The following is a 57,671-nucleotide window of genomic DNA, read 5'->3' on the forward strand; positions in this document are numbered from 1 at the left end:
ATCAGCAAGGGATGATGTTTACGCACAGCGAGGGAACCCAGTTGCTGGAGGCGACGGAGGGTTGGTACGCGCCGCTTATCCGCTTCGTGGAAGTGCTCGCGGAAGTGCGAAAGAAGAAGAGGAGTGCTTCAAGCCTTGGTGAACTCAAGGACTTCAGGAAGCTGGACGAGATATCAAGCAAGGATTTTGCGCTCTTTGTCCAACAAACTGGCATCTCCAGCGTGCCCTGGTCCATGGCATTGGCAAAATTGCTGCACGAATATGACCTGCATCGCGGATTCAGGGTTATGGACGTGAGGTCGTTGATCGAAAGTGGAGACTTCGGGACAGTGCTTGATGTTTCAATGGCGGCTACCGTTGTCGAGTGGTGGCTCGCATTGAGGGTGATCGACCCCGTTGATACTCGCAGCCGCGTCAGTTCGCTTGCGGAGGTAAAGTATAAATTCACCGCCGCGTTGCAGAAGGCTATCGAAATGGCACCGGCGGAACTTTCGACGTGACAGCCGCCCGGTTCCCCGCGTGGCTGAAGTTAATGGTTGATTCCTGGCCGGCAGTTGCCGCTCGGGAACTGCTCTCTATCGATTCCAAGATTTGGCAGCAGGAAGGTTTGGCTCCTCCCGAAGACGCGGAATCTCGTTCATGGGCGGCCACAGGACGCTGTGTGCGATACGGCGCGTCGATTGCAGTCGGAATGCCCGTGGTAACGCGGGAGATGGTGACGCGACTAAGTGTTTATCTCCATCGACTACGTGTGGATGCGGACCAGGGTTTTGTCCGTTCGCCCTGGATGAATCCGTTGACGATAGCCGACCGAACTGACCTGGTCGTATTTGGGCGTCCTTCAATCCTGCTACGGAGCTTCGCAACGTCAAGTGCATTGCGCCCGGTTCTTCTCTCGAGGTGTAATAGCCGGGAGGAACAGCGGCGGCATCGCACTTTGCTCGCAAGCGGGCATGGTGATCTTCTGGAGGTCGTGGAGCGGCTTGGAAATATTTCATCGCCGTTTGCCCTCGTAGTGGATAAGACAGCGGCTGGTTGCGGTGACAACGCGGAGCCGTTAGTCCGAGATCTGATTGCCCGGTTCCCGGGCGTTCCAATTGTCGCGATCGGGCACACTGGCGATTCGATGAGCCTACGGTTGCCGATGCATCAGTGGAACATGCGATCGGGAGACTGTCGTTTGCAAGCCGATTCCGTTTGGCATCCCGTCACCGTTCTGTCCGCACGGGATACGGTGATGGATGCATTCGTGAAACGTCTTAGCTTTCTGATCTACTCGTTTTGCCAACTGAGGCACGACTCGGGCGCTACAACTGAACAGATGGCAGCTCTACGTGCCATTGAACGCGGCTTTCGTAGTCTAAACGTCCCTTATTGCGTAGCGGAAAGGGCTGCGCTCTCCGCGTCTCGCGGTGGTCGATTTGCGATTCGCACGATAGAACGTTGGCTTGAGATTGCTAGCGGGATAAAGCCGTGGCGAGGTGACGTCGAGAAATTGCTTCAGCAGATTATTGAGACGGTGCGTGAGGGGGCCACTCGTCTTGAAAACGCTATGCCTGGGCGGATTCAGATGATCCTAGAACTAGCCAGAGATGCGGTCAAGGCGGGCCAGACCGTTGGGGTTCTCACTGGAAATGAAAGGGAATCGGGCGTTCTGGGGCGCTGGATCGAAGGTGAGCTTGATCCGGAGTCCATTGGCACCGTCACAGTAGGACATATGGACGGTGCCTCGCCCCGTCTGCCGTCAGATGTAGACGTTCTCCTTTATGTGGCCCCTCTCTTTCCGTCGAGGCTGCATTGGCTCGCCGTTCCTGCCGCCAGGCGATTTGTAGTTTGCCACCCTTTCGAAGGGAAACATGTCGAGCTGCGAGTGCGGTCGTGGCTGCAAAAGCACGCGCTTCCAAGTGCATCGGCGGGCGACAAAAGCCGGCTCTGGGCTCTCGAGTGGCCTCGCAGTGGCTACCTGACCGACGATCTTACTGAACAGGAAAACTGCGGGGACGCTTTGGTCGAATTGCAGGACCTACCGCTGGATGGAATTTACCCGACACCTCTACGGGTGGTCGAGTTTGAGGTGCCAAACCGCCATTCTGACTGGCTCAATGAGTTGCTGGACGAACACGCTTCAGATGGTGACGACCGGCAAGTCCGGGTGAATACAGAAGGAACGGGCGTGGTTGTTCATCTTGAGGGACATACCGAGCCTTTCCGGTGGGGAAATCGACGTCAGGTTTTGACTTTGGCTGCAGACGAGCTGATTCCTGTGCCAGCGATCGACCTGAAGCCAGGTGTTGAACTGGTGTTGCTGCTCTCAAGTGAGGGGCGCGTGGCGACACAGCGCGAAATGTTTGAGATGTTCGTCAGTGAGAGTCATGGCCTCGAACAGACCTTGCGTATTGCCGAGAAATGGCAGGAGTATGTTGATGCCGCTATCTTGAAAACGGGAAGCGTTGCAAATCTGACCAGATATCTTAAATCGCGTAGATTCGAGATTTCGGCGGGTGCTGTTCAGAACTGGGCCGCTGGGAAGGTCATTGGGCCTCAGGAATCAGCTGCAATTCGACTGGTCGCGGACGCCGCAGGCGACACTTCGTCTCCGAAGATGGCCTCGATGGTGGCCAGGGCGATTGAAGTGGTGCGCAGCGAGCATAGACGGATCGGCACTGATTTGCGCAACGCAATCGCGATCACGCGGTCTCGTGGCGTAGGGGCCGTGAAGATTGGCGCCCGAACGTTTCCCCGGGAGATGTTCGACGCGATGGTCGAAGTTGCGCGGGTCGCGCGGGTCGAAAAACCACCTGTTCTAGCCGACGGCAGTCGAACGTCCTTGATTAGTATAGCGACGGGCCTGATGAGCCGGCATCCTGAACGTATTGTATTCACTCCCGCCTGTGAACGATCGATGAGTGAATCGCCCTTTGAAAACCACGCTGCTTTTGAAGGCGTTCTGGACGTGATGGTTGGGCCACTTTTCGACATGTATCACAGCAGGACCGTGCGGCTGACCGACGTGGAAGACAGACTTGCTGGCATTCCGGCGGACTATGCCGGCGACACCTCCTCTGTAACGAAGGGAAAATACCGCGACTCGTATTTCAGGCAGTGGGAAGGCAAGCGAATAGATATCTCACGCCACATAAAGCTTGGGCGCTTGATGAACCCGCGCTACACAATGCGTATTCATTTTCACTGGGATGAGGACATCAAGAAAATCGTGGTGCATCACGCTGGACACCACCTCCCAACTGCGCGTGTCTAGGATACTGAATGTCACTTTCATACAAAGAAGAGATGTCGTTGACGCAGTGGGTGCTTGACGCGCTGCGGCTACGCTTGACTGGAAAGGATTCCGTTCGACTCCCGGAGGCAGGTGCGGAATCAGAAATGGATCCGGCTCAGATCTGTCTGATCGGATCGCTCGCAGCGGCGCCAGACCCGACTTTCCACGGCCCTCAACGCCCGCGTGCGATGGGAATGGTCCTGATGGTCGAGCCGGGACAACATTCGACCATCGAGTTATCGGTCCAGGGACGCTTCGATGTATCACATCGTTATGTTCCAACGCTCGAATTGATGGAGCGCTCATTGAACGTAGTTGATAGACGAGCGAAGGACACACAGAAGATTCCCGAGTACTTCAAGCGCTTCACTGTGGGCTTCGAGGATATCCGGCTTCGGCTTGATACGTCGAAGCTCAACGCATGGCAAGAGGTCGAGCTCAACGAAGTAATGCAGGATGCGGTGAACAAATGGTCCGAAGACGCGCGAATATTCAGGCAATGCGCAGTGAATGAACGAGGGTTCCTTGATACAAGCATGCCGTGGCACGATGGAGCCCTAAAGACCGATGAAGACCTCGCGCAACATGTTTCGAGGTGTCTTTTCCAGAGTCAAACAATCCTGCGACATGACGTACGTGTTCGCGCAAGACTGAGGTTGGCACCGCCCAGTTTCGTCGACACACCTTCGCGCTATCTTCTGGAGGTCTATCTCCAGAACTGTACGGAAGCGCTGGTGGGAACGGCGCACGGCTTAAGGCGTCCGTTCCTCATGGACACATACTTCGATATTAAATTGATCGAGGGCACGCAAATCCCGGTTCCGCACCGTCTGCAACCCGAGGACTACAGGTACGGTCCGGAGGACGGAGTGCCCGGCTATGGCGTCACATGTGCGGTCGAATCCCCGGAGCCGGGGCGATTCTGCACCAACTCGATGCCAACTTTTGCGCAGAGCCGGATCGATGCACCCACGGCGAAAGAAGTGGCAATGCCGCATGCTCCCACGTTCTCTGCGTTGGCTACCGATCCTTTAAGCGTGCTTGAAGGATTTGTCGATGCACTGAAGCGATATGAGCTCACATGGGACGAGGTCGAAGGTGCTCTGAGCCGTGATTGCAAGAACGCCGAGTTGTTGGCAGTGCGGCAAGACAGAGGAGAATATGCGAGAGAGGTAGCGCGTATTGCAGACGGGCTGGAACTGCTGAAGCATGACGATGAGCTTCGTCAGTGCTTCGCCTGGATGAACGAGGCGATGGGCACTGCAATCGAACTTCAAAGAAAGAAGTTTGCGGGTTGGCATCTTTTCCAACTCGGTTTCCTGCTTACCCAAGTTCGTGCCGTGTATGAACGTTGCGCAACGCCAGAGTTTGGGCACGGTGCTGCTGATACTGTCGACGTACTCTGGTTTGCCACAGGCGGGGGCAAGACCGAGGCTTATCTCGGCATCATTGCGTTTGCAATGCTCTATTCGAGGATGAAAGGACGTATCTACGGTACAACGGCCTGGATGCGATTCCCTCTACGAATGCTTTCGGTCCAACAGTTCCAACGACTCTCATACGTCGTTGCACAGGCGGAGATCCTGAGGTGCCGTGTTGGGTTAACGGGGCACCCTTTCACGGTCGGCTACTTTACTGGGAACGGTACGCCGTCGAATATCAGCCGACCAGACGGTGCCGGCGCGGCCGTCTGGTTGCCTGACCTCACTCGTGAGCAGATGCGCGGCTATCAATTCATCGCGGACTGCCCTTACTGCGGTGAGATTGACTCGATCGATATGCAGCGTGACTACGCGCGGGCGCGGCTCCTGCATCACTGCCGAAATGATGGGTGCTGGACGAATACTGTCGCCGGGCGGGGACGTTACGGGGAGGGAATCCGGCGGGAGATAGGCATCTACGTCAGCGACGAAGAGTGTTACCGTTATCTGCCGACAGTGCTTGTGGGAACGGTGGACAAGCTGGCGGTTATCGCGCATAACGAGCGGTTCGCTGGCTTTTTTGGCGCCTATCGACATTTCTGCCCTGAACACGGGTTCGGGCGGGAGGCAAAATGCAGGCATCGTAGAATCAAGCAGGGGATTCGTAACGCGTACGAGTCGTTTGAGTGTGGGAATAATTCGCGTACCAGCGAAACCAGGACCGTTCAGCTGCCTGCCATGGTGGACCCGGGGTTCAGCTTTCTGATCCAGGACGAGTTGCATCTGTTGCGAGAGTCCCTGGGTAATTTTGACGCCCACTACGAAACGCTACTTCAGGCGCTCCAGAAGGCCCATGGCGGATTGCCTGCAAAGACGCTCGCTGCGACGGCGACGATCAAGGACTTCCAAAGTCACTTGCATAACCTGTATCTGAAGCGGGGCGTTCGCTTCCCCGCGCCCGGCGCGCGCCGTGGAGAGTCGTTCTATGCCCGTGTCGCCTTAGACGGCGATGGTCCACTTATCCGGCGTTGGTTCTCTGGAATTCTGCCACTCGGTTACGGTCGGGGTGAGTCCGAGCGAGCAACGGCTGAGGTCGCTACGCGCTTTCTCGATCTCGTGGACGAAATGCGTGCTGAGCTCGGCAGACCCGCTGAACCAGGGGAGCGGGTGTGCGGCTTCCCGTCATCCAAGGCGCCACAGCTCCTGGCCTATATCGAAAAGTATCTCAATACGGACCTCGTTTATGCCAATCAGAAGCGCCAAATCACCGGGATTGTCGAGCACCTGGACAGTAACCATCTGTTGCGCGGTCTGGAGCGAAATCACAAGGTGCTGGACGGACAAACGCCTTTGGAAGCCATTCTTGCGGCGATCCGCCTTATCGAAACGAAGGGCGCCGACGATCCAACGCGCCATCTGATTGCTACGAGCGTGGTGTCCCATGGGGTTGATATCGCTGAGCTCAACTTCATGGTTCTCGACGGATGGCCCCGTTCGACTGCCGACTACATACAATCTTCGGCCCGAAGCGGGCGCGTACATCCCGGAATAGTTATCTCAGTGCTCAATTCGTCAAAGCTTTTCGAGGCTGGTGTATTCCTGAACTTTGGCGACTACCATTTTTTCCTGGAAAAGCTTGTTGATTCGGTGCCAATCAACAGGTTTGCACCGCATATTCTGCAGCGAACGCTCCCGGGAGTGTTCGCTGCTGTGGTTCTTAACTGGGCTAGCCATCAGAAAGGCTGGGGCGAATCACTCGACCGAAGCGCAAGGAAGCTTTCTGAAGCCTTGGATGCTGAGGACGGCATTGCCAGAGACGCAATTCGCACCAAGTTGCTTGCAGCGCTGAGCGTCCCGGCTGCACTTTCCGTGTTTTTTGATGAGCGTGTTTTGAGTGAGTTTCGGGACAAACTTGAATCGGAAGTCGATCGTGCGCTGCATCGTTTTCAGAATTTGAGCGCGTCGCAGGCGGAAGCAGACATAGGGACCGCGCTGGTGTCTATTTTCCAGTTTGGCCCGATGCGGTCGTTTCGTGATATTGAGAATCAGATCAGAGTTCTGCCAGCCGGCCCGCGAGAGGCCGAGGTGCTCGCAGCACTTGGTAAATGAGGTGAAACGTGGCTGACTCGTTTGAAGAAGAACTCGTCCAGAATAGTCGCCTCTATTACGAGGCATTCCTTCCAGGCGCGGTGACGCGGCTTCGTAATCAGGCACTCGCCCGGGTGAGCGGCGTATCGAATAATTCAGATGCGCTCGAAGGCATAGACAAGAGCCAACTGCTTGATGTCGCCCGAAAATTCATGGCCGAATGGAAGGCTGCTGGCGGAGAATACGACTCCATGCTGGAGGATGCGGTGTCCAGAGGCGATCTTCAGATTCAGTCGCCGTCTGCTGTGTACATTACGCCTTTCCCTCTGGTGCTGGTGTGTGAATACTGCGGCGCCTTGGAAAACCACGACAAGCCGCGACGTCAGCACGACAATGCCCTTGAGGGGGTATATCGACGGCTGGCCGCGGGAAATCGGTTGGGTAGAAACACGATAGTTTGTCAAAGAGCCGGTTGTAAGGGACGCATGAGGCAGATCCCGTACGTGATGGTCCACCGTTGCGGCCATGTCGCGCCCGTTGCAACGCCCCGGAGCGCACGAGGTTTTACTGATCTCGGGTTCCGCGATGGGGGCGGTCAGTATCGCGCCAGTTCTTTCTTCGATCTTACAACCGGGCAAAACGTTGCGAACGCCGGTGCGGACTTATGTCCCGCTTGCGCGGACAAGATGAAAGGGCGCGGGTTAGCCGTGCTGCGAGGGACTTCTGTAACCGGCGGGGATTCCTTTTTCCCGCAAGTGATGCAATTTGTCGCCCTGTCTGACAAGGCGGGTGACGTAGTTTCAAAGGTGAACGCCGAACTGATGAGTTGTGGCGAAACACTAACTGGACCCACAAAGGATATCGTCGAGGGACTCGTATCGAGTTTGCTCCGGATGGTCGACAGCGCGGCGTGGCAGTCAGAGACCTCTCACCTCCTTGGTGGTGGTCCGGCCTCGCCGGATGTAGTCGCAGCAACTGCGTCGAAACGACAAAAGCTGACTGCTGAAATTGCAGATCTGCTCAAGCTGATCGAGCAAGGTTATGACCTCAGGGAGACTTTGGCTTTTTCGCAGGCGAACCTTTCCAAGCTTGATGCGCAACTGGGTAAGTCGGGGGACAAGTTCGCATCAGTTCGAGAGCTTGTCTCAAGCGACTCCTTGCTATTACAGCTGGCGCGGCAACGCCGCACTATGGAGGCCGTACTGCTTCGGCATGATGTTCGAAGACAAAGCGCGACTGCTGCCATTGAGGACTCGCGTGCAACGCTTTCTGATTGGCAGTTTGTGCGAGATTGTTTCGGCATAGAGGAGGTCGCGCACATCCCTGATCTGAAGGTCGTCGTTTCGGGGCTTGGATTTACTCGCGAGAAGCGTGAGCCCGAAAGAGATGAGGATGCGGCGCCCCTGAAATTGAATCCATTCGAGGACCAGGTAAACACAACTTCGCGAGGTAAGGCGATGCTGTACGCATTGTCGGCCCAGACGGAGGCGCTCTGGATAAGGCTTGATCCCATCAAGGTGCTCCACTGGTGTGTTCGAAGCGTTGGCTGGGAGGAGCCCCCCAAAGAAGTGTATGAGTCGTCGGCAAAGGCGCACGCCTACCTGCTGCGTAAGAGCCCGGCACTAAGCGGAGCGCAGTCAGATTCGGATGATGTTTCGAACACTTCGGAAGGTGCGCGGGCTGCACCGTTTAATCTCATGCATTCTATCTGTCACGCTTTGCTGCTAAGCGCAAGGCGGCATAGCGGATATGACGCTCAAAGTCTCACCGAGTACCTGTTTCCCATGGACCTGTCGTTCATGGTGTATGTAACCTCAGTGCAAAACTATACTGCGGGCGGACTGCTAATGCTTTTTCAACATTACCTGAAGAGGTGGTTCGAGGACGCATCGATGTTCGGATTTAACTGTGCTTTTGATCCGATTTGCAGTGACGTGGGAGGCGCGTGCGCAGGTTGCATCTATACATCGCGCGGTTGTGAGACGTTCAATGCCGGTGTATCACGGGCCTATCTCCATGGTGGACAAGCCGATCAGCAACATCACTTATGGGTTGACGGCGGCTACTGGGACGGAGTGGCTCTGAAGGCGTAAATGGCAACACACGCATTAACAGGGTCGATTCTATCCATTGACCGAGGCTGTCGCACACACTCAGCCTAGCGCCCGGCTAACGGCCGCTCCAAATCGTTGAACGGCCGTCTAAGTGATGAATGCTGAACGACCGCAAAGGCCGACCACCCGCCGGCCGACTCAGTTAGGCGAGTGGCGGGTGCACCTTCAAAGTCGTCGTTGCGGTCAGGGAAGCTCGAACGGTGGTTCAGGGTTGATGGTGATGAAAAAGGGCGTCGCCTGACGGTATCGATGACGGCGTCAACCTCCCAAGTCGTCTTGAGACGCGTGGCTTTCATGATCGTTTAAGGCGGGCGGCGTTCATCTTCCAACGCGGTCCACCTAAGGCCGTCGACTGGCGGGAAAGAGCCGCCATCGCTGACGGTATCGGCGGGCGCAAGTGGTTCCGAGCGAGGCTCAGCGTTGGTTTGCGGCAGGTGATTGTCAATCGAGTGGGTATCGTTGGTCAGGATATCTCTGAACTCGATGGTCGGCGGCGTATGGAGGCCAATACGCGCTATTGGCTCATCACGACCGACCTGTTGCGGCGATTGGGCTACCACGGGTAGCCAGCTGACTGATTGTCTCGGGTGACTTTGGACGCAAGTCACGTGGCCCGGTCTCAATGCACCACTTCCCAAGGCTGGCAGTCGGACATCGGCAAAAGCCGGCACTCAATATGAGTAGAGACTAGAGGGCATGTCGACATCTGTTGCAGAGGGCGCGGATCCGGACCTATCACTTCGATGGGGTGCGGGTAACATAAGAGGTGCGATGCCGTCGAGTTAGCCGGCGCAGCCAAATTTCCGTTGCCAAGCCGCGACATTTGCGGCAGAATTTCGGATCGTTGTATTTTTCGTTGTATCCGCTGGATCGAATTGCATAGGCGCCTTACCCCATAAGGCTTTGCTGGGAGTTTTCGAACCCCTCAGCACCCACCAGTTTCAGATTCGGCTTAAGTGGTTCTGTTTAGCATCAGCCGTTAAGCGCAGTATAAGGAGTGGTAGTTCAGTCGGTTAGAATACCGGCCTGTCACGCCGGGGGTCGCGGGTTCGAGTCCCGTCCACTCCGCCAGTATCCACGAAAGGCGAACTCCGGTTCGCCTTTTTTATTGCCCGCTGTTGTAAGATCGGGCGTTCTGTTTTTGGCACTCCTTTACGCATGCTCGATTTTTTCCGCAATCACAAACGCCTGATGATGTTCATGCTCATCCTCGTCATTGTGCCGGGGTTGGGTTTTGTGGGTATCCAGGGCTTCCGCGGCTTCTTTGACGAAAGTGCAAACGTCGCCAGCGTCAACGGTCACAAGATTACTCGCGCAGAGTATGACGACGCGATGCGTCAGCAACTCGACCGTGCCCGGCAAATGCTCGGCGCCCAGTTCGACATGAAGTCGTTCGATACGCCTGCGCGCCGTAGCGAAATGCTCGACGGTTTGATCGAGCAGCGTGTGCTGGCCGACGAAACACAACGCCTGCATCTGACCGCATCTGACGACGCAGTGCGCCGTGTGCTGCTGAACGATCCGGTGATTTCGTCGCTGAAGAATCCTGACGGCTCGATCGACGTCGACCGCTATAAGCAGTTGCTCGCCATGCAGGGCATGACGCCCGATCAGTATGACGAACGTGTGCGTTATAGCCTCGCCACGCAGCAGTTGCCCGCAAGCATTCAAGGCAGCGCCTTCACGTCGAAGACCCTCGCACAGCATCTCACCGAGCTCGCCGAACAGCAGCGCGAAGTGCAGGGTATCGCGTTCCATCCGCGCGACTATGCTGCGAAAGTGCAGCCGACTGACGCGCAGCTTCAGGCGTACTACGATGCGCATCGCAACGACTTCGCCACACCGGCCACGGCAACGATCCAGTACCTTGTGCTGTCGCCGGCAACCTTGTCTGCTACCGTGCAGCCGAGCGATGCTGATCTGAAAAAGTACTACGACGACAACATCGCGCATTACCGCACGGACGGCCAGGTGCGCGCGAGCCACATCCTGATCGCCGCGCCGAAAGACGCAAGCGCGGCTGACAAGGCGAAGGCCAAGCAGAAAGCCGACGAGGTGCTCGCACAGGTCAAGGCGCATCCGGATCAGTTCGCGCAGATTGCGCAACAGAATTCGCAGGATCCGGGTTCGGCGTCGAAGGGCGGTGATCTGGGTTACTTCGGTCGCGGCATGATCGCCGGCGGCCAGGCGTTCGACGACGCCGTGTTCGGTCTCAAGAAAGACGAAGTGAGCGGTATCGTGCAGACCGACTTCGGCTATCACATTGTCAAGGTCACGGACGTGAAGCCGGCTGTCACCAAGCCGTTCGACGAAGTGAAAGACCAGATCGCAAAAGACCTGAAAACGCAGTTGGCGAGCAAGGCATTTAGCGACGACTCGGAAGGCTTCACATCGATCGTCTACGAGAAGGCGAAGAGCCTGCAACCTGCCGCCGACAAGTACAAGCTGCAACTGCAAACGGCCACGGTAACGCCGCAGCCGGATCCGAAGTTGCCGCCTGACAGCCCGCTGAACAACGCGAAGTTCCTGGCTGCCGTGTTCGCAAATGATGCGGTTACCGCGCGCAACAACACGCAAGCCATCGACGTCGGCGGTAACACGTTGATCGCGGCGCGCGTGACCGACTACAAGGCTGCAGCCGTGCCGGCGCTCGACGCCGTCAAGGACGCAGTGCGTCAGAAAGTGATCGCGGTTCAGTCGAATGACGCGGCTCACAAGGACGGCGCCGCGAAGCTGGCGGATTTCGACAAGTCGAAAGCGACGGCAGGTTTCTCGTCGCCGTTGAAGGTTTCGCGTAACGACGCGCAAGGTGTGCCGCCGGCGGCATTGAGTGCAATCTACAAGGCAGACGCGCAAAAATTACCTGCGTACGTTGGTGTGGACCTTGGCGATGACGGCTATGCGATCTATCGCGTGAACGCGATCGTGGCAGGCGCCCCGATCGATCCGCAGCGTCTGGCTGCTGCCCAGCAGCAGATCGCGCAAGTCGATGCGCAATCCGAGGCCGAAGCTTACGTCGAAGCATTGCGTGCCCGCTCGAAGGTGAAGTTCTACGGCTCGCTCGATAGCAGCAATGCGCAGGAGAGCGGCGAATAAGCGCCCGCGCGAGCGCGCAAGCAGGTCGCGTACGCAGAGTGCGCAGCCACAAAAAAGCCCCGCAAAATTGCGGGGCTTTTTCATTTGACGCGTGCAAGCGCGTCAAACGGTTTTGCTTGAGATCGCGGCGTGTTATGCCGTCAGTCAGCCGCCTAGAGGCAAGCGCTGATCGAACTGGTGGCATCGCTGCCCGCCGCGCCATTGGCGCGGAAGCCGACCCACGACCCCGGGCCGCTGTAGGAAGGCCGTACCACGGCGGCTGCGCCGTTAGGCGGCTGTTGGCCAGGCACATAGACATCCACGGCCTGATCGTTAGCCAGCGTGTCTTGCGACACGACTTGCTGCTGCGAGCTATCGGCCCACTTTTGCGCAATGCAGGTAGCAACAGCCTTCGGCGGCTGCTGGCTTTGGCCCACGGATTGAACGCCGGCAGGCGGTTGAGCGGCGCATGCAGAAATTGCCACGGTCAAAGCGATTAACGGTAAAGATTTCACGTTATCTCCTCAGAAGTCGCTCAGAAATCGAGCCGGGTTGCGCGGGATTACGAAAGTCAGGGTGATCTTGCCGATCCGCGCTCCCCAATTACCGGAAACAAGTTGTTAGCGAGCTTTTCAGTGCGGCGAACTTGTGCGAAGGAGTGGCTTGACAGCCGGCCACACGTTGTTGAGTAGCACTGGCTGTGCCTGCTGCGTGGGATGGATCTGATCGGCCTGAAACATTTCCGGCTTGTCGGCGATACCGGCCAGCAGGAAGGGCACCAGGGGCACGCGCAATTGCTTCGAGAGTTCGCCGTACAGGCCGTGGAACTTTTGCGTGTAGTCGGGGCCGTAATTGGGTGGTACATACATGCCGACCAGCACGACCTTCGCATGGCCTTGTTGAGCCTGCTCGATGATCGTGCGCAGGTTGTCTTCGGTCGTGGCGAGCGGCACGCCGCGCAACGCATCGTTGGCGCCGAGTTCGACGATCACGATACTCGGCTTGAGCCGCTGCAGGAGCGCCGGCAAGCGCGCCCGCCCGCCGCTCGTGGTGTCGCCGCTGATGCTTGCATTGGCGACGCTATAATCGATTCGCTCGTCGGTGAGGCGCTGGCGCATCAAGGCAACCCAGCCAGTGTCGCGGGGCAAGCCGTATTCGGCCGAGATGCTGTCGCCGAGCACGACGATCACCGGCCTGGCCTGTTCGGGCGTATTGGCCGCATGGGCCGGGAAGGGCAGCGAAAACAGGGTTGCGGCCAGCACGACGGCCGAGCCGAATGCCGTAGTCAGCGCCGGCGCGCGAGGAGCTACGGCGCGCACTTTCAACCTACGCTTCACCATGCTAAACAAAACTGATCCAGTCATTGAAGTGCGGGGTTTGTGCAAGAAGGTTAAGGATGCAACGGGCGAACTGACGATTCTCGAGGACATCGATCTTGCTATCGATGCCGGCAGCAGTGTGGCGATCGTCGGTGCATCCGGGTCGGGCAAGTCTACGCTGCTTGGCTTGCTCGCAGGATTGGACAGCGCGAGTTCGGGCTCGGTTCGGTTGCTCGGCCGCGAGCTAACCGAGCTGAACGAAGACGAGCGCGCCGCGTTGCGCAGCGGCTCGGTCGGCTTCGTGTTCCAGTCGTTTCAACTGATGCCGCATTTGACGGCGCTCGAAAACGTCACGCTTCCGCTCGAACTGCAAGGCGGCATCGGCACGCGGGAGGCCGGAGCGCGTGCGCGCGGATTGCTGGAGCAGGTGGGACTCGGCAAGCGCACCGGACACTATCCTAAGCTGCTGTCGGGTGGCGAACAGCAGCGGGTCGCGCTCGCGCGCGCCTTTGTCACCCACCCGGCGATCCTGTTCGCTGACGAGCCGACCGGCAGTCTCGATGCAGCCACCGGTCACGCCGTGATCGATTTGATGTTCGAGATGAACCGCGCGAACGGCGCCACGTTGATCCTCGTCACGCACGATATCGAACTGGCGCGCCGCTGCGATACGACGGTGACCATCGAGGCGGGACGTCTGGCCTGAGAAGCGTGCCAGCCACACGTATCCAGGTGGTCGTACAAAGCAAAGCGGGCCACAAGGGCCCGCTTTGCTTTTCCTGGCATGCGACTCGATAACGCAACGCCGCTAACCACACGCGCGTGAACATTCAGCGCATGCGGCGCGAGCCAGCGCGCCGTTCACGCTCAACGCTTCAAGGCAGCGCGCGCCCGCGCGATCAACGCCGACGTCGACGAGTCGTGCTTCTTCTCATCGACAGTTGCCGACGTCAGATCCGCTTCCACCACTTTGCCGAGGATCTTGCCCAACTCGACACCCCATTGATCGAACGGGTTGATGTCCCATACCGATGCCTGCACCAGCACCTTATGCTCGTACAGCGCGATCAAGGCGCCGAGCGAACGCGCGGTGAGCGCATCGACCAGCAGCGTGCTCGTCGGACGGTTGCCCGGAAACACCAGATGCGGCGCCAGCTCAGGCTTGTCCGCACCGGCAACCTTCTTCGCCTCTTCGAGCGTGCGGCCCAGCATCAGCGCTTCGCTTTGCGCGAAACAGTTCGCCAGCAGCTTCGGATGATGACTGACGAGCGGATGCTCCGGCGTCAGCACGGCGATGAAGTCGATCGGCACGATGGTCGGGCCCTGGTGCAGCATCTGGAAGAACGCATGCTGCCCGTTCGTGCCCGGTTCGCCCCAGGTCACCGCGGCGGTCGGATAGTCGACCATCACGCCGTCCAGGCGCGCCGACTTGCCGTTGCTTTCCATTTCGAGCTGTTGCAGATACGACGGCAGGAAATGCAGCGCTTCCGAATACGGCGCGACCAGATAGCTTTGCGAGCCGAAGAAGTTGCGATACCAGATGCCGATCATGCCGAGCAGCACCGGCAGGTTCTTTTCGAGCGGTGCGTCGCGGAAATGCTGGTCCATCTCGTTGGCACCGGCCAGCAGTTCGTCGAACTGTTGCGGGCCGATCGCGATCATGATCGACAGACCCACCGCCGACCACAGCGAATAACGCCCGCCGACCCAGTCCCACATCTCGAACACGTTCTCTTTCGCGATGCCGAACTTGACCACCTCGGCGGGGTTCGCCGACACGCCGACAAAGTGCTTCGCCAGCGCGCTTTCCGGGCAGCCTTTCTCGATGAACCAGTCGCGCAGCGAGCGCGCATTGGTCATGGTTTCGAGCGTGGTGAAGGTCTTGGAGACGATGATCGCGAGCGTTTCTTCCGGATCGATCTGCTGCATCACGTTGTACAGATCCGCTCCGTCCACGTTCGACACGAAGTGCGTGGTGATCTCCGGCGTGGCCAGATGATGCAGCGCGTGTACGACCATCTTCGGCCCGAGGTCCGAGCCGCCGATGCCGATGTTCACGACGTAGCGAATCCGCTTGCCGGTGTAGCCGGTCCACTCGCCGCTGCGGACCTTGTCGGCGAACGCGGCCATCTTGGCGCGTTCCGCCTGGATCTGTGCATGGAACGGGGCTTTCGGATCAGTGGCGCGCAGCGCGGTGTGCAACGCGGCGCGGCCTTCCGTCGGGTTGACGACTTCGCCCGCGAACATCGCGTCGCGGCGCTTCTCGACGCCCGCTTCGCGCGCGAGCTGGACCAGCAGTTTCAGGGTGTCGTCGGTGATGCGGTTCTTCGAGAAATCGGCCGCGAGACCGCCGCCCGCGAACGCAAAGCGCTCGGCACGGGTAGGGGCGGGATCGTTCTCGGGGGCGAACCAGTCGCGCATGTGCGCATCGCGAATCTTCTCGTAATGCGTTTGCAGCGAGGACCAGGAGGGGAGCGAGTTCTGCGTCATAGCGTCCGTCTAACGAAGGGGCACGAAGAATGGCACGCGCGTGAAGCGCTGCCGAGGATGAAGCAACGATGCGGTTAGAGCGATGCCGCGCGGTGGGGTTCGCGGGTGGGTGACGGGGAAACTTCGGGGGAAACTTCGCGAGTCTGCCCGGAGATCGAACGGTGCCCGAAATTTCGCCGTTACCCGCAATGAACCCGACGTGCGGCGCAGTCGGTCAGTATAACGGCGTTGTGTGACGGACGGCAGCGGTTTGGGCGTCTCACGCACACTGTGGGATGGGGCGCCTCGTTCAGGAGACGCCGTTCCGGAAGCCGGGAAAATCAGCGGAGTGCCGGAAACGGCTTTGGTTTCAATCATCGCCACGTCTGCTGAGTGACGCATCGGGTCTGGACACGCGCCCATGGCTTGCCTCATTCACCCGCAGCCGCATAGAACATCCGGTTCAGCAAAGTCCGCACCATCGGCGCGAGTTCACCTGCCGTCAAACCCGCTGGGCCGTGACCTTGTGTACTCAGCGTGTCGGCGGCGAGGCCGTGCAGATAGACGCCTGCCAGCGCGGCTTCGTAGCGCGGCAGATGCTGGGCGAGAAACGCGCCGATGATGCCGCCGAGCACGTCGCCCGTGCCGCCAGTCGCAAGCGCGGCATTGCCGGTCGGATTGATCGCGATGCGGCCATCCGGCGCCGCGATCACGGTACCCGTGCCTTTCAGCACGACCACGCTGGCGAAGCGCGCAGCCATCGCCCGCGCTGCGGCGAGGCGGTCGCGTTGCACGCCCGGCGCATCGGTGCCGAGCAGGCGTGCCGCTTCCAGCGGATGCGGCGTCAGCACACAGGGATCACCTTGTACGCCACGCGCCGTGACTTCGGCCGCGAGCGATGGGTCCGTCGAAATCAGATTGAGCGCGTCGGCGTCGAACAGCTTGGGCACGTCGAGCGGCAGCACGTCGTGCATGACACGCGTGGCGCGGTCGCGATGCCCCATGCCGCAACCGACGGCGAGCGCATCCATTTTGTCGAGCGGCAGATCGTCGATTGCATGCAGCATCAGTTCGGGATGCGGCGGATCGTAGGGCGGAGCGCCGTCGCCGAGCAAGGCGACGTGTACTTTGCCCGCGCCCGTGTAAAGCGCCGCGCGCGAGGCGAGGATCGGCGCGCCGCACATGCCGGTGTCACCGCCTACCACGGCGAGGCTGCCGAAGGTGCCCTTGTTGGTGGCGAAATCGCGCGGCGGCAGGAAGTCGGCGAACAGTTCGGGCGCATTGAGCTGCACAGCCGTGCGGGTGCTGCTGTCGATGCCGATCGGCGCCACCATGACCGTGCCGGCGAGATCGCGGCCCTGCGCCGTGAAGAGGCCCGGTTTCGCCCCGATGAAGGTGATCGTATGCGTGGCATGGACCGCGGCGCTTTCGCTTTGGCCTGGCTTCTCGCCGACTACCGTGCCGGTGTCGCTGTCGAGGCCGCTAGGCGTGTCGAGCGCGAGGACGCCGCCTCTTCGCGACTTTGCTTTCGTGCGTTGCGAGAGTTGACGGGCGATGGCGGCAAAGACGCCGTCCAGCGGGTGGGTCAGGCCGATGCCGAACATACCGTCCACCAGCCATGTGAAGCTTTCCAGCGAGGCTGGCGGTGCCGTCGCGATGGCTATGCCCGCCGCGCGGGCTGTTTCCAGTGCCCAACGGGCATCCTCCGGTTTGACTTCAACCGGCATGCACAGGTCCACGGCGATGCCTGCCCGTTGCAGTTCCGCCGCCATGATCAATGCGTCCCCGCCGTTGTTGCCCGGGCCGGCTACCACCCATACCTTGTGCCGGGATTTTTCGGTCGATGTGTCGCGGGTGATCTGTTCTTGCAGGTAGCTCGCGGCGGCTTTGCCGGCGCGGGCCATCAGGGTGTGCGGAGCCAGCGCAGCCGCAGCCTGGGTCTCGAGGATTCGCAGGTCGGTTAGCGTGAGCAGCGGCAACGCCCGATTGTGCGGGCTGGTTAGCGTTGGGAGCGTGGATTCGGACACTGTCATGGCGAGGCTTGGAATTCACCTTGGGCAAGGTGAGGAAGCATTGGGAGCCACTATGGTAGTGCCGATAGGCTTCGGGCGCGCGTCGTGTTGGCCTGCGCCTGCATTGTCATTGTTATTGGCTGATTGACACTGCTCGGGCTTGGTTGGATCTGCTTGGACCGCTCGGACCTGCTTGTGGCATTGCCGGACGCGAAGCGACGCCTGCCTATTCCGCTTGCGTCGCTTTCCGCCCGCTCCGGAGCGGGCCCGCCATTTACTGGAAGCGGTCCGCGCGCAGCGCAGCCAGCGTGTCCGCGGGAACGTCGGGCGTCTTGCCCGAGATCAGGTCGGCGACCAGTTTGCCCGCCCCACAGGCCAGACCCCAACCGGCAGGCCCGTGTCCCGCGTTGACGAAGAGACGCGGATGAAGCGCATTGCCGATCACCGGCAGACCGTCCGGCGACAGCAGTTTTACGCCTTCCCACGGCAAAGCGGCGGAGATCCGGGCCGCGCCCGGAATCCAGTCGTGAGTCGCCTGACCCAGCAGCGCCAGCGCTTCCTTCGTCAACGTTTCGCCCAAGGGTTTGTCGATCTGGCCGGCGCTCTGCAAGACCGCACCGCCCGCAATCCGCAAGCGATGATTCATACGGCTGACCGTAATCCGTTTGACCGCGTCGACAATCGCGACATGCGGCGCGCATTCCTCATGCGCGATCGGTGCCACGAGGTTATGCAAACGCAACGGATGCAGCGGCAGCCGCAACCCAAGGCGCTCGAGCAGCGGCAGGCTGCCGTAACCCGCGGCGACGACGATCGCATCGGCGTTGATCACGTCGACTTCACGCGAGCGAGAGGCCGTGCCAGGCCGTGGCGCCAGCTCCACCGCGGCGCGCTCGCCTTCGAGGCGGATCGCCGAGACTTCGCAGCCCAGCATGAATTGCACGCCGCCTTGCGTATCGAGCGTCTGCTTGATCAGTTTCGCGAAAAGCGGGCAGTTGGCCGTGCGTTCCTGGTCGAACAGTACGCCGCCGGCGAATTCCGGCTCGGTCCGCACGGAATGCTCGAACGCGGCGCATTCGGCCGGCGTGAGCACATGGTGCGGGACTTCGTATTGGCGCAGCAGATCGAGCGCGGTCTGTGTCTGTTGCCATTCCTGCTCGGAACGCACCAGGTAGAGCAGGCCGCTCGCCTGTTCGAATTCCAGCCCGAAGCGCGCTTCGATGTCGGCCATCGTTTCACGCGAAGCTTCGATCAACGGACGCAGCCGTGCGTATTGGCGGCTGAACGCTTCCGGTTCCTGTAAAGCGGCCAGCTGCTTGACGAACTGGCGCGCCGGCCCGTTAAAGCCGGTCTTGCTGATTACGCCGCTTTTGGCGCCCTGACGGCTCGCCATGAAAGTCGGACCGAACCAGACGTCGAGCGGGGTTGGCAGCACGGTGCCGCCCTGCCCATAGGTCGCGCCCTGCGCGACCGTTGCGTGGCGCTCGACGACGCATACCCGGTGGCCGGCCGCGCGCAGTTGATAAGCGGTGGCGACGCCCACAATCCCGCCGCCAATGACGATGACATCCATGATCTGATTCGATTTGCCGGCGGGACGCCGAAACGCCGCGTTCCCGTTAAGCGTGGCATGCGGCGCGTTGCCCGGCATTGCTCAGGCCGCTCGCGCCGATCTGGTGAAAGGGCGAATGATAGCAGTCAAAGCGTCAGTCCGGCCACGCAGACCCCGCCAAAACCCTGGTGCGAAGCCCGTTGGAGGCCCGTTCCCGGGGTATAATCACGGACTTCCTTTCCGCCTCACGTCGCCTTCACGCGCGACTCATCGGCATCACTCATCGGCATCATTAGCGACGCAACGTCAAGTCCATGGCCCACTTCTCGTGTTTCCCCGGCGCTTCGGCCCTTTCCGATTTCCGTCAAACCCGCCTGCTCGACACGCTTACGCGCATCGACCCCAACATCACGGGCGTACGCGGCCAGTATCTGCACTTCGTCAACGCGCAAAATCCGCTCTCCGCGGAAGACAACGCGAAGATCGAAGCGCTGATGCACTACGGCGATCCGCTCGAAGAAACGAAAGAGCGTGGCACGGCCGAAACCTTCCTCGTGGTGCCGCGCTTCGGCACGGTGTCGCCGTGGGCCAGCAAGGCAACCGATATCGCTCATCTCTGCGGCCTCACGCAGGTGCGCCGCATCGAGCGTGGCGTCGAATACACTGTCACGCTGAAAAGCGGTCTGCTGGGCGGCAAGAAGGCGCTGTCCGACGAAGCCCGCGAGGCGGTCGCCGCGGCGCTGCACGACCGCATGACCGAGAGCGTGTCGCCCTCGCGTGACCACGCGCTGCATCTGTTCGACGAACTGCCGGCCAAGCCGCTGCAAACCGTCGACGTGCTGAGCCATGGCCGCGGCGCGCTGGAAGCGGCGAACACGGAACTGGGCCTCGCGCTCGCCGACGACGAAATCGACTATCTCGTCGACGCTTTCACGAAACTCGGCCGCAACCCGACCGACGTCGAATTGATGATGTTCGCGCAGGCTAACAGCGAACACTGCCGTCATAAGATCTTCAACGCGGATTGGACAATCGACGGCGAGAAGCAGGACATCTCGCTGTTCAACATGATCCGCAACACCGAGAAGCTGAACCCGCAGGGCACGATCGTCGCGTATTCGGACAACTCGGCGATCATGGCGGGCGGCGTGGCCGAGCGCTGGTTCCCGCGCACGCCGGCTGAACCCGGCGCCAACGCGTTGCCCGAGCACTACCGCCGTAATGTCGAACTGACGCACACCTTGATGAAGGTGGAAACGCACAACCACCCCACCGCGATCTCGCCGTTCCCGGGCGCCTCGACCGGCGCGGGCGGCGAAATCCGCGACGAAGGCGCAACGGGCCGCGGCGCGCGTCCGAAGGCGGGTCTGGCGGGCTTCACGGTGTCGAACCTGGCGTTGCCGGACGGCGTCGAAGCCTGGGAAAACGCCCGTGACGCCGCGCAGCCGCTGGCCCACCGGAATCCGGACGACAAATACGAAGCGTACGGCCGTCCCGACCGCATCGCGTCGCCGCTGCAAATCATGATCGACGGCCCGCTCGGCGGCGCCGCGTTCAACAACGAATTCGGCCGGCCGAATCTGGGTGGCTATTTCCGTGCTTACGAGCAGAACGTCGCGGGTCTGGTGCGTGGGTATCACAAGCCGATCATGATCGCCGGCGGCATCGGCAATATCTCCGATCAGCACACGCACAAGCACGATCTGCCGGAAGGGTCGCTGCTGATCCAGATCGGCGGCCCGGGTATGCGCATCGGCATGGGCGGGGGCGCCGCCAGTTCGATGGCGACCGGCACCAACACGGCCGAACTCGACTTCGACTCGGTCCAGCGCGGCAATCCGGAAATCGAACGCCGTGCGCAGGAAGTGATCAACGCGTGCTGGCAGCTCGGTGAGAAGAACCCGATTCTGAGCATTCACGACGTCGGCGCAGGCGGTTTGTCGAACGCGTTCCCGGAAGTGGTGGACGGCGCCAGCAAGGGCGCGATCTTCGATCTGCGCAAGATCCAGTTGGAAGAGAGCGGTTTGTCGCCGCGCGAAATCTGGTCGAACGAAGCGCAGGAGCGTTACGTCCTCGCGATTGCACCGGCCGATCTGCCGGCGTTCGAAGCCATGTGCGAACGCGAGCGCTGCCCGTTCGCGGTGGTCGGTACCGCCACGGCTGAACGTCAGTTGAAGGTGATCGACTCCGAAGCGAATGGCGATGCCGCGCACGAGCCGGTCGACATGCCGATGGAAGTGCTGCTCGGTAAGGCGCCGCGCATGCATCGCGACGTCAAACGCGTCGAAACGAAACTCGAACCGGTGGATGTCACCGGCATCGCGTTGTCCGAAGTGGCCGTGAGCGTGCTGCGCCACCCCACGGTGGCCAGCAAGTCGTTCCTGATCACGATCGGCGACCGCTCGGTCGGCGGCACCACCGCGCGCGACCAGATGGTCGGCCCATGGCAAGTGCCGGTGGCCGACGTCGCCATCACGACGATGGACTACGCGGGCTTCCGCGGCGAAGCGATGACCATGGCCGAGCGTACGCCGCTCGCCGTGATCAACGCGCCGGCGTCGGGCCGCATGGCAGTCGGCGAGGCGGTCACCAATATCGCGGCGGCGCCGATCGCGTCGCTCGATAAGCTCAAGTTGTCGGCAAACTGGATGGCCGCGTGCGGTGCGCCAGGCGAAGATGCCGCGCTGTACGACACGGTCAAGGCCATCGGCATGGAGTTGTGCCCGGCACTCGGCATCAGCATTCCGGTGGGCAAGGATTCGCTGTCCATGCGCACCAAGTGGGAAGACCGCGGCGTCGCGAAGGAAGTGGTCGCGCCGGTTTCGCTGATCATTTCGGCATTCGCACCGGTCGAAGACGTGCGCAAGCATCTCACGCCGCAACTGCGCCGCGCGAGCGGCGCGGATGGTGTGGGCGATTCCGTGCTGATCGCGATCGACCTGGGCCGCGCCAAGCATCGTCTGGGCGGCAGTATTCTCGCGCAAGTCACGCAGCAGGTTGGCGACACGGTGCCGGACGTCGACGATCCGGAAGATCTGAAGCGTTTCTTCACCGCGATCCAGTCGCTCAATAGCGACGGCAAGCTGCTCGCCTACCACGACCGCTCGGACGGCGGCCTGTGGGCGACGGTTTGCGAAATGGCGTTTGCCGGTCACGTCGGCGTGTCGCTGAACGTCGATATGCTGGTGCTCGATCCGAATCACGAATCTGATTACGGCGACGCGAAAGACTGGGCGAAGCAGACCAGCGGTCGTCGTGAAGACCGCACGATCCGTGCGCTCTTCACCGAAGAACTCGGCGCCGTGATTCAGGTTCGCGCAGCGGACCGCGACACAGTGCTGGGCGCGTTGCGCGAACACGGTCTGTCGGCTTGCTCGCATGTGATCGGCAAGACCAACGATCGCGATACGATCGAAATCTATCGCGACGCCAAGAAGATCTACGACGCACCGCGTACCGAATTGCATCGTGCGTGGAGCGAAGTGAGCTGGCGTATTTCGCGTCTGCGCGACAACCCGGCTTGTGCCGATGCCGAATACGACGCGCTGTCCGACGCGGCCGATCCGGGCATCTCGCCGGTTCTCACATTCGATCCTTCGGAAGACGTCGCGGCGCCTTTCATTGGCAAGGGCGCCCGCCCGCGTGTCGCGATCCTGCGTGAGCAGGGCGTGAACTCGCACCTCGAAACGGCGTATGCATTCGACCGCGCCGGCTTCGACGCGCACGACGTGCACATGAGCGACCTGCTGGCCGGCCGCGCCAACCTGGCGGATTTCGCCGGCGCGGTGGCATGCGGCGGTTTCTCGTACGGTGACACGCTGGGTGCCGGTGAAGGCTGGGCGAAGGCAATTCGCTTCAACTCGCAACTGGCCGATATGTTCGCCGCGTTTTTCGGTCGCGAAGACACGTTCGCGCTGGGCATCTGCAACGGTTGCCAGATGATGAGCAGCCTCGCGTCGATGATCCCGGGCGCCGAAGCCTGGCCGAAGTTCACGCGCAACAAGTCGGAGAAATTCGAGGCGCGCTTCTCGCTGGTCGAGGTGCAGGCTTCGCCGTCGATCTTCTTCGCCGGTATGGAAGGCTCGCGCATTCCGGTGGCGATTGCGCACGGCGAAGGTTATGCGGACTTCTCGCAGCAAGGCGATGCATCGAAGGTGGCCGTGGCGATGCGTTACATCGATCACCGTGGGCAGGCAACGGAGCAGTATCCGTTCAACCCGAACGGTTCGCCGGACGGCATCACGTCGGTTACGACGCCTGACGGCCGCTTCAGCGTGCTGATGCCGCACACCGAGCGCGTGCATCGCGCGGTACAGATGAGCTGGCATCCGGAAGGCTGGGGCGAGGGCAGCACGGACGCAAGCCCGTGGCTGCGCGTGTTCCAGAACGCACGCCGCTGGCTGGGTTGAGGGTGTTGTAATGCGCAGACCGCCGCGTCATCCCTGCGTGGCGGTTTGCCGGTGCTACTACGGCAGTCGCAAACCGAAGTGGTGGTGATGTGCAGCTCCGCCTCGTTGCTGCTAGTCGATTGGCGACATTCAATTCGTATCCGCTCAGGTACGAAAAATTGTGATGCTCAAACGATTGGTGCGATTCGTATCCGCTCAGGTACGAAATGGCCACACTGTCTTTTAAATTCAACGCTTCGTACCCGCCCGGGTACGAAGCAGGTCTCCTACCTCTATCTCATGGCATAATGTTCCCGAGCGGGTACGAACGGTCGGGTGATAGAGAATGCATCAGTCTGAGATTTACATCAGCGGCATGACGGAGTTGGGCGATCTTGTGCGGGCATCAAGGCTCGCACAAGGGCTGACGCGCGACGACGTCGCCATCGCCACTGGCCTGTCCCCCAAATTCATTACGCACGTTGAGGCGGGCAAGCCGACCGCCCAGATCGGCAAGGTGCTCCATCTTCTTGGGGAACTGGGCATCACGCTGCGCGCGCAGGTTTCCGTAGACATTCCTCCGGCCTTGGCCACCAAGGCCGTCCAGCGCCGACGGGCTGCTCATGGCAACTAGAACGCTTGTTGCCTACGCGAATGGCCAGCGCGTTGGCGTCGTGGGCGACGACAGCGGCATCTGGTCATTTACCTACGACGAGAGCTGGCTGGGCCGCGAAGACGCATTTGCGCTGTCCCCCGCTTTTCCTCTCCATGGCGGACCTTTCGTCGACGGGTCGAGCCAGAGGCCGGTGCAATGGTTCTTCGACAATCTTTTGCCTGAAGAGGAAATGCGCACGGCGCTCGCTCGTGAAGCCAAAGTCAGTGCGAGTGATGCGTGGGGGCTGCTTGCCTACTACGGTCGGGAGTCGGCAGGCGCTTTGACGCTGCTCGCCGAGGGCGAAGGCGAGGCATCCGCTGGAGTGCAGCCGTTGTCGTACGCGGAACTGGAGGCTCGCATTCAGGCCATGCCGCAGCGCGCGCTCAGTACCACCGCACCCAAACGCATGTCCGCGGCGGGTGCACAACAAAAACTGCTGCTGTCCTTGCGAGGTCATGCGCCGGATTACGAGCTTGTTGAGCCCGTGGGCAATGAGCCGTCGATGCATCTGCTCAAGCCGGACATGCGCAGCACCGGCTACCCTCATTCGGCGATAAACGAATTTTTCTGCATGCGCCTTGCGCAAGCGATGGGCGTGCGCGTGCCGCCTACGCATTTTCTGCGCGTGCCCTCGGCCTGCTATGTGATCGACCGCTTCGATCGTGATATGGCGGCCGAGCCGGTTCGACGCCTGCATACGGTCGACGCAATGCAGCTGTTGAACTACGACCGTCATTTCAAATATCAGAACGCGACGGCGCAGATACTCAGGGATGCTATTGAAACAACCGGCACGCGGGCAAAGGCACGTCTTGATGTGTTCCGATGGGCGGTCTTCAACGTGTTAATCGGCAACGCGGATTCCCACCTCAAAAATCTCTCGTTCTTCGTCAGTGCCCGAGGCTACATGCTGGCTCCGTTTTACGATCTGGTCAGTACAGTGGTCTATCACACGCCCACCTACCAGCCGAACCAGAGGGACCGTTGGCCGCACTGCGACCTGACAATGCCCGTTGGAGAGGCCACTCAGTTTGCGGACGTTTCCAGAAAGAACATGCTGGCATTTGGCGAAGCGCTTGGCCTCCAGCCCAAAGGTTCGGAGAAATTGCTCGATGAGATGCTCACCGTTGTCGACGCCAAAGTTGCGGAGACCCGTCACGCCGTCGACGAAATCACGCAGCCGAATGCCGGCGAAGTCCGGCTGCTCGACTCGATCGTTGCGATGCCGCTTGCGGAGATGAGCCGGGCGCTGCGCAAGTGATATCGGTGTCTTCGCCGGGCGCACAATCCCACATGAAATCCGCAGAAACAAAAAAACCGCCCGAGGGCGGTTTTTTTGTTCTGAAGCAGCGGGCAAAAAACGCTTACTGAATCTTCGCGTTCTTACGCAAACCTTCTTCGAACGCCTGCAGCTTTTCTTGCTGGATCTGCTGCACGATCTGCGGACGCACTTGCTCGAGCGGCGGCGGCGTGATGTTGCGCACGTCGTCGACACGAATGATGTGCCAGCCGAATTGCGTATGCACCGGCGTGTCGGTCATCTGGCCTTTCTGCAAATGCGTGGCCGCATCCGCGAATTCAGGCACGTAGGCCTTCGGGTCCGACCAATCCAGGTCGCCGCCGTTCTTGCCCGATCCCGGGTCTTTCGAGAATTGCTTGGCAAGGTCTTCGAAACTTGCGCCGGCCTTGATCTTGGCGATCAGATCCTTGGCTTGCTGTTCGTTGTCGACCAGGATGTGGTGCAGGTGATATTCCTTGCCGCCCGCGTCCTTGATCAGCGCGTTGTAACGCGCGGTAACTTCGGCGTCGCTCGGCGCGTTGTTCTTCACGAAGTCTTCGATCAGCGCGCGCAGCACGACGGTTTGTTGTGCGACGGCGATTTGCGCCTTGATGTCCGGACGATTCGGCAGGCCGCGGCGCAGCGCTTCCTGCATCAGGATTTCGCGGTTCACCAGCTCTTCGCGCACCGCCATTTGCAGTTGCGGCGTGTTTTGCTGGCCTTGATGAACCAGCTGGTCGATCAGCGCGTCGGCGCGTGCTTTCGGAATCGGCGTGCCGTTCACGACGGCGATGTTCTGTGCGAATGCAGGTGCGGCCGCAAATGCAGCCAGCAATACCCAAAGGCGGGTTTTCTTCAAGGTCATCGAAAGGTTTCCTAGCGGGGCAACAAAGCGAATTCTTCGGGCGTATACGCCGTGATTGCAAGGGCGTGAATGCCGCGCTGCATGGCATCGGCCAGCGCATCATACACCATGCGATGCCGCGCCACGCGGGCTTTCCCGGCGAACGCGGCCGCCACGATCGTGACAGAGAAATGACCGCCGGCGGAGGCGCCGGCGTGGCCCGCGTGCTGCGCGCTGTCGTCCGTGATCTGGATCGAGGCGACCGGCGCGAGCGCCGCGGTGAGGCGCGCTTCGATCAACGCGGCGCGCTCGGCGGTGGTGGCGTGCATAAACACATCGCTCGTCATGTCATTCTTCCTTCATGTACTTCGACAGCCACAAACTCTGTCCGACGATGAATACCACGAGGCACCCGGTCGCGCCGAACAGCTTGAAGTTGACCCACTGGTCGGTCGTGTAGTTGTACGCGACGAACAGGTTCACCAGCCCCAGCAGCACGAAGAAAATCGCCCAGACGATGTTCAGCTTGCCCCAGATCGCGTGTGGCAGCGTGATCTGCTTGCCCATCATCGCTTCGATCAGGTTCTTGTTGAAGGCCAGTTGCGAGACGATCAGCGCGACCGAAAACGCCCAGTACAGCACGGTCGGCTTCCATTTGATAAAGGTGTCGTTGTGCAGCACGAGCGTCGCGCCGCCGAATACGGTGACGACGCCGAGGCTTACCCACAGCATCGGATCGACTTTGCGGTGGCGGAATGCCACCCACGCGATCTGCACCAGCGTGGCGACGATCGCCACTGCCGTCGCCGTGAAAATGCCCCAGATCTTGAAGGCGACGAAGAACAGGATGATCGGGAACAGATCGAACAGGAATTTCATTATCTGGTCGGGGATTCGGAGAGTGGGTCGAAGAGACAGGGACGCGGCGCGGGACGCTCGTGGTGGTTGGCTGCATGAACCCGCCGCCGCGGTGGACGAGCGCTGCTGGCCAATGTTAGCGGCTGCTCGTTGCCTGACTGCCGGCGGTGGGTTGTCCGGTTCGCAAGCCGGACGAGGGTGTCGCGGCCGACGGGCGGGTGATGCTGCAAGCGTGCAGGGATGCACGGATGGCCCGCCGGCCGGCAACGCGCCGAACTCCGCGCTGCGTTACTTGGGCTCGAATTGTAACGCAGCCGAATTGATGCAGTAACGTAGACCCGTCGGCGCCGGTCCGTCTTCGAACACGTGGCCCAGGTGCGCGCCGCAGTTCTTGCACTGCACCTCGATGCGCAGCATGCCGTGCGTGCGGTCGGTTTTCTCGGCGATCACTTCGCCGTTGATCGGCTTGAAGTAGCTCGGCCAGCCGCAACCGGCGTCGAACTTGGTGTCCGATTCGAACAGCGGCGTGCCGCAGCAGACGCAGTCATAGATGCCGCGGTCCCAGTGGTCATGGTAGCGGCCGGTGAAGGGACGCTCGGTGGCCGCGTGGCGCGTCACCTGGTATTCGATGTCGGAGAGCTGTTTGCGCCATTCGGCGTCGTCTTTCTGCACGGCGGGGGCGCCAGTGTTGAGGTCGTCGGGCTTGTTCATGGTTGGGGTTCCTGTCTCGGGCTTGTTTTAAGGGCTGCCAAGGCGGTCAGCGATTCAGGCAAATGTCAGCGCAATCAAAGGCTTTAGCTCGTCACGAAGAGCAACTCACTTCCAGCGAGCTGGCCCAATCCGGCGGCAGCCCCGCATACGCTTCGTTTTCCGGCTGCTCGTCGAACGGACGGCGCAGGACTGCGGCCAGGCGTTCTACTTCGGAGAAGTCTTTCTCCTTCGCCCGGCGGATTGCCGTCTCCGCCAGATGATTACGAAGTACGAATTTGGGGTTCACACGGTTCATTGCAATGGCGCGCGCCGCGTCGTCGCGTGTTTCTTCGGACAGGCGCGCGCGGTAGTCGTTCACCCACGCATCGAACGCGGCACGGTCGAGGAACAGATCGCGCGCGGGCGCGTCGCCGCTCGCATCGTGCTTTGAAATACGCGCCAGATTGCGGAAGGTGAGCGTGAAATCCGCACGGTTGGCGTGCATCACTTCAAACAGGCGGTTGACCAGTGTGTCGTCACCATCGCGCGCGATGTCGAGGCCGAGCTTGGCGCGCATGCGTTTCTCCAGCGCCGGCGCGAAACGCTCCTTGAAGCCGCCGAGCACACGCTGCGCGTCTTCGATCGCCTTGTCGCTGCGCACGCTTTCCTCGTGCTGAACGCCCAGCAGCGGGAGCAGGCCTTGCGCGAGGCAGAAGAGGTTCCAGTACGCAATCTGCGGCTGCATCTTGTACGCGTAACGGCCTTGCGAGTCCGAATGATTGCAGATGTAGCCGGCGTCGAAGCCGTCCATGAAACCGAACGGGCCGTAGTCGATCGTGAGACCGAGGATCGACATGTTGTCGGTATTCATCACGCCGTGGCAGAAGCCGACCGCTTGCCATTCGACCATCAGATCGGCGGTCGAATTCACGGCTTCATTCAGCAGCGCGAGGTAGGGATCCTCGGCTTCGCGGCAATGCGGATAGAAGCGCTCGATCACATGATCGGCGAGCGCGCGAAGGGCGTCGACGCGATCGTTCGAATAGAAATGCTCGAAGTGGCCGAAACGCACGAAACTCGGCGCCACCCGCGTGACGACCGCGGCGGTTTCGACTTCTTCGCGGCGCACCGGCTGGTCGGAGCCGATCACGCACAGCGCGCGCGTGGTCGGAATGCCGAGGTGATGCATGGCCTCCGAACACAAATACTCGCGGATCGACGAACGCAGCACGGCGCGGCCGTCGCCCATGCGCGAATAAGGCGTGCGGCCCGCGCCTTTGAGTTGCAGCTCGAAGCGCTGGCCGTTGTGTTCGACTTCGCCGAGACCGAGCGCGCGACCGTCGCCGAGTTGGCCGGCCCACACGCCGAACTGATGCCCTGAATACACCGACGCGTACGGCAGCGCCTCGGAAGGCCATTCACGGGTGGTATTGCCGGAGAACAGCTCGGCGAAGCCCGGATCATTCTGGAGGGCCGGCTCTAAACCCAGCAACGCGGCGGTGTCTTCGGAGAACCCGACCACGTACGGCGCACTCAGCGGCGCCGCCGGCAGCCGCGTCAGAAACACACTGCCGAGCCGCGCAAATGCGCTTTCGGGCGAGGTGGTCAGTGCGTCGGAAAGAGCCGATAAAGGCCCGGATAACCCTGCAATGCTTGGGGAAAACGACATGTTGAGCGCCTCTGGATTAACCGATATTGTAAGTCCGCGCCCGCGGAGATGCTGGCCGGCTGCTAGTCCGATGCCGCCTGCGTGCCGGGCATCATCTGCCGAAGCGCTTCCGCGCCGCTTCAGCGCGCGCCACCTGACCTGCCGGCGCCGTCCTTTGCGGGCCGCCGAAGCGTCGCGTGCGACGCAGCGGAGCGCGCCGCGCGGCCCCCGAACTGCAACCCCAATGACACAAACAAGGCGAGGAGATCTCTCTTTATGACGACGCCGCTGCTTGGCCAGATGATGGACGTGCCGCTCACCGTGCCCTCGTTGCTCGCGCATGCCGCGCGGCATTTCGGCGACACCGAGATCGTGTCACGGCGCATCGAAGGCGACGTGCATCGCTATACCTACCGCGACTGCGAAAAGCGCGCAAAACAGCTGGCTCAGGCGCTGATCGCGCTCGGCGTCGAGCCGGGCGAGCGGGTGGCCACGCTGGCCTGGAACGGCTACCGGCATCTGGAAGCGTATTACGGCACGACGGGCTTCGGCGCCGTCTGCCACACGATCAATCCTCGCCTTTTCCCCGATCAGATCGCCTACATCGTCAACCACGCCGACGACGCCTACGTGCTGTTCGACACCACGTTCGCACCGCTCGTCGATGCGCTCGCGCCGCAGTGCCCCAAAGTGCGCGGCTGGATCGCGCTGGCCGACGAAGCCCATCTGCCGAAGATGGAAACGCCGGTGCTGAGCTACGAAACGTTGGTCGAAGCACAGGATGGGAATTACACGTGGCCGCCCATCGACGAACGTCAGGCGTCTTATCTTTGCTATACCTCCGGTACCACCGGCAATCCGAAAGGCGCGCTGTATTCGCATCGTTCGACCGTCCTGCACGCGTTCGGTGCAGCGCTGCCCGATGCAATGAGCCTGTCCGCGCGCGACTCCGTGCTGCCGGTCGTACCGATGTTCCATGTGAACGCGTGGGGCATTCCGCACTCCGCGCCGCTGACCGGCGCGAAACTTGTCTTTCCCGGCAAGGATCTCGACGGCAAGTCGCTGTATGAATTGATGGAAAGCGAACGCGTCACGTATTCGGCCGGGGTGCCGACCGTGTGGCTCGGCTTGCTCAACCATCTGCGCGAGGCCAAGGTGCGTTTCTCTTCGCTGAATCGCACGGTGATTGGCGGCTCAGCCTGTCCGCCGGCCATGCTGCGCGCCTTCGAGGACGAATATGGCGTGCAGGTGATCCATGCATGGGGCATGACGGAAATGTCGCCGCTCGGCACCTTGTCGAAACTGACGTGGGAACAGAGCCAGCGGCCGCTGGCGGAGCAGCGCAAACTGCTCGAAAAGCAGGGCCATGTGCTGTACGGCGTCGATATGAAGATCGTCGGCGAAGACGGGCGCGATCTGCCGTGGGATGGGGTGGCGTTCGGCGATCTGCACGTGCGCGGGCCTTGGGTGATCGACCGGTATTTCCGCAAGGACGACTCGCCGCTGGTGGACGGCTGGTTCCCGACTGGCGACGTCGCCACCATCGACCGCGACAGTTTTCTGCACATCACGGATCGCTCGAAAGACGTGATCAAGTCGGGCGGCGAGTGGATCAGTTCGATCGACATCGAGAACGTCGCAATCGCGCATCCGGCGGTGGCCGAAGCGGCGTGCATCGCCTGCGCGCATCCGAAATGGACCGAGCGGCCGCTGCTGGTAGTCGTCAAGCGGGCGGGTTTCGACGTGACGCGGGAGGAACTGCTCGCGTTTTACGAAGGCAAGGTCGCCAAATGGTGGATTCCCGACGACGTCGTCTTCGTCGACGAACTCCCGCATACGGCCACCGGCAAGCTGCAGAAACTCAAGCTGCGCGACATTTTCCGCGACCATATTCTGCCGTCCGCACTCGAAGACGAAGGGGAGTGCCCCCTGACTCCGCTTGCCAGGGGAAACCCCGTCTAACGATAAATTGAACGAGCGTGCTTTTTTGTGTATTCTGCCTGCTGACCCCGGAAAAGTCGGAGCTAAAGTCGGACAATGAGTCGACTCGACCAACTGGACGGGCGGCGCGTCATGCGCCGCCTCATCGCATGGAGGCAGGTAGATGGCAGTGGACTACACAACTCATGACGGCGTGGCCGTCATCACGCTGAACAATCCCCCCGTAAACGGCCTTGGCCTCTCGACCCGAGCGGGTATCGTCGAAGGGATCGAGCGCGCACAGAACGATCCCGCCATCAAGGCGATCGTGCTGACGGGCGCCGGCAAAGCCTTCTCGGGCGGCGCCGACATCACCGAATTCAACACGCCGAAGGCGACCCAGGAACCGACGCTCCATACGGTCATCAAGACCGTCGAGAGCAGCGCGAAGCCGGTGGTCGCCGCGATTCACAGCGTCGCGATGGGCGGTGGCCTGGAACTGGCGCTCGGCGCGCACTATCGCATCGCCGCACCCGGCGCGCAGATCGCGCTGCCGGAAGTGAAGCTCGGCATTCTGCCGGGCGCGGGCGGCACGCAACGTCTGCCGCGCGCAATCGGCCTCGAAGCCGCGCTCAACATGATCGTCTCCGGCGCGCCGGTGCTGTCCGAAAAGCTGGCCGACTCGGGCCTGTTCGACGAGGTCGTGGAAGGCGATCTGGCCGAAGCGGCGCTCGCGTTCGCCCGCAAGGCCGGCGCGAAAACGGGCCCGCATCCGAAGGTGCGCGACCGCAAGATCGAGCATCCGAACGCCGCGGGTTTCATCCAGTTCGCGCGCAATACCGTCGCGACGATGGCGAAGCATTTCCCGGCGCCGCTGAAGTGCATCGACGCCGTGGAAGCGGGCGTGCAGAACGGTTTCGACAAGGGTCTCGCGTTCGAACGCGAATGCTTTATCGCGCTCGTGCAGACGCCGGAAAGCCACGCGCTGCGTCACGCGTTCTTCGGCGAACGTGCTGCAAGCAAGATTCCCGACGTGCCGTCGGACACGCCGGTGCGTGACATCAGGCAGGTGGCCGTGATCGGCGCCGGCACGATGGGCGGCGGCATCGCGATGAACTTCATCAACGCGGGCATTCCGGTCACGTTGCTGGAAACGAAGCAGGAAGCGCTCGACCGCGGCATCGCCACGATCCGCAAGAACTACGAAGCCACCGTCAAGAAGGGCAAACTCAAGCCCGAGGCGCTGGAGCAGCGCATGGCGTTGATCACGCCCACGCTCTCCTACGACGACCTGAAAAACGCCGACCTGATCGTCGAAGCGGTGTTCGAGGAACTCGGCGTCAAGGAGCAGGTGTTCAAGCGTCTCGACGAAGTGGCGAAGCCCGGTGCGATCCTCGCCTCGAACACGTCGACGCTGGACGTCGACAAGATCGCGGCGTACACCAAGCGACCGCAGGACGTGGTCGGTATGCACTTCTTCAGCCCGGCCAACGTGATGAAGCTGCTTGAAGTAGTGCGCGGCAAGGACACGGCGAAAGACGTGCTCGCCACCGTCATGAAGCTCGCCAAGAAGATCAGGAAGACCGCCGTGGTCTCGGGCGTGTGCGACGGTTTCATCGGCAACCGGATGATCGAACAGTACATCCGCCAGGCGCTTTTCATGCTCGAAGAAGGCGCATTGCCTGCGCAAGTGGATAAGGCCATCGAGAAGTTCGGCTTCGCGATGGGCCCGTTCCGCATGAGCGACCTGGCCGGCAACGACATCGGCTGGGCAATTCGCAAGCGCCGCTATCTGGAACATCCGGAGATGCACTACTCGAAGATCGCCGACCGTCTCTGCGAGACAGGGCGCTTCGGCCAGAAGACCGGTGGCGGCTGGTACGACTACAAGGCGGGTGACCGTACTGCATATCCGTCGAAAGTTGTCGACGAAATGATTGTGGCGTTCTCGAAGGAAACCAACACCGAGCGCCGCAAGATCAGCGACGAGGAAATCGTCGAGCGCCTCGTGTTCGCGCTCGTCAACGAAGGCGCGAAGATTCTCGAGGAAGGCATTGCGTCGAAGGCGTCGGACATCGACATGGTCTATCTGACCGGCTACGGCTTCCCGCTTTATCGCGGCGGTCCGATGCTGTATGCGGACACGGTCGGTCTGTACAACGTGGAGCGCGCGATTCGCCGCTATGCGTCGCGCCCGAATGGCGACGCCTGGCAATTGGCGCTGAGCATCGCGGAGCTCGCGGCGAAGGGCCGTGGGTTCAACGGTTGAGGTGAGGGGCTGCCTGATCAACATAAGGCATTCCGCAAGCGCCCACCATCAATATCTGGAAGGCAATAAATCGCATGGGACTTGAGTAAGTGCTTTGCCTGGGATCAGAGTAAGCGCTAAAGCGCTAACTCTGATCGACAGCTAAAGCGCCAACTCGGGTCGACATAGGAGAGATGCATGACTGACGCCGTAATCGTATCGACTGCCCGTACGGGCCTCGCCAAATCATGGCGCGGTGGTTTCAACATGACGCACGGCGCGACGCTTGGCGGACATGTGACGCAGGCCGCCGTCGAGCGCGCGAAGCTGGACCCGGCGCGCATCGAAGACGTGATCATGGGCTGCGCGAATCCGGAAGGCGCGACGGGCACCAATATCGCGCGGCAAATCGCACTGCGCGCCGGCTTGCCGGTCAGCGTGCCGGGCATGACGGTGAACCGTTTCTGCTCGTCGGGTTTGCAAACCATTGCACTGGCTGCCCAACGCGTGATTGCGGGCGAGGGCGACGTGTTCGTCGCGGGTGGCGTGGAATCGATCTCGTGCGTGCAGAACGAGATGAACCGCCACATGGTGGCTGAAGGCTGGCTCAGCAAGAACAAGCCGGAAATCTACTGGTCGATGTTGCAGACCGCCGAGAACGTCGCGAAGCGCTACTCGATTTCGAAGGAACGTCAGGACGAATACGGCGTGCGCTCGCAACAGCGGGCCGCGGCCGCACTCGAAGCCGGCAAGTTCAAGGACGAGATCGTGCCGCTGACCGTGCTGGCCGGCGTCGCCGACAAGGCGAGCGGGCGTCTCTTCACGAAGGAAGTGACCGTCAGCGCCGACGAAGGCATTCGCGCCGACACGACGCTCGAAGGCGTGTCGAAGATTCGCACGGCGATGCCGGGCGGCGTGATCACTGCGGGCAACGCGAGCCAGTTCTCGGACGGGGCGTCGGCTTGCGTCGTGATGAATGCGAAAGTTGCTGAGCGCGAAGGTCTGCAACCGCTGGGCATTTTCCGTGGCTTTGCAGTGGCCGGTTGCGAGCCGGACGAGATGGGCATCGGCCCGGTGTTCGCGGTGCCGAAGCTGCTCAAGCAGGCAGGTCTGAAGGTCGAGGACATCGATCTGTGGGAACTGAACGAAGCGTTCGCGGTGCAGGTGCTGTATTGCGCCGACAAGCTCGGCATTCCGCATGACCGCCTCAACGTGAACGGCGGCGCGATTGCGGTGGGCCATCCGTATGGCGTGTCGGGCGCGCGTTTGACCGGCCATGCGCTGATCGAAGGCAAGCGGCGCGGTGCGAAGCTGGTCGTCGTGACGATGTGTATCGGCGGCGGCCAGGGTGCGGCGGGCTTGTTCGAAGTGGTTTGATCAGGCGCGGGAGCGGGCTTGATTGAAAGCGGGTGTCGTGTGATTCGGTGCGATGTGACGTGCAGGCATTGAATCTACGGCACCCGTTTTTTATTGGGGAGTCTGGCGGCACGAAGGTGGCGCATGCCCGAACGCCGTAGCGGTTATCATTTCCCACTGCGCCCAATGAATTGAACCGACCACGACATCCGAAATCAGCAATGACCGACTCCCCCTCATCTAAAACGAGCAGCGCGACACTGCCCGAAAGCCCGTTCGTCGACCGGCTCGGCGCGCAGTTGTTGTCGGCGGCGGACGGCGCCAGCGAAGTCGTATTGCCGCTGCAACCCGATCACATGAACACGTGGGATGTCGCGCACGGTGGCGTAACCATGACACTCGCCGACGTGGCGCTCGCGATGGCCGCGCGCAGTCTGGCCGGCGACGGCGTCGGCGTGGTCACTGTCGAGATGAAGGTCAACTTCATGCAACCGGGCCGCGGCGAATTGCGCGCCACCGGCCGCGTGCTGCACCGCTCGACCACCATGGCCTATTGCGAAGGCGAAATCCGCGACAGCGAAGGCCACTTCGTCGCCAAAGCGCTTGGCACCTTCAAATACATGCGGCGCCTCGCCGTGGGCCGCGACGTGACGCAACAGCGTCTGCGCAGCGATCCCTCGGCAAAACCCGGTCCGAGCGACGGCTGATCACCGGAAGCACAGCGACAGCGCGCGTGTCGAGCGCCGCGCGTTGCGCTCTCCTTTTGCAGACGCTGCTGGTTCGAACTACTCGCCGATCACATCGGTAACTCATGGAGACGATCGTCATGCCCCAGATCAACCGTCAACTCGTGCTGGCTTCGCGTCCGCAAGGCGCTGTTACACCTGACAACTTCAAGCTCGTCGAAACGCCGCTGGTGCCGCTTGCCGATGGCGAATTCCGCGTGCGCAATCACTTCCTCTCGCTCGATCCGTACATGCGCGGCCGGATGAACGACAGCAAGTCGTATGCAGCGCCGCAGCCGCTGAACGAAGTGATGATCGGCGGCACGGTGGGCGAAGTGGTGGAGTCGAAGAATCCGAAATTCGCGGTCGGCGATAAGGTCGTCGCGATGTTCGGCTGGCAGGAATACGGCACCTCGAACGGTGCGGGCGTGCAGAAAGTCGACGATACGCATGTGCCGCTGTCGGCGTATCTCGGTCCGGTCGGCATGCCCGGCGTGACGGCCTGGTATGGCCTGAACAGGATCATCGCGCCGAAAGCGGGTGAGACGGTGGTGGTGAGTGCGGCGAGCGGAGCGGTGGGCAGTGTTGTCGGGCAACTGGCGAAATTGGCCGGTGCGCGTGCGGTCGGCATTGCGGGCGGCGCGGAGAAGTGCCGCTACGTGGTCGAGACGCTCGGCTTCGACGCCTGCGTCGACTACAAGGCCGGCAATCTGTATCAGGCGCTCAAAGCTGAGACGCCGGACGGCGTCGATGGCTACTTCGAGAACGTCGGCGGCGAAGTGCTCGACGTGACGCTTGCACGCATGAACGCATTCGGCCGCATTGCGTTGTGCGGGTTTATCGCGGGCTACGACGGCCAGCCGATGCCGCTCAAGCATCCGTCGCTGATGCTCACGCAGCGGTTGCTGGTGCAGGGCTTTATCGTCAGCGAACATATGGATGTGTGGCCCGAAGCGCTCAAGCAACTCGGTACGCTGGTCGCGCAGAAAAAGCTGCAATATCGCGAGACCATCGCGCAAGGACTCGATGCGGCGCCCGAGGCGTTTATCGGTCTCCTCAAAGGCAAGAACTTCGGCAAGCAGCTCGTCAAGCTGATCTGAGCGCGGCGGCGGGCGGCTATCGAACGATCCACGCGATCCATGTCGATGGCCGCCTGTCGCCGGATCTAAGCCAATAAATCCAAGCCGATAAATCCAGGAGAAAAACGATGTTCGAATTCGCAGGCAAGGTGGCGGTGATCACCGGTGCGGCAAGCGGTTTCGGCCGGGCGTTCGCGGAGAAGGGCGCGTCGCTCGGCATGAAGCTCGTGCTTGCCGACGTGAATCCCGATGCGCTCGCGCAAACCGTCGACGCATTGCGCGCCGGCGGTGCCGAGGCGATCGGCGTGCCGACGGACGTGTCCGACGCGACCCAAGTCGAAGCGCTCGCGCAAGCGGCGCTCGACGCCTTCGGCAAGGTGCATCTTCTGTTCAACAATGCGGGCGTGGGCTCGGGCGGCTTCCTCTGGGAAAGCTCGGCGAACGACTGGGCGTGGGTGTTCAACGTCAACGTGATGGGCGTCGCGCACGGCGTGCGCACCTTTACGCCGATCATGCTGCGGCAGAACGAACCCGCGCATATCGTCAACACGGCGTCGGTGGCGGGCCTGCTGTCGCCGCCCGCAATGGGTATCTACAACGCTTCGAAGCACGCCGTCGTGTCACTCACGGAAACGCTTTATCACGATCTGCAGTTGGCACAAGCCGGGCACGCGGGAGGCGGCGAGGTCGGCTGTTCGCTGTTATGCCCAGCCTTCGTCCCCACCGGTATCGCCGACGCGGAACGCGCGCGGCCCGAGGGGCTGCGTAACGAGGGCACGCCGACCCGTTCGCAGATCGCCGCCGGCAAGCAACTGCAACGCGCGGTGCAATCGGGCAAGCTGACTGCGGCCGACGTCGCCGGCATCACGTTCGAGGCGATCGCGGCACGCCGTTTCTACATCGTCACGCATCCCGGCATCATGGCGACGGTGAAGCTGCGTCACGAGGACATCGAGCAGTTGCGCAATCCGACTGATCCGATGTCGTTGAAGCCCGAAGTGAAGAACGCGAGCTAAGCGCTATTTTCCCTATTTTTACCTGCTAACCTTCGCTGCCCGCTGCCCGCTGCCCGCTGCCCGCTGCCCATCGCCCATCGCCCATCGCCTACCCGACGCCCAATGCCGCTGAACCCGAAAATCGAGCAGGTGCTCGACATGATCGCCCGCGCGAAGCGCCCGCAACTGCACGCGTTGACTCCGCAACAGGCGCGCGCGTCCTACGAAAAAAGCGCGCCGATTCTGGAGATCGCGAGCGCGCCGATGTTTTCGGTCGACGACCTGCAGGTGCCGACGCGCGACGGCGCGACGATCCGCGCGCGTCTTTATCAGCCTGTCGAACCGAGCTGGGCCGAGCCCGCGCCGGCGCTGATGTATTACCACGGCGGCGGCTTCACGGTCGGCAGTGTCGATACGCACGACGCGTTGTGCAGGATGTTCGCGCACGATGGCAAGTGCACGGTGTTGTCGGTCGATTACCGGCTCGCGCCCGAGTACAAATTCCCCACCGCCGTTGACGATGCGTTCGATGCGTTGACCTGGCTGCACGCGCATGCCGCGGAATACGGCGTCGACGCACAGCGGCTGGCCGTGGGCGGCGATAGCGCGGGCGGCACGCTGGCGACGGTGTGCGCGGTGCTGGCACGCGACGCGGGCATCAAGCTCGCGCTGCAATTGTTGATCTATCCGGGCGCGACGGGCTATCAGCAAACCGATTCGCACTCGCGCCTCGCCAACGGTTTCCTGCTGTCGGGCGACACGATTCAATGGTTCTTCGAGCAATACGTGCGCGATGAGAGCGACCGCGACGACTGGCGTTTCGCGCCGCTCGACGGCACGCGTGGCGCGCCGGATTTCAGTCGCCTTGCCCCGGCCTGGATCGCGACCGCCGAATACGATCCTTTAAGCGACGAAGGTGATGCGTACGCGGAAAAACTACGCGCAGCGGGCAATCCGGTCACGCTCAAACGCTACCCGGGCATGATTCACGAGTTCTTCAAGATGGGCGGCTATGTGCCCGACGTCGCCGAGGCGCATGCGGATGCCGCCGCGGCTTTGCGGGCGGCGTTCGGCGTGGAGTAGTCTGCGCTCTGTACAGGCAGTCGGGAGATGGTGCGATTGATCACCCGACCGCATCATGACGAGGCGGTCATTAAGTGATCGTCAGGCAGTGAATGGCCAAGCGAGTCGCTAAACGTTCGTCAGGCGATCTCGCGCTCGACATTGAACGCGAAGCTGCGCTCGAAGTCACCGGGCCGCACGATCCGGTGCGAGCCGTTGTCGTCGCTGCGTTCGGCGGCGGCTACGCTGATTACCTCGCCATGCGCGACTACGCGCACCGCAGTCGTGCCGCGCGTGCCGTATTCCGGCGTTTCGATAAAAGCCGCCGAGAGCGCCCGTTCGCGTTCGAGCGAAATGCCGGTGGACGGCAATTCGTCGTCGCGCGCGAGGCGCGGATCGCGCATCAGATCGATCAAACGCTCAAGCGGCGGCATCGCATCGCGCGCGAGCACGGCACTCAGTTCCGCGCGCTTTTTCATCAGCTTCGGCCAGGCGGTATCGAGCACCGCGTTCGAGATGCCGTGCGTGCCGGACTCGAGCAGGGTGGGTGCGAGGTTCGACCGGTTGCAGTACCAGCCGAGCTCGCGGCGCGTCCAGTCGCCGACGAGCAGATTGAAGCCGTTGTAGATATCGCCGGTTCGCGCAACGTGGTGCAGATAGTCGAGCGGCGTTTCGTGCCGGCCGTTGTCCGAGCCGTTTCCGGAGCCAATGAGCCAGTCGCTGACCAGCGTGCCGCGGGTCGGCGCATCGGCGCGCATTTCATGCGGCGCGCGGTAGTTGGTCAGCGCGGCGAAGCGGCCATCGCGCGACATGCCGAGCCACGTGCCGCCGCCCACCAGGTCGCGGCCGGCCAGCACGGCCGGCGCGTCATGCCACCAACTGATCGGTTCGGCAGTCCGGCGGAAGAATTCGTCGCGATTCGCGGTGAGCGTGAAGAGCGGTCCGTCGACCGCATCGGGTCGCCAGTCGAAGACGATCAGGCACATCGGGTGAAGTCTCCCGGTGGAGGCGGTGAAGTAACAACAGATGTCAGGAAAAAGCGGCGCCTGATTGCGCCGCTCGGGTTCGGGAGCTTAGACCTCGGTGGGCAACCCATACGGCAACGGCAGGAACGCCAGCGTCTGACCGTCCGCCGCGCCCAGATGCACCGTGCCGCCTTCGAGCGCCGCCAGCTTGATCTCCACCAGCACATCGACACCGCCCTCCGGCGCCGACGCTGCATTCACCACCATCCCGCACGGCTGTCCCGGATCATTCGAGTGAAACAGTTCAGCGCCGGCCTTGACCGTCTCCAGGTCGCCCGCTACGTTCGCGAGCGAGGTGCGCCGCTTGATCGTGCCGCGATACTGGCTGCGCGCCACCACTTCCTGACCCGGATAGCAGCCTTTGCGGAAATTGACCGCGCCGAGCACGTCGAAGTTGACCATTTGCGGCACGAACTGCTCGACCACCGGTTGCGTGATGCGCGGTTCGCCCGCGCGAATGTCGAGCCAATCCCATACTGCCGGTGAAACGCGCTTGAGCTTTTCGTCGAGCAAGGGCAGGTGCGCCTCGACCGCGGCCTTTGGTCCGATCCACAGATAGCGCAGCCGGCCCAGCGCGTCCGGAACGCGAATCAGCGATCCCGCCGTGCCGTCCACCTGGACGTGCACGCCGTCGGGCAGCGCATCGAACACGCCGGAAAGCGCTTTGCGCACGTCGCCCGCGAGACCCACCACCGCCAGTTCGCCGCTCGCATCCACGAGTTTGGCTTTGGCGCGCAGCACGAACATGGACAGCCGTTTCTGCACGGCGGCCTGCACGTCCTTCGACACCAGCAAACGGATCGTCTCGCCGGTGCGCCACGTCAGGAACGACGCCAGCAGGCGGCCCTTTGCCGAGCAGTAGCCCGCCAGCCGCGCGTTGGCTGCGTCGAGATGCTGGGTGTCGTTGGTCAACTGGCCATGCAGGAAGCTCGCCGCGTCGTCGCCGGTCGCGTCGATCACGCCGAACTGCGTCAGCGGCATGTAGGCGCCTTGCTGGATGACAGCGCTGAATTCGTCAGCGGCGGGGCGCGGCAAAACAGGCAGCCCGACGGATGCGGAAGCCTGCACCGCGGCCGCGGTAGTCGTGTGAGCAACTGCGGGCGCCACTGAAGGCGTGCCTGAAGCGGTAGCGAGCGGTGTGTTCATGGATTCCCGGAACAGTCAATTCTGACTTTAGCTAAGGCAAACAAGTATTATATGAGGTCCAACCCAGCCACGTTTCGCATGTCCCTTCTGAAGAAATGTTTCGTCGCCGGCTCAATCGTCGTTGTGCTGGCCGCAGCCGCAATCGCAGGCGGATATCACTGGGCCACCAGCCCACTCGATTTGACCCCCGCGCAACTCGATGTCACCGTCAAGCCGCACAGCAGCTTGCGCAGCGTCACGCTGCAGCTCAACCGCGGCGGTGTGCCGGTCGAGCCTGAACTGTTCGTCATCATGACGCGCGTGCTCGGCCTGCAAAGCGATCTGAAATCCGGCAACTACGAGTTCAAGACAGGCATCACGCCGTACGAAGTGCTGCAAAAAATCGCCCGCGGCGACGTCAACGAATACGTGGCCACCATCATCGAAGGGTGGACCTTCAAGCACATGCGCGCCGAACTGGACGCCAATCCGGCGCTCAAACACGACACAGCCGGCATGAGCGACGCGGATCTGATGAATGCGATCAACGCACCGGAAGCATCGATCGGCAATGGCGAAGGGCTGTTTTTCCCGGACACCTATCTGTTCGACAAGAACACCAGCGATCTGGACGTGTACCGCCGCGCGTACCGGCTGATGCGGCTGCGCCTGGACGAAGCGTGGACCGCTCGCGCGCCGAACCTGCCGTACAAAACCCCGTACGACGCGTTGACGATGGCGTCGATTATCGAAAAGGAAACCGGCAAGCCGTCGGATCGGCCGATGGTGGCGGCTGTATTCGCGAACCGCTTGCGGGTGGGTATGCCGCTGCAAACCGACCCGACCGTGATCTACGGCATGGGCGACAGCTACACCGGCCGCATCAGGAAGAAAGACCTGCAGACCGACACTCCCTACAATACCTACACCCGGATGGGGCTTCCGCCAACGCCCATCTCGCTGCCCGGTGTCGCGTCGCTGCAGGCGGCGATGAACCCGGCGCAATCCACCGCGCTGTATTTCGTTTCGCGCGGCGACGGCAGCAGTATCTTTTCTGACACCCTCGGCGATCACAACAAGGCCGTGGACAAATACATTCGAGGGCAATGATGGCGAGGGGCAAATTCATCACGTTTGAAGGCATCGACGGTGCCGGCAAGACTACCCACCTGGGCTGGTTTCGCGAGCGCCTCGAAGAGAAAGTCGCGAGCACTGGCCGCTCGGTCGTGATGACGCGCGAGCCGGGCGGCACGGCGCTCGGCGAACAGATTCGCGAGATCGTGCTGCATCAGAAAATGGACCTCGAGACCGAGGCGTTGCTGATGTTCGCGCTGCGCCGCCAGCATCTGGCCGAAGTGATCGAGCCGGCGCTTGCGCGCGGCGACTGGGTGCTATCCGACCGCTTCACGGACGCAACCTTCGCCTACCAGGGCGGCGGCCGCGGCTTGCCGCGCGACAAGCTGGAAACGCTGGAGCGTTGGGTGCAGGGCGGTTTTCAGCCGGACCTGACGGTGCTGTTCGACCTGACGCCGGAGGTTGCCAGCGAACGGCGCAGCGCCGCGCGCGATCCGGATCGTTTCGAAAGCGAGTCGGAGGCATTTTTCAACCGTACGCGTGCCGAATATCTGCGCCGTGCGGAAGAAGCGCCGTACCGGTTCGCTATCATTGACTCTTCGCAAACCATCGCGCGAATTCAGAAGCAACTCGAAGAATTGATTGCAGTTCTTTGATTTTAAAAGAATATAATCCTGAGTTATAACGGTTGACGAAGCTCGTCCAATGTCTCAGAAGGTGTTGGCAACCGATTGATTTAAAAGAGAAACGATGATTTATCCGTGGCAAGCCGATGACTGGAACCGCCTGCAGCAGTTGCGCGGGCATTGGCCGCACGCCTTGCTGCTGCATGGCCAGGCGGGGATCGGCAAGCTGCGCTTCGCGCAGCACCTCGCGCAAGGGCTCCTGTGCGAGGCCCAGCAGGCCAACGGCGAGCCATGTGGCGCGTGTGTCGCCTGCAACTGGTTCACGCAGGGCAATCATCCTGACTATCGGATCGTCGTGCCCGAAGCGCTGGCCGCCGAAGCCGGACTCGCCGGCGCGGTGGACGAAAAAGCCGAGAAGGCCGACGGCGACGAAGGCAAAAAGACGCGTGCGCCGAGCAAAGAAATCAAGATCGAGCAGATTCGCGGCTTGCTCGATTTCGTTGGCGTCGGCTCGCATCGCGGCGGTGCGCGCGTGGTCGTGCTGTATCCCGCCGAGGGGCTGAACATCGCCGCAGCCAACGCGCTCCTGAAAACGCTCGAAGAACCGCCGGCGGGTGTGGTGTTTTTGATGGTGTCGGCGCGCATCGACCGCTTGCTGCCCACCATCATCAGCCGTTGCCGCCAATGGCCGATGACGCTGCCCGCGCCGGAGGTCGCCACGAAGTGGCTCGCCGCGCAAGGCGTGGCCGAAGCACCCGCGCTGCTCGCCGAAGCCGGCGGCGCGCCGCTCACGGCCCTCGCGCTGGCGAGCGACGAGAACCGCATGCTGCGTGACTGGACCCTGAAGCAACTGGCCGCCGGCGCCGATTGCGACGCCTTCGCCTGCGGCGAGGCGCTGCAGAAGCTGCCGGTGCCGCTGGTGCTCGGCTGGCTGCAGCGCTGGATGTACGACTTGCTGGCTCAGCGCACAGCCGGCGCACCGCGTTATTTTCCGCAGGCGTCGACTGCCTTGTCGCGCTGTGCGTCGCAAGCCGACGCCAGCGCGTTTGCGCGCTTCATGCGCACCGTGACGCGCCAGCGTGCTGTCGAGAACCATCCGCTGAACGCGCGGCTGGTGTTCGAAGAACTGTTTATCGGCTACCGCGAGTTGTTCGCGTAAATCAACGTTGAAGGCCGATGGTGTGTGCAAGGCTGGCGTGCCTTAATCCGCCGCGCTCACCCGTGCATCCGTCGGCCGCTTCGCCTTTCATCTCACGTCCAAGCACCATGAGCCTTTCCTACCGCGATGCCACCCTCGACGATCTGCCCGCGATCGTCGCCATCTACAACTCGACCGTGCCGTCGCGGCAAGTCACCGCCGATCTCGAGCCCGTGAGCGTCGAAAGCCGTCTGGCGTGGTTTCATGCGCACGGGCCGCACAAGCGTCCGCTGTGGGTGGTGGAAGACCCGCAGCAATCCGGCCGCGTGATCGCGTGGTTGAGCTTCTCGGATTTCTACGGCCGCCCGGCCTATCTGCGTACCGCCGAAGTCAGCATCTATCTGGACGAAAGCGCGCGCGGCAAGGGTCTCGGCAAGCAACTGCTGGCGGCTTCGCTCGCGGCGGCGCCGGCGCTCGGCATCGACACGGTGCTGGGTTTTATTTTTGGCCACAATGACGCGAGCCTGCGTCTGTTCCGCGGCTTTGGTTTCGACACGTGGGGGTCGCTGCCGCGCGTCGCGGTGCTGGACGGCGTGGAGCGCGATCTGGTGATTCTCGGCAAGCGGCTCGACACGGCCGCAGCCTGAATCACGGCCTGCCTGACAGCCAGATTCACCCGAAGCCATTTATCAGCAGGACATCATCATGTTTGTCGATTCGCACTGCCATATCAACTTCGAAGGACTCGCCGACCGCCTGCCGCAGGTGCTCGAAAATATGCGCAGCCATTCGGTCACGCATGCGCTGTGCGTCTCGGTCGACCTGGAGACGCTGCCCTCCGTGCTGGAGATCGCGAGCCGGCACGAGAACGTGTATGCATCGGTTGGGGTACATCCGGATCACGAGGATATGCGTGAGCCGAGTCTCGCCGAGCTGGTTGAGCTGGCCGAACATCCGAAAGTGGTTGCGATCGGCGAGACCGGACTCGACTACTACCGGCTGGAAGGCCGCACCATCGCCGATATGGAATGGCAGCGCGAGCGCTTTCGCACCCATATCCGCGCGGCGCACGCCACGAGGAAACCGTTGATCATCCACACGCGGTCGTCGTCGGAAGACACGTTGCGCATCATGGCCGAGGAGCGCGCGAGCGAGCCGGGCGGCGTGATGCATTGCTTTACCGAGCCGTGGGCGGTGGCCGAGCAGGCATTGGCGCAGAATTTTTACATTTCGCTGTCGGGCATCGTCACGTTCAAGAGCGCGACCGACGTGCAGGACGTCGCGCGCCGCGTGCCGCTCGACCGTTTGCTTATCGAAACCGACTCGCCGTACCTGGCGCCCGTGCCGTATCGCGGCAAGCCTAATGAACCTGCGTACGTAAGTTATGTCGGACGCTTCATCGCGCAACAGCGTGACATGCCGGATACGGCGCTGGCCGCCGCGACGACACAAAACTTTTTCCGGCTCTTCAAGATTCCTGCACCTGCTAGTGTGCAGTAAGCAAAGCCGATAAATATCAATAGGATAGGGAAGTTTCCTAAAGCAAAATATGACGAATTATTCGACTTCGACGGCAGCGTTTCAAGAGACTTCAGCGCTGCAAGCCGCCCTCGGCGCGGCACGCCGCCGCGCGTCGCGCCTGGCGCTGGCCGCCACGTTTGCCTGCGCCGCGCTGACGTCGCTGGTCGCTTTGCCCGTTCAGGCTGCGCCAATCGACTCGCTCATCAAGTCGGTCAAATTCGACGACGTCGACGGCGTCAACAAGCTGCTCGCCAAGGGCATGGACCCGAACAGCGTCGACAACCAGGGCATCCCGCTCCTCGTGATCGCCGCGCGCGAGAAGTCGGACAAGGTGGGCGCCGCGCTGCTCGCCAATCCGAAGACCAACATCGAGATCCAGGACAAGGCCGGCGAGAACGCCATGATGATGGCCGCGCTGAACGGCGACCTCGACTTCGTCAACCTGCTGATCGCGAAGGACGCCGAAGTCAACAAGAAGGGCTGGGCGCCGTTGCACTACGCGGCTGCGAACGGCCACGACGATATCGTCAAAGTCCTGCTCGATCATTCGGCCTATGTCGACGCCGGCTCGCCGAACGGCACCACGCCGCTGATGATGGCCGCGCGTGGCGGTCATGTGTCGACGGTGAAGCTTCTGCTCGATAACGGCGCGGACCTGACGGTGAAGAACCAGATCGGCCTGACCGCGCTCGATTTCGCGAAGACCTACAAGGAGCCGGACGTAGTCGAAGGACTCACCGCGCGCCTGCAGCAGATGCAACAGAAGTGAGTTGTGTGGCAAGCTCGCCGGCCCCCAGATCCCCGGACCAAAAAATTGCCTCAATATAGCCCCTGTTAGCATGCCTGCCGCTTCGCAAAACAGTGCAGAATGACGACTGGCGCGTTGCGAGGCGCGCCGGTTCGACGCGGCGCAAGACCGCCTGATAAACGACCCTGGAAAGGAACACCATGCTGCGGGCTTTGATTTTCGCCAGCGCGCTTGCCGTACCGCTATCGGCAGCCGCGTTTACGGGAGGCGACCTCAACAAGCTGTGCACGAAAACCGATGTGGCATCGCGTAGTGCGTGTGCCGCCTATATCGAAGGCGCCGCCGACGGTATCTTCAACACGATCGACGCGATCGGCGGCACGACCGGGCCGCGCGTCGGCCAGTACTACTGCCTGCCGCCGGACGCGCGTTCGGCGCAACTCACCGACGCGGTACGCAAGTACATCGCCGAGAATCCGATCGTCGCGGGCTATAACGCCAGTACGGCGATCTCGCTCGGGCTCGGCAAGGCATTTCCTTGCAAGAGCGGTAACTGATCGCGTCGTCGATTTGACTTTGACGTGAATCACGGCTGACGCCTGACGCGCCCGAATCGGGTACGTCAGGCGTTTCAGCTTGCGTTGAAATCCGCTCTTCGCGTTCATGTACCGCTCCCTCGGTGCATGGATCGTCCCGGTTATCTCGACCGTGCCGCCCTTGGGCATCCCTCTATCGATCGAGTCCGCGCATGCACCGTCACGCAGATGAGTGCAACTGATCGGACACCTGGCGGGTCGAACCGTCCATCTGACTCACGAACCTGGCGCGACATCGCGTGTTGTTTTCAGCCACTTGATGTCATCGGCGTGCGGCAGCGCGCGAGGCATTACAAGTCCCTGAAGCGCGAACGCCGTGCCGTGTGAACCAAGGAGGACTGACAACATGGGGCGACTGATCGTCGTGTCGAATCGTGTCGCAACGCCGACGGAAACCAAAGGGTCGGCGGGCGGCCTTGCGGTCGGCGTGTTCGGCGCGCTCAAGGATGCGGGAGGCGTGTGGTTCGGCTGGAGCGGCGACGTGGTGAGCGAGACCGTCGCGAACGCCGGTCCAACGCTGGAGCAGGATGGCGCGGTGACCTTCGCGACAGTCGGACTCACGCGCAAGGATTACGACCAGTACTACCGCGGCTTTTCCAACGCCACATTGTGGCCGGTGTTCCACTACCGCAACGACCTCGCGCGCTACGAGCGCGAAGAGTATGCCGGCTACCGGCGCGTCAACGCCTGGCTTGCGCACAAGCTGATCAAGCTGCTCGAACCCGACGACGTGATCTGGATTCACGACTACCATCTGATTCCGTTCGCCGAGGCGCTGCGCTCCGAAGGCATCACGAACCGCATCGGCTTCTTCCTGCATATTCCGTTTCCCGCGCCGCAGATTCTGCTCAACATTCCGCCGCACGAAGAGTTGGTGAAATCGCTGTCGTGCTACGACCTGCTGGGCTTCCAGACTGCCACCGACGAACTCGCTTTCCACGACTACGTGACGCGCCACGCGCGCGGCACCGTGAGCGATGGCAACCATGTCGAAGCCTTCGGCCGCAAGCTGCGCACGGGCGTCTACCGGATCGGCGTGTTCCCCGACGAAATCGCCGAACAGGCGCAGCGCTACGAAAGCCGCCAGCACGTGCTCGACCTCAAGCAGAGTCTGGAGGGCCGCAAACTGATCATGAGCGTCGACCGGCTCGATTATTCGAAGGGGCTCGTTGAACGTTTTCGCGCCTTCGAGCAATTGCTGGAACGCTCGCCCGAATGGCGCGGCAACGTCACGCTGGTGCAGATCGCGCCACCGACCCGTTCGGACGTCGCCACGTACCAGAAAATCCGCCAGGATCTCGAATACGAAGCGGGGCGCATCAACGGCCGCTATTCGGGCCTCGATTACACGCCGATCCGCTATCTGAATCAGCAGTACGACCGCTGGAAGCTGATGTCGCTGTTTCGCGAGTCGCAGATCGGCTTTGTCACACCGTTGCACGACGGCATGAACCTGGTCGCGAAGGAGTATGTCGCTGCGCAGAATCCGGATGATCCGGGCGTGCTGGTGCTGTCGATTTTCGCCGGCGCGGCGGCGGAGTTGAGCGGCGCGCTGCTGGTCAATCCGCATGATGCGATCGGCATGTGCGAGGCCTTGCAGCGCGCGCTGCAAATGCCGCTCGACGCACGCCAGCGACGTCATGAAATCAACATGGCGGCGCTGCGCAAGAACGATCTCGGGGTATGGCGCGACACTTTTCTGAACGATTTGCGCAGCGTGCCGGTGCAGACGCCGGGCAAGGGCGGTGGACATAAATGATGGTGCGTTTGATGAACGGAGTTGTTTTACCTGGCGCCCCACAGCGCGCGTTTGAGCGAAAGGTGGCCACATGCTGAGGACGCTGGCCATCGCGGGGTACCGGTCGCTGCGCGAGTTGATCGTGCCGCTCGGGCAGTTGAATGTCATCACGGGCGCGAACGGCAGCGGCAAATCGAGCGTGTATCGCTCGCTGCGTCTGCTGGCCGAGACGGCGCGCGGCGGGGTGATTACGTCGCTGGCACGCGAGGGCGGCTTGCAATCCACGTTGTGGGCCGGCCCCGAACGTTTCTCACGCGCGGTGCTGGCCGGCGAATTGCCCGTCGAGGGCACGCGTCGGAAAGAGCCGGTGAGTTTGCGGCTTGGATTTTCCGGCGATGAGTTCGGCTACGCGATCGATCTCGGCTTGCCGCCGCTCGACAGGGTCACCCGGTTCCCGCTCGATCCCACGATCAAACGCGAGTGCATCTGGAGCGGCCCGGTGCTGCGGCCATCGGCGCTGCTGGTCGACCGGCAGGGCGCGGCGTTGCGTACGCGCGACGAGCAGGGCGAGTGGCAAACCATTCCTCAGCCCGTCGCCAGCTTCGATAGCATGATGACGGAGTTTTCCGACCCACGGACCGCCCCCGAGATGATCACGGTGCGCGAGCAGATTCGCTCGTGGCGCTTTTACGACCATTTCCGCACCGATGCCGAAGCAGCCGCGCGTCTGCCGCAGATCGGCACCCACACGCCGGTGCTCGCCAACGACGGCGCGGACCTCGCCGCGGCCTTGCAAACCATTCGCGAGATCGGCGACCCGGTTGCGCTCGACGCCGCCATCGACGACGCCTTTCCTGGTTCGCGCCTCGACGTCGCCACGCAGGACGGCCGCTTCGAAGTATCGATGCAGCAACACGGCCTGCTGCGGCCGCTAAAGGGCGCGGAGCTGTCGGACGGCACCTTGCGTTACCTGCTGCTGGTGGCCGCGCTGCTGACGCCGCGTCCGCCTGCGTTGCTGGTGCTGAACGAACCGGAAACGAGTTTGCATCCGGATCTGCTGCCGGCCTTGGCGCGCCTGATCGCGCGGGCTTCCACGCATTCCCAGGTGCTGGTGGTGTCGCACGCGGCGCGGCTGATCGCGGCGCTCGAACGGGAGGACGGCAGCCAGTCGATCGTGCTCGAGAAGCACTTCGGCGCCACGCGCATCACGGATGCGGACGATCGCGACCTGCCGGCGTGGAAATGGCCGACGCGATAACCGTGGCTAAGCGATTGGGTTGAGAGGCATGGATGTAAGCTGAATGTAACAACGCCCAGTAATTGCAAAGCCAAGGGCTTTTTGTTACGCCCTGGTGAATAATGCTTCGATGCGGATGGTGCAGGCGGACGCCCGGCGTTTGCTGCATCGATGAGAAAGACCGGCGCTGCCCTGCTCAGCGCCGCTGACGTGCCTCGCCAATGGCGCAAGCCGTCAGTTCACGGAGACAAAATATGAAGATTGCGCAGATCGCCCCTTTGACCGAATCCGTGCCGCCGAAGCTTTATGGCGGCACGGAGCGCGTTGTGTCCTACATCACCGAGGCGCTGGTCGATCTCGGCCATGATGTGACGCTGTTCGCGAGCGGCGACTCCGTCACGAGCGCAAAGCTCGAACCCGTCTGGCCGCGTGCGCTGCGCCTCGACCCGGGTATCCGCGACCGCATCGCGCCGCATATGCTGTTGATGGAACTGGTGCGCCGCCAGGCCGAAAACTTCGACGTGCTGCATTTTCACCTCGACTATTACTCGTTTTCGGTCTTCAAGCGCCAGGACACACCCTTCGTCACGACAATGCACGGCCGCCTCGATTTGCCCGAGCAACAACCGGTGTTCGACACGTTCAACACCGCGCCGGTGATCTCGATTTCGAATGCGCAGCGTCATCCGTTGCCGCAGGCCAAATGGCTTACCACCGTCTATCACGGTCTGCCGGAGCAGCTCTACACGCCGCAGCCGGTCGAGCAGAAGTACCTCGCGTTTCTCGGCCGTATCTCGCCGGAAAAACGTGTCGATACCGCGATCCGGATCGCCGGACGCTGCGGGATGCCGATTCGCATCGCCGCGAAAGTCGACGCCGCCGACCGTGAATACTTCGAGCGCGAGATCCGGCCGTTGCTGGACTTGCCGCATGTCGAGTTCATCGGCGAAATCGCGGACAACCAGAAGGCCGAGTTTCTATCGGGCGCGCATGCGCTGCTTTTCCCGATCGACTGGCCGGAGCCGTTCGGCCTGGTGATGATCGAAGCGATGGCATGCGGGACGCCGGTGATCGCCTTTAACCGCGGCTCGGTACCGGAAGTGCTGGACGACGGTGTGACAGGCTTTATCGTCGAAGACGAGATCGGCGCGGTGGCGGCGGTCAATCGCCTGCATAAGATGCCGCGGACGGGTGTGCGGCAACGCTTCGAAGAGCGCTTCACGTCGCACCGGATGGCGCAGCAGTATGTGGACGCGTATCAGTCGGTGATTCGCGCGCAGAAGCGTTCGCGTTTCAAGGTGATCGACACGTCGGGAAGTGGAGCGGTGTAACCCCGGCTCACACGGCAGCTGAAAAAAAACGGCGATGCGCATGACGCATCGCCGTTTTTTCATTGCCGCTGCGCTCGGGCCGGCTAATAAAAAGCACAGGACCGCACGGAACCAGGCGGGTCCGAGCGTGACCGCTCGCCTAGATCTTCAGGCGCGTTACCTTGGTGCCCTGCAGCGAGACATCGGCCATCAGACCGGCATTGGTCAGAATGAATACTTCGACCGGGGCCGTTGCCGTGGTGGTGTCGATCGCGCCGTTGGCGCCCATCTTCACCAGCGCGACAGAGGCGTCGCCGCCCGCCGACCAGCCGTCGGCATTGCGGAAGGAGTCGAGCGCGTCCTGAGTCATGAACAGGAAGATGATGGCTTTCGATTGCGCGCCCGCCTGCAGACCGAACGAGCCGGAAACCGTGCTGTAGTAGCCGACCGTGCCGCCGCCCACGCGCAGCGCACCTTCGCCATACTGGCCGCCAACAATGAAGCCCACTTGCAGGACCGAGGGAAACACCAGCACACCGCGTGCCTTGGAAACGAGTTCGCGCGAACCCTTCACGGTCGTGAACAGGCGCGACATGGTGCCGTCGACACTGGCGTCGATCGACTGGCGTTTGGAAGAATCTGTGGAAGGCGTGTTGGGGTTGCCGCTGTTAGTCGTACAACCAGCGAGTGCAAGGCCTCCGAAAGCGAGCGCAGCGGTAGTCTTCAGCATGAAGTTTCGTCTTTGCATCGTTTTTCTCCATCATGGTTCCTGGGCACAACCTCATATGGTGTTGCCGGGTTGTCTCTGAGTTATATCACACGCAAGCGGAAAAAGCGTATTTCGACGTTCGGCGAAAAGCCTTGTGTGGCGGGGCTTTGCGACCCATCGCAAGGCACGGCGATGTAATTTTGACCGGCGGCGGGAGAGCGTTGAAAGGCGCCTGGACAGCGCCTTCGAATGGGCTCGCGGCGAATCCTGCCTGACAGGGACGGGTTCCCCGGTAGTGGGGCCGACACCGTCTTGAAACCGGTTTTTACCGATTTTTCGTGTTCACGATCCGCCTTGAAATCGAACTGAAAGTGTTGCCTCGACGCTGCACCCACCCCCATGTCCTCATCCATGGTTCGCCGGACTTTTAACTGGCGGCCGTCGCAGCGCGCGGCGAATCATGCCGATCACTACGCCGATCATGAACAGCGCGGCGGCCGGCACGATCCAGTAGCCGACGAACGCATGCCAGAGGTAAGCCATGAGTGTGGAGCGGCGCACGCTGTATTCATTGCGGGCATCCTGCTGGCGCGGCGCATTGGCGGCCAGCACGTCGGCCGGGCAGCCGGCGGCTTGTGCCTCGTCGGGCTTGCCATGACAGCGCGCAGGCGCGCCGGCGGCGCGTTGTGCGTCGGTGAAGTTCCAGGTGGTCAGCGCGCGGTCGAGGTCGACGGCGTTGTACGCCATTTCCTCCCGGATCTCGCTGACCGCAACGATCGCCACGGGCACGGCCCAGAATATGATGACGACCAGCCACCGCCTCAACCAGCGGTTTTTATGCTTCGATACCATCCTTGCCTCCGATCGGTGCTCAGCAGCACCAACGACAAGATGGCGGCCCGTCTAATGTTGTGTATGGGGGTGGGCCGTCTCCGCAGCCATCATAGAAGAAAAACGGTGCGTTCGCGCGACTCGACTACGAAGGAATGGATTGCGCGAGGGCGGCTGCCGGGCAGATGAGCGGCGACGCAGCGCAGAAGCATGAACAGAAGAAAGACAGGGCCGCGCCGGAAACCGGCGCGGCCCTGTTCGAGCGGTACGCGGTCAACCGCGCGGCGTGCGGGCCGCGCGGATTGCCTCGCGTTTAGTTAGCCGGCGCCGACGACAGGCACGTCTTCATGAAAGCCTTGCGGTCGTCGCCTTTCTTGCCGGCGGCTTGCGTGTTGCACGCCTTCATCTTGTCCTGCTGGCTCATCGGCGCGGCGGCGGCCGGCTTGGCGGACAGGCAGGTCTTCATGAAGGCCTTGCGGTCGTCGCCCTTCTTGTCGGCGGCCTGCTTGTTACAGTCGGCCATTTTTGTTTGCTGGCTGTTCTGCGCGAACACCGGCGAAACGAGAACAGCACCCAGCACCAGCGCAGCGATAGCGGATTGGACTTTCATGTGACACTCCATCGGTGGTGAAAACGTTTTTGGTCGTTCATGCGCGTGGGCGTCAACGGCGTCCAGGAGCCCTCGGCACGTCCATTATGGCAAATGCTGTCTGCCAGAACGGACAAAAGCGCTATTCGGTTGACAGGCGCTTGCGCTGGTTTTCCCCTACCGGGCGGCGATAGTGGCTCCGGAGGATAAAACGGTCGAATCGGAGCAGTACGGAAATATGTTATGCAATCCAGATTAATTGGCAACGCGCATGCAAATTAATTAGGCAGTCGTCATTCCCGACGGATGATCGAATCATCACCGTTCAATTTGCATTGCTGCAGATGAAAATGAATAGGAAATCGGCAGAAAATTCCGCTGCCGGTCGTAGGGGTAATCTTGACTGGAATTTCCACGCCGATCACTGGCGGGCATCTCCGTTAAGCAAGCCAGGGAAGGCTCTCAGCATACTGCCGGTTGACTGACAGCCACTTCGCCCAGTCACGCGGAGTCACGCTGTGGCCACGCGAAAATACCGCCAAAACGCATTGAAATGCATTGCGACTCACATGCCGATTTCGTAAAGACCATTCGCCGCCGTTGCCGCGCCATTGTGCCGTGCAATAGCGTCTTTTTCGTTGAAACGGATGGTAGTTCTGTTACCGCAATGCGAAAAATAACGCAGCAAAAAGGACAAGTTTGTTTCCATCCGTAACACTTGTCTCAATGATATTCACGCAAACCCTGGGGATGGTATGCTTCGTGCACAAATTCTCCCATGCACGAGTGAGACCACGTTTTGTGCTTCGCAATAGGGACAAACCGCACTAAGCCAGTGCGACATTGACCAGCAAACAGAACGTACCAAACATATTTGTGCAACCGCGGGCTGCACACGGATCGTGAAAGTTGAATCCGTGGCCGTCCAAAGCCGTGGCCCGGCCAGGCTGCGTGGAGAAAACCCAATGTTTTTCGATGAGCTAAGCAATGACGAATGGGCGCTGCTGGCAGCGCTTGTCTCTGATGAGCCGGCCGTCCGTCTGAACCGACGCGGCCGGCCCCGCGCCGAACCCCGCATCGTGGCGAATGCCGTCCTGTGGATTCTGACAACGGGCGAACCCTGGTCGAAACTGCCGGGCCGCTATCCGTCGGGTCCCACCTGCCGGCGCCGTTTCGAAGAATGGCAACTGAACGGCACCCTCATCGAGATGGTTCGGCTGTTGTCGCAAACCGGGCGCACCTTTGCGTACGTTCCGCAACCGGCGCCTCCCGTCACGGCTAAACCGGCTGCACCGGCGGCAGAAACCCCCAGCGTGCGCGACGAAGGTCTGCGCGGTGTGTCGTGGAAGAGTCCTGAGTCATGGCAGGCGCCCGGTGTCTCGAGCAGCCTGAGCAGCTGGCGTGCGGCCGATCCGTTCGCCGATATCACGCGCCAGTTGTCGGGGCTCGCGACTGTGCCGCCGGTGTCGCGTTCCCCTTCAAAGCCTGCATCACCCGCCGCCCGGCCCGCCATGCGCGCCGGTCTGCAAGGCATGGAGGAGGCGCGGGCGGTGGGCGCGGCAATGCACAGCCTGGATTCGGCCATCACGTCGGCGCGCCGCACGCAACAGCTTGAAGATCAACGCAGTTCGCTGTCGATGAGCCTCGCACCACGCGGCACGCAAGTCGCCGACCGGCGCGGCTACGTGATCTACGTTGCGGTGGAGCAGGTGCCCAGCGACATGTATCGCGCGTGGGCGGAGATCATGAAGGACGGCAAACGCGTCGAGCGTTCCGGCCTCGTCGGTCCGCGCTTTGCCGAGGCCGAGGCGGCGGAGCAATACGCGCTCGAATGGGCGCGCCAGTGGATCGACCGTGAATGCGGCACGCAGGCTGCCGCCGAGGCAACACCTGCAGCCAACGCGGCTGCGCCGGCGCGTCCGTTGCCGGCTATACGTCATGTGCCGGAGCCGGTCGCGGTGAATCACGGCGGCCCGATGCAAGGTCCGCTCAATGCATTCCGTGGACCGCTGCGCCGTTATCCCAGCGAACCGGCCGGACCCGCGAGCGAAAGCAGTGCGTCAGATCGTTTTCCGTCGTGTCCAGAACTCATCTCCCATGCGGGGTGAGCAGGGCAGTATGCGCGGCGGTTAGTACGGCAGTGCCCCGCGGCAGTCAGGAGCAACCGCCGCAGGTTCCCGCTTCATTCGTTGTGAATCATTGACGTCCATACGTGTCGTCGAAGCGCACGATATCGTCTTCGCCGAGATACGAACCCGACTGCACCTCGATCATTTCGAGCGGCATCTTGCCCGGGTTTTCGAGGCGATGGGTGACGCCCAGCGGAATATAAGCCGATTCGTTTTCGGAGACGATGAAGCGCTCTTCACCCCGCGTGACGAGCGCGGTGCCGCGCACGACGATCCAGTGTTCCGCGCGGTGATGATGCATTTGCAACGAGAGCCGCGCCCCCGGTTTCACGACAATGCGTTTGACCTGAAAGCGTTCGCCGGTGTCGACGGAATCGTAGTTGCCCCACGGGCGATGCACCTTGCGATGGTTGGCCGCTTCCAGTCCGCCCTCGTTGCGAATCCGTCCGACGATCTTCTTGACGTCCTGCACGCGCGATTTGTCCGCGACCAGAATCGCATCGGCCGTTTCGACCACCACGAGATCCTGCGTGCCGACGCAGGCGATCAGGCGTCCTTCCGAATGCGCGAATGTCGAGCTTGCTCCTTCGAACATCACGCGGCCGCGGCCCACGTTGCGATCGGCGTCTTTCTCCGAGATGTCCCAGATCGCGTCCCACGAGCCCACGTCCGACCAGCCCGCTTGCAGCGGCACGACCACGCCGGACGCGGCGCTCTGATCGTGACCCAGCTTCTCCATCACCGCGTAGTCGATTGAATTCGACGGCGAGGCGCTGAACGCATCGCGCTGCAGACGGAAGAAATCGCCGTCCGCTTTACCGCTCGCGAAGGCGACTTCGCAGGCTTCGTAAATCGCCGGCTGAAAGTGACGGATCGCCTTCAGCCAGGTCGACGCGCGCATGATGAAAATGCCGCTGTTCCACCAGTATTCCTGCGATTCGATATAACGCTGCGCCAATTCCAGATGCGGCTTTTCGACGAAGCGATCGAGCTTATGCGCGCCGATCTTGCCGGTTGCATCGGCCTGGGTTGCGCGAGTGTCTTGAGTGTCGTTAGGCATGCCAAGCGCCGCACCGATGCGGATGTAGCCATAGCCCGTTTCCGCACGCGTCGGCACAATGCCCATCGTCACGATATGACCGGCTGCCGCATGCTGCACGCCGGCAGCCACCGCGGCATGAAAACCGCCGATGTCGGTCACCGCGTGATCGGCGGGCATCACGACCATGATGCCGTCCTCGTCCTGCGCGGCGATCGACAGAGCAGCCACCGTTAGCGCCGGCGCCGTATCGCGGCCGGCGGGTTCGAGAATCAGCCGGGTCGGCTTGCCGCTCGTGCGCAATTGCTCGGCCGTGGTGAAGCGCTGTTCTTCGTTGGCCACCACGACGAGTTGCTCGGCGAGCGGATGGCCAGTTTCGAGTCCGTCGAGCCGGCGGGTGGTCGATTGCAGCAACGAGTCGTCGCCGAGCAGACCAATCAGTTGTTTCGGATGCTGCTCGCGCGACATCGGCCACAAGCGTGTGCCGGAGCCGCCCGCCAGAATCACGGGATGAACTTTGAGCTTGACGTTAAGGGACATAGCTTGCGTGGACCGGGTGTCGGCGGGCGTGGCCGTAACCGGAGCTGTCATGATGGACTCCTCGAGGCTGGGTGAATGCGTCGAGTTTTATCACGAAGTAAGGAATCAATAAAAGCGCGTTAAATGAAAACTATATAAAACGTCTAATGAAATTGGCTATTTCATGAAGGAAAAATGTCCGCCGTATTTTTTAAAAAATAAAAATTACCCGAAAAAATAGCGGATCATTTTTTTATCGGGAGGCATGACGCAGAATGCAGGGCGAAAGGTGCGACGTAAGCTTCGTAGGAAAACGGGCCGGTCGGCTCAGTTCAGCCTCCAGAAAGGCGAATAACGAGGTTTTCAAGCGAAAATCCGGTAACAATTGCCGAATAAAATTCAGAAAAAATGCCGAAACTTTGACCGATACATTTAGAGATATTTTGCTGTCTTGCAGTCCGAATTTTAATATCGCTTTATCTATACCTGTACAAGGGTATTCACTCATTCAGGCGCCTGCTTTCCGAATCGTCCGCTCAGGATTTTTTTAGTCTGGGAAGCAGCAGGGCAATTAGCATCGGTTCAATCAGTTTCGCGTCGCGCATTGATCTGGCAGGCGCGGATACCGGCTTTGCGCCCC

Annotated in this window: 44 protein-coding genes and 1 tRNA gene (1 of these 45 cut by a window edge); 28 read left to right on the top strand and 17 right to left on the bottom strand. The window is 61.7% G+C overall.

What is annotated here, in order from left to right; translation table 11 throughout:
- From PQQ95_RS22655 to PQQ95_RS22680, 6 genes are all read left to right on the top strand, one after another.
- Positions 1–500: the end of a midas domain-containing protein gene (locus tag PQQ95_RS22655; protein ID WP_408440861.1), read on the top strand. The gene continues 5,980 nt to the left of window position 1, outside the view; 500 of the gene's 6,480 nt are visible here — the last part of the coding sequence; the start codon falls outside the window, past its left edge; it ends in the stop codon at positions 498–500.
- Between the two features lie 680 nt (positions 501–1,180).
- Positions 1,181–3,259, top strand: a complete 2,079-nt coding sequence (locus PQQ95_RS22660; protein ID WP_408440864.1) for a DISARM anti-phage system protein DrmE domain-containing protein — start codon at positions 1,181–1,183, stop codon at positions 3,257–3,259.
- An 8-nt stretch (positions 3,260–3,267) separates the two neighbouring features.
- Positions 3,268–6,810, top strand: a complete 3,543-nt coding sequence (locus tag PQQ95_RS22665) for a helicase C-terminal domain-containing protein (protein WP_408440865.1) — start codon at positions 3,268–3,270, stop codon at positions 6,808–6,810.
- 8 nt (positions 6,811–6,818) lie between these two features.
- The gene (locus PQQ95_RS22670) at positions 6,819–8,882 is read left to right on the top strand and encodes a DUF8724 domain-containing protein (protein WP_408440868.1); all 2,064 of its coding nucleotides are present in this window, start codon (positions 6,819–6,821) and stop codon (positions 8,880–8,882) included.
- 1,015 nt (positions 8,883–9,897) lie between these two features.
- Positions 9,898–9,974: transfer RNA gene (locus PQQ95_RS22675), tRNA-Asp, on the top strand.
- Positions 9,975–10,061: 87 nt separating this feature from the next.
- Positions 10,062–11,999, top strand: coding sequence for a SurA N-terminal domain-containing protein (locus tag PQQ95_RS22680; protein ID WP_408440870.1), 1,938 nt, complete (start codon positions 10,062–10,064; stop codon positions 11,997–11,999).
- Between the two features lie 152 nt (positions 12,000–12,151).
- Here PQQ95_RS22680 and PQQ95_RS22685 read toward each other — a convergent pair whose 3' ends face one another.
- Together PQQ95_RS22685 and PQQ95_RS22690 are read right to left on the bottom strand one after the other, a co-directional pair.
- Positions 12,152–12,493, bottom strand: coding sequence for a hypothetical protein (locus PQQ95_RS22685; protein ID WP_408440873.1), 342 nt, complete (start codon positions 12,491–12,493; stop codon positions 12,152–12,154).
- A 117-nt stretch (positions 12,494–12,610) separates the two neighbouring features.
- Entirely contained in the window at positions 12,611–13,318 is a 708-nt protein-coding gene (locus PQQ95_RS22690; RefSeq protein WP_408440876.1) for an arylesterase, read from the bottom strand.
- On the opposite strand from PQQ95_RS22690, the gene PQQ95_RS22695 reads away from it, so the two are divergent.
- Positions 13,317–14,003 (top strand): ABC transporter ATP-binding protein, encoded by a 687-nt coding sequence (locus PQQ95_RS22695; protein WP_408440879.1) that lies wholly within the window; start codon positions 13,317–13,319, stop codon positions 14,001–14,003. The genes PQQ95_RS22690 and PQQ95_RS22695 overlap by 2 nt on opposite strands.
- Before the next feature lie 161 nt (positions 14,004–14,164).
- On the opposite strand, the gene pgi is transcribed toward PQQ95_RS22695, so the two are convergent.
- The 3 genes from pgi to PQQ95_RS22710 all read right to left on the bottom strand — a co-directional run bounded on the left by pgi (position 14,165) and on the right by PQQ95_RS22710 (position 19,351).
- Positions 14,165–15,787 carry a glucose-6-phosphate isomerase gene (gene pgi / locus PQQ95_RS22700; RefSeq protein ID WP_408440881.1) on the bottom strand — a complete coding sequence of 541 codons (1,623 nt, stop codon included), beginning with the start codon at positions 15,785–15,787 and terminating at the stop codon, positions 14,165–14,167.
- A 410-nt stretch (positions 15,788–16,197) separates the two neighbouring features.
- Positions 16,198–17,799, bottom strand: coding sequence for an NAD(P)H-hydrate dehydratase (locus PQQ95_RS22705; RefSeq protein WP_408440884.1), 1,602 nt, complete (start codon positions 17,797–17,799; stop codon positions 16,198–16,200).
- 253 nt (positions 17,800–18,052) lie between these two features.
- The gene (locus tag PQQ95_RS22710) at positions 18,053–19,351 is read right to left on the bottom strand and encodes an FAD-dependent oxidoreductase (RefSeq protein WP_408440886.1); all 1,299 of its coding nucleotides are present in this window, start codon (positions 19,349–19,351) and stop codon (positions 18,053–18,055) included.
- Between the two features lie 293 nt (positions 19,352–19,644).
- Here PQQ95_RS22710 and purL point away from each other — a divergent pair, with 293 nt between their 5' ends.
- The 3 genes from purL (at position 19,645) to PQQ95_RS22725 (ending at position 25,634) form a co-directional block, all read left to right on the top strand.
- Entirely contained in the window at positions 19,645–23,739 is a 4,095-nt protein-coding gene (purL, locus tag PQQ95_RS22715) for a phosphoribosylformylglycinamidine synthase (protein ID WP_408440889.1), read from the top strand.
- Positions 23,740–24,064: 325 nt separating this feature from the next.
- Positions 24,065–24,352, top strand: a complete 288-nt coding sequence (locus tag PQQ95_RS22720; protein ID WP_408440891.1) for a helix-turn-helix domain-containing protein — start codon at positions 24,065–24,067, stop codon at positions 24,350–24,352.
- Positions 24,342–25,634, top strand: coding sequence for a HipA domain-containing protein (locus PQQ95_RS22725; RefSeq protein ID WP_408440894.1), 1,293 nt, complete (start codon positions 24,342–24,344; stop codon positions 25,632–25,634). The genes PQQ95_RS22720 and PQQ95_RS22725 overlap by 11 nt, the downstream gene beginning before the upstream one ends.
- 103 nt (positions 25,635–25,737) lie before the next feature.
- Here PQQ95_RS22725 and PQQ95_RS22730 read toward each other — a convergent pair whose 3' ends face one another.
- From PQQ95_RS22730 to PQQ95_RS22750, 5 genes are all read right to left on the bottom strand, one after another.
- Entirely contained in the window at positions 25,738–26,517 is a 780-nt protein-coding gene (locus PQQ95_RS22730; RefSeq protein ID WP_408440896.1) for a peptidylprolyl isomerase, read from the bottom strand.
- 11 nt (positions 26,518–26,528) lie between these two features.
- The gene (locus PQQ95_RS22735) at positions 26,529–26,843 is read right to left on the bottom strand and encodes a BolA family protein (protein ID WP_266210677.1); all 315 of its coding nucleotides are present in this window, start codon (positions 26,841–26,843) and stop codon (positions 26,529–26,531) included.
- 1 nt (position 26,844) lies between these two features.
- A complete protein-coding gene (locus PQQ95_RS22740) occupies positions 26,845–27,375 on the bottom strand; it encodes a septation protein A (RefSeq protein WP_054042677.1) in 531 nt (176 codons plus the stop codon).
- Between the two features lie 267 nt (positions 27,376–27,642).
- Positions 27,643–28,065, bottom strand: coding sequence for a peptide-methionine (R)-S-oxide reductase MsrB (msrB, locus tag PQQ95_RS22745; RefSeq protein WP_172163785.1), 423 nt, complete (start codon positions 28,063–28,065; stop codon positions 27,643–27,645).
- Between the two features lie 91 nt (positions 28,066–28,156).
- On the bottom strand, positions 28,157–29,713 hold the full coding sequence (locus PQQ95_RS22750) for a protein adenylyltransferase SelO (RefSeq protein WP_408440899.1): 1,557 nt from the start codon (positions 29,711–29,713) through the stop codon (positions 28,157–28,159).
- Positions 29,714–29,968: 255 nt separating this feature from the next.
- On the opposite strand from PQQ95_RS22750, the gene PQQ95_RS22755 reads away from it, so the two are divergent.
- The 7 genes from PQQ95_RS22755 (at position 29,969) to PQQ95_RS22785 (ending at position 39,098) form a co-directional block, all read left to right on the top strand.
- Positions 29,969–31,654 (top strand): 3-(methylthio)propionyl-CoA ligase, encoded by a 1,686-nt coding sequence (locus tag PQQ95_RS22755; RefSeq protein WP_408440901.1) that lies wholly within the window; start codon positions 29,969–29,971, stop codon positions 31,652–31,654.
- 142 nt (positions 31,655–31,796) lie between these two features.
- Positions 31,797–33,881: a 3-hydroxyacyl-CoA dehydrogenase NAD-binding domain-containing protein gene (locus PQQ95_RS22760; RefSeq protein WP_408440903.1), complete on the top strand. Its 2,085-nt coding sequence runs from the start codon at positions 31,797–31,799 to the stop codon at positions 33,879–33,881.
- 177 nt (positions 33,882–34,058) lie between these two features.
- On the top strand, positions 34,059–35,237 hold the full coding sequence (locus PQQ95_RS22765) for an acetyl-CoA C-acyltransferase (protein WP_408440905.1): 1,179 nt from the start codon (positions 34,059–34,061) through the stop codon (positions 35,235–35,237).
- 200 nt (positions 35,238–35,437) lie between these two features.
- On the top strand, positions 35,438–35,923 hold the full coding sequence (locus PQQ95_RS22770; protein WP_408440908.1) for a PaaI family thioesterase: 486 nt from the start codon (positions 35,438–35,440) through the stop codon (positions 35,921–35,923).
- Between the two features lie 119 nt (positions 35,924–36,042).
- Entirely contained in the window at positions 36,043–37,041 is a 999-nt protein-coding gene (locus PQQ95_RS22775; RefSeq protein ID WP_408440910.1) for an NADP-dependent oxidoreductase, read from the top strand.
- A 107-nt stretch (positions 37,042–37,148) separates the two neighbouring features.
- Positions 37,149–38,036: an SDR family oxidoreductase gene (locus PQQ95_RS22780; protein WP_408440913.1), complete on the top strand. Its 888-nt coding sequence runs from the start codon at positions 37,149–37,151 to the stop codon at positions 38,034–38,036.
- 102 nt (positions 38,037–38,138) lie between these two features.
- Positions 38,139–39,098 carry an alpha/beta hydrolase gene (locus tag PQQ95_RS22785; protein ID WP_408440916.1) on the top strand — a complete coding sequence of 320 codons (960 nt, stop codon included), beginning with the start codon at positions 38,139–38,141 and terminating at the stop codon, positions 39,096–39,098.
- Between the two features lie 119 nt (positions 39,099–39,217).
- Here the strand turns inward: PQQ95_RS22785 and PQQ95_RS22790 are convergent, their stop codons facing one another.
- The gene (locus PQQ95_RS22790) at positions 39,218–40,063 is read right to left on the bottom strand and encodes an NRDE family protein (protein ID WP_408440918.1); all 846 of its coding nucleotides are present in this window, start codon (positions 40,061–40,063) and stop codon (positions 39,218–39,220) included.
- An 87-nt stretch (positions 40,064–40,150) separates the two neighbouring features.
- Entirely contained in the window at positions 40,151–41,248 is a 1,098-nt protein-coding gene (gene ygfZ, locus PQQ95_RS22795) for a CAF17-like 4Fe-4S cluster assembly/insertion protein YgfZ (RefSeq protein WP_408440920.1), read from the bottom strand.
- 78 nt (positions 41,249–41,326) lie between these two features.
- Here ygfZ and mltG point away from each other — a divergent pair, with 78 nt between their 5' ends.
- The 10 genes from mltG to PQQ95_RS22845 all read left to right on the top strand — a co-directional run bounded on the left by mltG (position 41,327) and on the right by PQQ95_RS22845 (position 51,236).
- Positions 41,327–42,337, top strand: a complete 1,011-nt coding sequence (gene mltG, locus PQQ95_RS22800) for an endolytic transglycosylase MltG (RefSeq protein WP_408440922.1) — start codon at positions 41,327–41,329, stop codon at positions 42,335–42,337.
- Positions 42,337–42,957 (top strand): dTMP kinase, encoded by a 621-nt coding sequence (gene tmk, locus PQQ95_RS22805; protein ID WP_408440976.1) that lies wholly within the window; start codon positions 42,337–42,339, stop codon positions 42,955–42,957. The genes mltG and tmk overlap by 1 nt, the downstream gene beginning before the upstream one ends.
- Before the next feature lie 94 nt (positions 42,958–43,051).
- Positions 43,052–44,086, top strand: a complete 1,035-nt coding sequence (locus PQQ95_RS22810; RefSeq protein WP_408440924.1) for a DNA polymerase III subunit delta' — start codon at positions 43,052–43,054, stop codon at positions 44,084–44,086.
- Positions 44,087–44,193: 107 nt separating this feature from the next.
- A complete protein-coding gene (locus PQQ95_RS22815) occupies positions 44,194–44,712 on the top strand; it encodes a GNAT family N-acetyltransferase (protein ID WP_408440926.1) in 519 nt (172 codons plus the stop codon).
- 58 nt (positions 44,713–44,770) lie between these two features.
- On the top strand, positions 44,771–45,565 hold the full coding sequence (locus PQQ95_RS22820; protein ID WP_408440929.1) for a TatD family hydrolase: 795 nt from the start codon (positions 44,771–44,773) through the stop codon (positions 45,563–45,565).
- 49 nt (positions 45,566–45,614) lie between these two features.
- On the top strand, positions 45,615–46,355 hold the full coding sequence (locus PQQ95_RS22825; protein WP_408440930.1) for an ankyrin repeat domain-containing protein: 741 nt from the start codon (positions 45,615–45,617) through the stop codon (positions 46,353–46,355).
- Positions 46,356–46,534: 179 nt separating this feature from the next.
- On the top strand, positions 46,535–46,891 hold the full coding sequence (locus tag PQQ95_RS22830) for a Rap1a/Tai family immunity protein (RefSeq protein ID WP_115783152.1): 357 nt from the start codon (positions 46,535–46,537) through the stop codon (positions 46,889–46,891).
- Positions 46,892–47,276: 385 nt separating this feature from the next.
- Positions 47,277–48,689, top strand: a complete 1,413-nt coding sequence (otsA, locus tag PQQ95_RS22835; protein ID WP_408440934.1) for an alpha,alpha-trehalose-phosphate synthase (UDP-forming) — start codon at positions 47,277–47,279, stop codon at positions 48,687–48,689.
- A gap of 70 nt (positions 48,690–48,759) precedes the next feature.
- On the top strand, positions 48,760–49,926 hold the full coding sequence (locus PQQ95_RS22840) for an AAA family ATPase (protein ID WP_408440937.1): 1,167 nt from the start codon (positions 48,760–48,762) through the stop codon (positions 49,924–49,926).
- Positions 49,927–50,159: 233 nt separating this feature from the next.
- Positions 50,160–51,236, top strand: coding sequence for a glycosyltransferase family 4 protein (locus tag PQQ95_RS22845; RefSeq protein WP_408440940.1), 1,077 nt, complete (start codon positions 50,160–50,162; stop codon positions 51,234–51,236).
- A 139-nt stretch (positions 51,237–51,375) separates the two neighbouring features.
- On the opposite strand, the gene PQQ95_RS22850 is transcribed toward PQQ95_RS22845, so the two are convergent.
- The 4 genes from PQQ95_RS22850 to PQQ95_RS22865 all read right to left on the bottom strand — a co-directional run bounded on the left by PQQ95_RS22850 (position 51,376) and on the right by PQQ95_RS22865 (position 54,041).
- Positions 51,376–51,963: a BPSL1445 family SYLF domain-containing lipoprotein gene (locus PQQ95_RS22850; protein WP_408440943.1), complete on the bottom strand. Its 588-nt coding sequence runs from the start codon at positions 51,961–51,963 to the stop codon at positions 51,376–51,378.
- Between the two features lie 366 nt (positions 51,964–52,329).
- A complete protein-coding gene (locus tag PQQ95_RS22855; RefSeq protein WP_408440946.1) occupies positions 52,330–52,776 on the bottom strand; it encodes a hypothetical protein in 447 nt (148 codons plus the stop codon).
- A 292-nt stretch (positions 52,777–53,068) separates the two neighbouring features.
- Entirely contained in the window at positions 53,069–53,365 is a 297-nt protein-coding gene (locus PQQ95_RS22860; RefSeq protein ID WP_408440948.1) for a PsiF family protein, read from the bottom strand.
- Positions 53,366–53,909: 544 nt separating this feature from the next.
- Entirely contained in the window at positions 53,910–54,041 is a 132-nt protein-coding gene (locus PQQ95_RS22865; RefSeq protein WP_408440950.1) for a hypothetical protein, read from the bottom strand.
- A gap of 268 nt (positions 54,042–54,309) precedes the next feature.
- Between PQQ95_RS22865 and PQQ95_RS22870 the strand changes: the two genes are divergently transcribed.
- Complete coding sequence (locus PQQ95_RS22870) at positions 54,310–55,452, top strand: DUF6566 family protein (RefSeq protein WP_408440953.1); 1,143 nt, start codon at positions 54,310–54,312, stop codon at positions 55,450–55,452.
- Positions 55,453–55,540: 88 nt separating this feature from the next.
- Here PQQ95_RS22870 and PQQ95_RS22875 read toward each other — a convergent pair whose 3' ends face one another.
- Complete coding sequence (locus PQQ95_RS22875; RefSeq protein WP_408440955.1) at positions 55,541–57,103, bottom strand: mannose-1-phosphate guanylyltransferase/mannose-6-phosphate isomerase; 1,563 nt, start codon at positions 57,101–57,103, stop codon at positions 55,541–55,543.
- Positions 57,104–57,671: the final 568 nt, after the last annotated feature.

The organism is Paraburkholderia caffeinilytica (genome assembly GCF_046030355.1).
Lineage (GTDB): Bacteria > Pseudomonadota > Gammaproteobacteria > Burkholderiales > Burkholderiaceae > Paraburkholderia > Paraburkholderia caffeinilytica_B.

Coding starts and splice junctions, on each gene's coding strand:
- PQQ95_RS22775 (WP_408440910.1), top strand. CDS start 36,043: ATGCCCCAGATCAACCGTCAACTCGTGCTGGCTTCGCGTCCGCAAGGC.
- PQQ95_RS22860 (WP_408440948.1), bottom strand. CDS start 53,365: ATGAAAGTCCAATCCGCTATCGCTGCGCTGGTGCTGGGTGCTGTTCTC.
- PQQ95_RS22820 (WP_408440929.1), top strand. CDS start 44,771: ATGTTTGTCGATTCGCACTGCCATATCAACTTCGAAGGACTCGCCGAC.
- PQQ95_RS22690 (WP_408440876.1), bottom strand. CDS start 13,318: ATGGTGAAGCGTAGGTTGAAAGTGCGCGCCGTAGCTCCTCGCGCGCCG.
- PQQ95_RS22725 (WP_408440894.1), top strand. CDS start 24,342: ATGGCAACTAGAACGCTTGTTGCCTACGCGAATGGCCAGCGCGTTGGC.
- PQQ95_RS22710 (WP_408440886.1), bottom strand. CDS start 19,351: ATGGATGTCATCGTCATTGGCGGCGGGATTGTGGGCGTCGCCACCGCT.
- PQQ95_RS22845 (WP_408440940.1), top strand. CDS start 50,160: ATGAAGATTGCGCAGATCGCCCCTTTGACCGAATCCGTGCCGCCGAAG.
- PQQ95_RS22780 (WP_408440913.1), top strand. CDS start 37,149: ATGTTCGAATTCGCAGGCAAGGTGGCGGTGATCACCGGTGCGGCAAGC.
- PQQ95_RS22720 (WP_408440891.1), top strand. CDS start 24,065: ATGCATCAGTCTGAGATTTACATCAGCGGCATGACGGAGTTGGGCGAT.
- PQQ95_RS22815 (WP_408440926.1), top strand. CDS start 44,194: ATGAGCCTTTCCTACCGCGATGCCACCCTCGACGATCTGCCCGCGATC.
- PQQ95_RS22760 (WP_408440903.1), top strand. CDS start 31,797: ATGGCAGTGGACTACACAACTCATGACGGCGTGGCCGTCATCACGCTG.
- PQQ95_RS22765 (WP_408440905.1), top strand. CDS start 34,059: ATGACTGACGCCGTAATCGTATCGACTGCCCGTACGGGCCTCGCCAAA.
- PQQ95_RS22790 (WP_408440918.1), bottom strand. CDS start 40,063: ATGTGCCTGATCGTCTTCGACTGGCGACCCGATGCGGTCGACGGACCG.
- PQQ95_RS22855 (WP_408440946.1), bottom strand. CDS start 52,776: ATGGTATCGAAGCATAAAAACCGCTGGTTGAGGCGGTGGCTGGTCGTC.
- PQQ95_RS22875 (WP_408440955.1), bottom strand. CDS start 57,103: ATGACAGCTCCGGTTACGGCCACGCCCGCCGACACCCGGTCCACGCAA.
- otsA (WP_408440934.1), top strand. CDS start 47,277: ATGGGGCGACTGATCGTCGTGTCGAATCGTGTCGCAACGCCGACGGAA.
- msrB (WP_172163785.1), bottom strand. CDS start 28,065: ATGAACAAGCCCGACGACCTCAACACTGGCGCCCCCGCCGTGCAGAAA.
- PQQ95_RS22695 (WP_408440879.1), top strand. CDS start 13,317: ATGCTAAACAAAACTGATCCAGTCATTGAAGTGCGGGGTTTGTGCAAG.
- PQQ95_RS22850 (WP_408440943.1), bottom strand. CDS start 51,963: ATGCAAAGACGAAACTTCATGCTGAAGACTACCGCTGCGCTCGCTTTC.
- PQQ95_RS22840 (WP_408440937.1), top strand. CDS start 48,760: ATGCTGAGGACGCTGGCCATCGCGGGGTACCGGTCGCTGCGCGAGTTG.
- tmk (WP_408440976.1), top strand. CDS start 42,337: ATGGCGAGGGGCAAATTCATCACGTTTGAAGGCATCGACGGTGCCGGC.
- PQQ95_RS22870 (WP_408440953.1), top strand. CDS start 54,310: ATGTTTTTCGATGAGCTAAGCAATGACGAATGGGCGCTGCTGGCAGCG.
- pgi (WP_408440881.1), bottom strand. CDS start 15,787: ATGACGCAGAACTCGCTCCCCTCCTGGTCCTCGCTGCAAACGCATTAC.
- PQQ95_RS22705 (WP_408440884.1), bottom strand. CDS start 17,799: ATGACAGTGTCCGAATCCACGCTCCCAACGCTAACCAGCCCGCACAAT.
- PQQ95_RS22750 (WP_408440899.1), bottom strand. CDS start 29,713: ATGTCGTTTTCCCCAAGCATTGCAGGGTTATCCGGGCCTTTATCGGCT.
- mltG (WP_408440922.1), top strand. CDS start 41,327: ATGTCCCTTCTGAAGAAATGTTTCGTCGCCGGCTCAATCGTCGTTGTG.
- PQQ95_RS22740 (WP_054042677.1), bottom strand. CDS start 27,375: ATGAAATTCCTGTTCGATCTGTTCCCGATCATCCTGTTCTTCGTCGCC.
- PQQ95_RS22810 (WP_408440924.1), top strand. CDS start 43,052: ATGATTTATCCGTGGCAAGCCGATGACTGGAACCGCCTGCAGCAGTTG.
- ygfZ (WP_408440920.1), bottom strand. CDS start 41,248: ATGAACACACCGCTCGCTACCGCTTCAGGCACGCCTTCAGTGGCGCCC.
- PQQ95_RS22680 (WP_408440870.1), top strand. CDS start 10,062: ATGCTCGATTTTTTCCGCAATCACAAACGCCTGATGATGTTCATGCTC.
- PQQ95_RS22730 (WP_408440896.1), bottom strand. CDS start 26,517: ATGACCTTGAAGAAAACCCGCCTTTGGGTATTGCTGGCTGCATTTGCG.
- PQQ95_RS22735 (WP_266210677.1), bottom strand. CDS start 26,843: ATGACGAGCGATGTGTTTATGCACGCCACCACCGCCGAGCGCGCCGCG.
- PQQ95_RS22770 (WP_408440908.1), top strand. CDS start 35,438: ATGACCGACTCCCCCTCATCTAAAACGAGCAGCGCGACACTGCCCGAA.
- PQQ95_RS22755 (WP_408440901.1), top strand. CDS start 29,969: ATGACGACGCCGCTGCTTGGCCAGATGATGGACGTGCCGCTCACCGTG.
- purL (WP_408440889.1), top strand. CDS start 19,645: ATGGCCCACTTCTCGTGTTTCCCCGGCGCTTCGGCCCTTTCCGATTTC.
- PQQ95_RS22830 (WP_115783152.1), top strand. CDS start 46,535: ATGCTGCGGGCTTTGATTTTCGCCAGCGCGCTTGCCGTACCGCTATCG.
- PQQ95_RS22825 (WP_408440930.1), top strand. CDS start 45,615: ATGACGAATTATTCGACTTCGACGGCAGCGTTTCAAGAGACTTCAGCG.
- PQQ95_RS22665 (WP_408440865.1), top strand. CDS start 3,268: ATGTCACTTTCATACAAAGAAGAGATGTCGTTGACGCAGTGGGTGCTT.
- PQQ95_RS22785 (WP_408440916.1), top strand. CDS start 38,139: ATGCCGCTGAACCCGAAAATCGAGCAGGTGCTCGACATGATCGCCCGC.